Raw genomic sequence first — 57,671 nt, forward strand, 5'->3', positions numbered from 1 at the left:
GAATTATTAAGTGGGTAAGAAGAGAATTAGAGCGGAGAATACACGCTAAATTATACAAAAATACATTTATATAATTTAAAATTATGTGAAACATCTACTATTTATCAAAGAATTCGATGAAGTGCAAATTATTTTGCGTCATTTTTATACAACTTTAGTCTAGTTTTTCCAAAAAAAGCTGTTTCAATTGTTTTATTTATAGACAAAAACTGAATTATGATTCATTTTATTTAAAAGTGAATTTGGATTCACTTTTTATAATAAAGCTCACAATTGGAGGTGAGGGAAAAATGACAGCGACAACAATGAATGTAAATGCTGTAATCGATCAGGCTAAGTTTAAGCCTTTTCATTTAACGGTTGTTTTGTGGTGCTTATTCGTCGTCTTGTTTGATGGTTATGATTTAGCAATTAACGGTGTGGCTTTACCGCTTTTAATGAAAGAGTGGGGTATGACGGCTGTTCAAGCGGGAATGCTAGCCAGTACTGCCCTAGCAGGTATGATGTTTGGTGCAATGCTATTTGGGATGCTGGCCGATAAAATTGGCCGTAAAAAAGTCATTATTATCTGTGTTACGTTGTTCAGTGGGTTCACTTTTGCGGGTGGCTTTGCATCAAACCCGACTGAATTTGGTATTTTACGCTTTATCGCAGGTCTTGGAATTGGTGGTGTATTACCGAACTTGGTCGCTTTAACTTCGGAATATGCGCCGCAGAAGTTTCGTAGTACTTTGGTGACCGCGATGTTTAGTGGCTATGCAATGGGTGGGATTATGGCAGCGCTACTAGGTGTTGCGTTTACGCCAACCTTTGGCTGGAAGATCATGTTTTTCATTGCGGGTATTCCATTACTGTTTATTCCGATTTTATGGAAATTCTTACCTGAATCAGTCACTTTTTTAGTGAAAGACCAGCAAACAGAAAAGGCTCGTAGCATTATTCAACGTCTGGTCCCTGAAGAGACTGTAACTTCAGATACTGTTCTAGTGCTGAACGAAGCTAAAGTCCCTGATGCATCTGTCGCTGCCTTGTTTAAAAATGGCCGTGGTATGGGTACAGTTTTATTTTGGTGCTGCTTCTTCATGTGCTTATTGATGGTTTATGCCCTAGGAAGCTGGTTACCAAAACTGATGATGGCTGCGGGTTATTCGATGGGCAGCAGTTTAATGTTCCTCCTTTCCTTGAACATTGGTGCGGTGATTGGCACTGCTGGTGGTGGTGTGCTTGCGGATCGTTTCCACTTGAAACCTGTCATTATTAGCATGTTGACTGTCGGGGCATTTGCATTGGTGGGTTTAGGCTTTAATTCACCACAACCTGTAATTTATTTATTGGTTGCACTTGCAGGAGCTGCTTCAATCGGTTGTAGTATTTTACTATATAGCTATGTGGCGCAATATTATCCATTGGCTGTTCGTTCAACTGGGTTGGGTTGGGCATCAGGAATTGGCCGTGTAGGTGCAATCGTGGGTCCAATTGTCATTGGTGTATTGTTGGGCATGGAATTACCACATAAGTTGAATTTTATTGCTGTGGCAATTCCTGCGGTACTTGCTGCGATAGCAGTTTCTTTTATCCGTTTAAATAGTGCTGAAGAAGCAGTTAAAACTCAGGTGAAAGTTTCAAGTTCAATCAAAGCATCTTCTTAGTTAAATCTTAAATAAATAAAAGGCTCTCGTTGTGAGGGCCTTTATTTTTTTCAAAATAGATGTACCGTTGGATGGTATTTGATCGTGTTTGAAGGAGAGTGCTATGCTAAAGGCAGCTTTAAATAGGGCAGTACAATAACAATGATTAAGCAGCAGAAAAAACTCGAACCTGAGCAAAGTGAACGTTTATTCAACATCCTAGAACAGCGTTTTCAGCAGTACACTGAACGTCATATGCAAATTAGTTGGGCATTTGTCCGAGAAAAACTTTTGCAGTCTCCGGAAAAATTATACGCCTTACAACAAATGGAAATGAGTAGAGGTGAGCCTGATGTCGTGGTTTTACCGAATACACAAGATGTGTATTTTTTTGATTGTTCGATTGAGTCACCGAAGGGGCGACGGAGCATGTGTTATGACCGAGAGGCACTATTGAGTCGCAAGGATCATCCGCCTGAAAATACAGTGCTCGATTGGGTACAGGCGTATGGCTTAAGCTTAGTGACGGAACAACAGTATTATCTTTTACAGCAGATCTTTAATTTTGACTTGAAAACATCCAGTTGGGTTGAGACTCTAGCTGAATTACGTCAGCAAGGCGGGGCAATTTTTTGTGATCAGCGCTATGGTCGTACGTTTACCTATCATAATGGCGCTGCTTCGTACTATGCGAGTCGAGGATTTCGGACTTATATTCAGCTTTAACTGTGGAAATATAGATAAAAAGAAACCCCGACATCCTGTCGAGGTTTCTTTGTATTTCAGTGTTTAGATACAACTTCTGTCATATCTCACATCCTGATGCTCAAACTGATTATTGTTGTTTTAAGTTTGGGAAACGTCCTGTTTCCTGATGATTTAAATATACATGGCGATGGCTGTTGTTCATACAGCATTTTAACCACGCTATTTGTAAGCCTAAGCTGACAAAAGTGAATGGCTTATAATTTTTGCTTAGTGCTTTAGATCAGCATCTTTTAAATAGTCTGATGAATGCTGGATTGATCTAGTGAAACTGATGATGTTCTACGCAATGACTGGCTTTGGTGGTTTCTCTTTTAAATATAGAGCATCACTGGTATCGCGCAGTTTTAAATACGACTGCGCGATAAATACAGAACAATATTAAAAAGTTGTATGCATGCATGTGATGTTCATCAGAAAGATGATCAATCTTTCTAGATGGAGTGAATATTTGAATAAAAATGTGAAAAGTAATGTTTTTATGCAGGAGATTGATAGCTTTAGCGTTATTTACATTGATTTTTTCAGTAGGTTGAGTATCGATACAGGATCTTCAAATTTTATGCAAGAAAATAGGCGCAATAAATCATTCCAAAAATTTTGTTAATTTATAACTAATTTTGTACAATAAATAAGCTGATTAATTGAACGGTTGAATCAGCACACATTATAAAAATGGAATATTTGAAGCAGAAATTACAGAATATTTTTATAAAAGTGAGTATTGTTGAACCATATAAAAGGGAAGTTTAATCGACACACTTTAACCAAGGTTTTGTGAAAACTCCTCTGTTTGTCATTTAGAACCTTGCACCCAAAAGGTCGAAGCTAAATCAAACACTCAAGATTAATATTAAATGGTTCTTTTTTGTTGCGAGATAACCAAATAAAAAGCAATTAAAAGGGACCTAGGTTTAGGTGTTTTATGTCAGGAACTCGTGAAAACTGGACATCACGATCTGGTTTTATTATTGCAGCTGTAGGTTCGGCTGTAGGTTTAGGTAATATTTGGCGTTTCCCTTATGTTGCTTATGAAAATGGTGGCGGCGCCTTTCTTATTCCTTATTTATTGGCTTTAATTACCGCTGGTTTACCACTGTTATTTTTAGATTATGCAACGGGACATCGTAGTTCGGGGTCACCACCTAAAGCCTATCGGGCTTTGTTTAAAGGCGGTGAAACGCTGGGTTGGTGGCAAGTCTGTGTGTGTATCATCATTGGTTTGTACTATGCCAGCGTACTGACGTGGGCGGGTAGCTATGTTTACTTCTCGATTGGTCAGACTTGGGGCAGTGACCCTGAAAGTTTCTTCTTTAATACCTACTTACAAACTTCGAAAGCAACAGGTTTCGATTTACAGTTTGTAAGCCATTTATTTTGGCCAATCGTAGGAATTTGGGCGCTGACCTTAATTATTCTGTTTGGCGGGGTTAAAAAAGGTGTTGAATTATCGAATAAGATTTTCATGCCTTTATTGTTCGTTTTATTTACCATTTTAGTAGTGCAATCACTTCGTTTACCAGGTGCCGCAGAAGGCTTAAATGCATTCTTTACGCCAAACTGGTCTGCGATGATGGACTATAAAGTGTGGCTGGCGGCGTATGGTCATACCTTCTTCTCGCTTTCTGTGGGTTTCGGGATCATGGTGACTTATGCATCTTACTTAAAGCCAAAGACCAATTTGACAGGCTCAGGTTTAATCGTTGGTTTTGCCAATGCTTCAACTGAAATCTTGGCGGGTATTGGTATTTTTGCTGCATTAGGCTTTATGGCGCATGCCGCAGGCAAAGAAGTTCAAGATGTGGTGAGTGGTGGTATCGGTTTGGCATTTATTGCTTTCCCGAAAATCATTTCAAGTCTTGGTGCAGGTGCTGATTTATTCGGTCTATTGTTCTTCTCATCATTATTTGTTGCCGGTATTTCTTCTATGGTTAGTATCTTGGAAGTGCCAATTGCAGCGATGCAGGATAAGTTAAAATGGAGCCGTAAAAAAGCAGTTACCATTATCGGTGGTGGTAGTGCACTGGTTTCAGTGATCTTATTCTCAAGTGTGAATGCGATTAAATTGGTAGATATCGTGGATCACTTTATCAATAACATTGGCATTGTGGGTGGCGCGCTTGTTTCTATTCTTTGTATTACTTGGTTTAAGCGTTCAGCATTGATTGAGCTGCGTGATCACGTAAACCGTATTTCTACCATTCAACTCGGTAAGGGTTGGGCATTTACCTTGACCGTGATTACTTCACTCGTGTTATTAACGACGTTGAGTATGACGTTATTTAATTTGGTGAAAAATGGTTACGATACTTATAGCATGAGTCTGCAAGGGCTATTTGGTTGGGGCAGTGTGATTTTCTGTGCCGTCGTCGCAATCGTACTCAGTAAAGTTAAAGATCGCTAGGAGAAAAAAATGAATACTTCAGCAATCGTAATGATGGTGATTTCGATGTTGTTTGTTTGGGGAGGACTTGTGTTGTCTATTCTCCACTTGATGAAAAATCCAGAAGAGCTCGATGATGTTCTTGAAGAAGTGAAAGACCAGCATACGTTGTAATACCTGATATAAAATTTAACCCTGAAAATAGGTATTTACCTATTTAAAATAACGCCCGATGAGCTTCATTGGGCGTTATTTTTTTCTATGGAGGTAAAGTGAGTTGGCAGCTTAGATAAGCTTTTTTTGATGAGTTGATTTGGAGCTTATTGTTCACGTCCATTTGGCTCGAAATAAATAAGAATTTAAACGACCAGAAAGCACAAAAAGTATGCTGTACAAATTTTATCTAATAAATATGCAATCACAATAACAACTATGATACAAAATAGTATAGAGTTGTGACACAGTTTGTATTTTTGCTGGCTAATTCATATGAAAATTAACAAAAAGAAATTTTCTGCTCTGTCGTTTTTATTTTTTTTCATTAGAAGCACATGCATTTCCACAACCGGGAAGCTATATTTCTAACGTTGCATCTGGGGACTATACCGATGAGATGGGGAATGTTTTATTGGTCAATTCCAATCCCGTGGCATTGGAAGTGCAAAAAACGTACTCACTGACTTTAGTACAAAATCAAAACCAATATGGTGTGGTTGGTGGGGCGGTAAATCTGCCACATGTGTTAACCAATACAGGTAATACTGCTGATCGATATACATTGGGTCTAGTACAAAGTAGCACTGATAATTTTGATTTAAGTAATGTGAAGGTCTATGCAGACCGCGATAAAAATGGTTTACCAGATAATACCGAAGACTTATTGGTGGGATCAATTGAGCTCAATGCGGGTCAATCTTTAGCAGTTCTGCTTGTGGGCAGTATCTCGACCAATGTGTCTTTTAATCAGCTCAGTAGTTTAGACCTCATCTACTAGCGTCGAACCTTTGGGTTTCAGGTGGATATAACTTTGTGGGCTATCAAGATAAAGATCTGATTGATAGTGATACAACGATGGATGGAGCATATTTCCGTTTCCGCTTCAAATTTGACGAAAACTTATTTAACAAAAATAAGCCTTCAGTCAATAAAGCCTTGGAGCCTAAATAATGTTGAAACACCATGCTAAACATGTGTTGTGGCTTCTAGCTTTGGGTACTGTGGTGGCGCATGCTGCAGAGGTCCCTGTCAGCTCAAATTATCCAGTTTCGCAGCAGCAGGTGCATGAGCAATTGCACACTGCAATTGAGCAAGCGATGGACGTACGAGACAAGTACCAGTTAGAAAAAGCACGAACATGGCTGAGTTATGCTGACCATGAATATAGTGAAAAAGCGAAGCGTCAAAATATTGATCTGATCTATCAGCAGGTCTTAGACATTGTATATGCAGATCAGCGTGCAACGTTAAGTATAGAAACACCAATGCTACCGTTTTCCCAACTGATGCGCCGCGATTTATGGACGCGTGCCACAACCATAAAAACACAGACTGGATTTCAGTGTGCTTATAAAGAACTTGCATAGGCTGAAGTGAATTTGGTTTGGGCGGCTGCTGAGTACCGTGAATTAGGTTGGCATCATTCGCGTGAGATTTTTGCTTCTGCAGAACGGTTGATGGATCAAGCCACATATTTATCTGAAAACCGTGACACACTTTAACTTAAAGCAGTTCACTTTTTAGAAAAATTGCAGTAACTGCAATCAGTACACACATGAAAAAAGGAGCCTTTCAGCCACTGCTGTCCCATAGTTAGATTTAAATAAAAAACCTGAGTCCAAAGTAGTTAAAATATAAGTGCGAACAAACACTTCAACTACAAGGATTCAGGTTTTATCACATCAAAATACTGTATTTCATCAATTACTCAAACCCATTTTAAGACAAGATTTTGAACGTCTTGCAAAACAATACCATCAAGGACAAAAATTAAGATCTGCAACACGATGGGATCAATTTATTGCTATTTTGATGTCTCAATTATCATGTCGTCAAAGCTTGATGGATATTGAGTCTAATCTCGAATCACAACAGGAAAAGCTTTATCACCTTGGTGCCAAAAGAATTGCACGAAGTACGTTGGCAAGAATCAATGAAGAACAACCAGTTAGCTTGTATCAGCAATTGTTTATCCAATTACTTCAACATTGTGAAAATTCCAAGATTGCTCATAAATTTCGATTTAAAAATCCATTATATTCACTTGATGCGAGTCATATTGATCTTTCACTGTCATTGTGTGAATGGGCAAAAGTACATGAGTCCAAAGCCAGTATAAAACTTACAGTTGGGTTAAATCATAGTAATACCATTCCTGAATTTGTTGCGCTTGGTGATGGTATTGAAAATGACATGGTACAAGGTCTACGACTCAAATTCCCACCTGGAAGTATCATTGTATTTGATAAAGGGTATGTTGATTATCAGTGTTTTGTAGAAATGACCAACCAAAAAGTCAGCTTTGTCACTAGGCTGAGACCAAAGACAGTTTATGAGGTGAAATCAAAACAAGATGTGTTAGTCAGTAAGGGGATTCTTGCGGATGAATATATTGAGTTGAGTAGCGATTATGCTAAAAAGCGTGGTGCACCGAAGCGATTAAGACGTATAGAATTTTATGATGAAAAAAAGAAAAGAACGTTTGAGTTTTTAAGTAATAACTTTCATTTAGCTGCATCAACCATTGCTGCAATTTATAAAGATCGATGGAAAGTAGAACTATTTTTTAAAGCGATCAAGCAAAACCTAAAGTTGAAATCGTTTTTAGGCCGTAGTCGCAATGCGATACAAACACAAATATGGATTGCACTAATCGCGTATTTATTGGTGAGTTTTGCGAAACATATGGCGCAGGAAGGATGGAGTGTTCAAAGATTATTAAGAATTATTCAGGTGAATTTATTTGAAAGGAAACCATTGAAGGCTTTGTTTTTACCTGACAAAAAGTGGAATAAACAAGAAGAACCTCAACTGAGGTTCTTCTTGTGATATTTATGGGACAGCAGTGGCCTTTCAGCTCCTTTTACTTTTAAATTTTTTCAATGCGACAATAATAAAAACCATCGCCACGCCCTACTTGTGGGAGTAGTTGGCGACCATGAATCTGCTCAACACCCCAATCGGCATCAATTTTAATTTCTTTCGCATCCGTATGTTCAGCAAAGAAGTCGACCATTTGCTGTTCATTTTCGGCTTTCAAAATCGAGCAGGTGATGTAAAGCAATGTGCCGCCGACTTTGAGTTGTTGCCACATATTTTCAAGAATTTGCTTTTGCAGCTGTACTGTTTTAGCAATATCGCCCGACTGACGCAGTAAACGAATATCGGGATGGCGACGGATTACTCCAATGGCAGAACAGGGTGCATCGAGAACGATACAATCCGCCAGTTCAGGCGATGTCCATTTCACTGCATCGGCAGTGATAATGTCGACATACTTTTCATTTAAAGCCAAACGCTCTAAGTTTTCAGAGACACGTTTTAAGCGCTTTTCATCTTGGTCGAGTGCAATCAGTTTTTTCGGCTGATACATCTCTAAAATATGCGCTGTCTTGCCGCCAGGTGCTGCACAGGCATCAATTACGAATTTGCCATTTAAGTCTGGCAACAAGGTTGCACAGAGTTGCGCATGTTCATCTTGTACTGAAAAACCACCTACTTCAAAACCCGGTAGGCTTGGGATATGCAGACTGTCATCCAACACAATACCGACATTCGAAAGTTCACAGGCGTGTGCTTCAATGCCTTCATCTTCTAAAATTTCAAGATATTCGTCACGGCTGACTTGTAAGGTGTTCACTCTTAAGGTTAAGGGTGCAACTTGTTTAAGCTCATAGCTGATTTCAGCCAATTGCTCGCCCCAGTCTTTTTTCAAACGTTTGGATAACCAACTTGGCAGATTCGAGGCTTGTTCCAAAACATCGTAGAATTGTTCTGTTTCACGTGTTGCACGGCGTAAAATGGCATTCACCACACCACTTAAGCTTTCCATCCCCAATTGTTTGGCTGCTTCTACCGTTTCAGAAATCGCGGCATGCGCTGCAACGCGGGTACACAACAATTGGTATAAACCCACATATAAACAGGTTTCAACGACTTGGTTTTCCAGTGGCTTAGTCAACAACGGTAAAGTCACTTGTTTAAGTGCATGCCATTGGCGTAGGCAGCCAAGAACTAATTCATGGTACAAGGCACGGTCTTTGTCAGACACAATTGCCATGTGTTGCTGAAGCACCGATGCCAGTGATTGACCATTTTGGACAGCCAATAACGTTTTAACAACCTGAGCACGTAAGTTTAGAGTCTTACCTGAGGCGTGGGGAGATTGTTTCATTATAAAATTTGTCCAATATTCAGTTTTTGGGTTTGTAAAATTTGTACGGCATTTAGGGGTTTACCACCTGGCCATTGCAGAGAGCTTAAACACACTGCTTGTTCATCGCCACAAGCCACATGAACACCGTGTTTATCGATGGCTAAAATGGTCCCTGCAGCTTGAGCTTGGGCATTTTCTTGAGACAACATCGAACCCCAAACGCGCAGATTATTGCTTTCATCCAGTGCGATAAATGCGACAGGCCATGGGTTAAATGCGCGAATATTACGGTCAATTTGCACCGCTGTTGAAGTCCAATCAATTTGCGCTTCAGCCTTAGAGAGTTTGTGTGCATAGACTGTCAAAGCTTCATCTTGCACTTCGCGGTTGTCTAAATAGTGCTGCAATGTGCTTTCAGAGGCTAACACTTTGACCGTCGCTTCAGCCCCTTGGAGTGCCAGTTTGTCATGCAAACTTGCAGAGGTATCTGTAGTTTCAATCGGGCAGTAGGTTTTATACATCATATCGCCCGTATCCAAACCTGCGGCCATTTTCATAATGGTGACCCCAGTTTCGGTATCTCCAGTAGAAATTGCGCGTTGAATAGGTGCTGCACCCCGCCAGCGTGGCAACAGCGAACCGTGAATGTTTAAACAGCCATATTTAGGCGTATCCAAAACCACTTGAGGCAAAATCAGGCCATAAGCCGCCACCACCATGACATCTGCATTTAAGGCTTTCAATTCAGCCTGAGCCGCTAAGCCTTCTTCAGTTGAAGACTTAAAATGCAGCGGTTGATAGACAGGAATATCATGTGCTAAAGCCAACTGCTTCACGGCTGAAGCGGTAAGTTTCTGCCCACGACCTGCTTTACGGTCAGGTTGCGTATAGACGGCTACAATTTCGTGTTCTGTTTTTAGGAGAGCGTCTAATGCCACAGCCGCAAATTCGGGCGTGCCTGCAAAGATGATTTTCAAGAAATACTCGGAAAAAAGGAGAAGATTAAAACAATTATAGCAAAACTCGAGCAGCTACAGATTTATCCTGCATAAAAAGCCGATAGAGTAGTTCTAACTAGATGATGTGCGAGAGTTTTATTCAAAAAATAGCGGAAGGATCCTTGATAGCATATCGCTCAAAATTTGTATTTCATATAAATAAAACTCATGCAAAATTTAAAAATTATTCATAGAAGTTTTGTATTGCAAGGCGATTGAACGGGTTATAGTAGTTTCCATATGCAATTGAATGTCAGCTCATCGGTTAAAATGTAGCGCGCAAACTTACTGCCTTCGGTAATTTAGGTCGAGATGCCTAAAAACGAGATTTATGCAGAATGCGAATATGCTATGTTTAAATTTTTGACAGTTTGACACTCTCAGAACTCAGATTTTAGCCAGAGTGAATGTGGACATTCATCTCAAGCACAACTATGTTGGAAAAGTACAATGCCTGACTATCGTTCAAAAACATCAACACACGGAAGAAACATGGCGGGTGCGCGTGGCTTATGGCGCGCAACGGGGATGAAAGACGAAGACTTTGGTAAGCCGATTATTGCGGTAGTCAACTCATTCACTCAATTTGTACCGGGTCACGTTCATTTAAAAGACTTAGGTCAACTTGTGGCACGTCAAATTGAGAAAGCAGGTGGCGTAGCTAAAGAATTTAATACCATTGCGGTCGATGATGGGATCGCGATGGGACACGATGGCATGCTGTATTCATTGCCTTCACGTGACTTGATTGCAGACTCAGTGGAATACATGGTCAATGCGCACTGTGCTGATGCGATGGTCTGTATTTCAAACTGTGACAAAATCACTCCGGGCATGTTGATGGCGTCTATGCGCCTGAACATTCCTGTGGTGTTTGTCTCTGGCGGGCCGATGGAAGCGGGTAAAGTGAAAATCCGTGGTAATGAACACGCGATTGACCTTGTCGATGCCATGATTGTCGCAGCAGATGACAGCTTCACTGATGAAGAAGTGGCTGAATACGAACGTTCAGCTTGTCCAACCTGTGGTTCATGTTCAGGCATGTTTACTGCAAACTCAATGAACTGTTTAACCGAAGCTTTGGGACTATCGCTTCCGGGCAATGGTTCAACCTTAGCGACCCATGCCAATCGTAAAAAATTATTCGAAAAAGCAGGTCAGTTGATCGTTGAAATTACTAAACGTCATTATGAACAAAACGATTACAGCTTGTTGCCACGTTCAATTGCCACCAAAGCAGCCTTTGAAAATGCCATGACGCTTGATATTTCAATGGGCGGTTCAACCAATACCGTTTTACACTTGTTGGCAGCGGCGCATGAAGCGGAAGTTGACTTTACCATGACTGACATTGACCGTTTGTCACGTAAAGTGCCTGTGCTGTGTAAAGTTGCACCTGCAAAGCAAGATGTGCACATGGAAGATGTACACCGTGCGGGTGGTATCATGTCGATCTTGGGTGAGTTAGACCGTGCAGGGCTATTGGATACGTCTGTACCCACTGTGCATGAAAAAACCTTAAAAGATGCTTTGGACAAGTGGGACATCATCCGTACTGAAGATGAAGAAGTGTATCAATTCTTCCGTTCAGCACCGGGTGGTGTGCCGACGCAAACCGCATTTTCACAAGACCGTTACTACTCTCGTTTAGATGGTGACCGTGACAACGGCGTGATTCGTAATGCTGAACATGCCTTCTCTCAAGATGGGGGGTTGGCTGTCCTGTACGGTAACATTGCACTTGAAGGCTGTATTGTGAAAACAGCTGGTGTAGATGATTCCATCTTAAAATTCAACGGCACCGCACGTGTGTTTGAAAGCCAAGATGCAGCGGTAGAAGCGATTCTAGGTGGAAAAATCACCGCTGGTGATGTGGTGGTGATTCGTTACGAAGGACCACGTGGTGGTCCGGGTATGCAAGAAATGTTGTATCCAACCAGTTACTTAAAATCGAAAGGCCTTGGTAAAGACTGTGCTTTACTCACCGATGGGCGTTTCTCTGGCGGTTCATCAGGTCTATCGATTGGTCACGTGTCGCCTGAAGCGGCTGAAGGCGGTGCAATTGGTTTGGTGGAAGATGGCGACCGTATCGAAATCGATATTCCAAACCGTAGCATTCACTTAGCCGTGGATGAAGCAACGATGGCTGCGCGCCGTGAAGTGCAAGAAGCCAAAGGCTGGCAACCTGCTGAACAACGTCCACGTAAAGTGTCTAAAGCCTTAAAAGCTTATGCGATGCATACCACGAGTGCGTCTAAAGGTGCGGTACGTGAAATTTAAGCTGTAGTCTTTGACTGAGTAAAAAAAAGCACTCCATTTGGGGTGCTTTTTATTTAAAAGTCATTGGTTCAGCACAATGGAGTCTTAAAATAGGTTTCTCAAATTGCAGTTGATATCCTTCGGTTCGACCTACTTTTGTTTCGGCAAAAGTAGGCAAAACCATTGGTCGTCCGCAAAACCTGTTTATTTTCTGCATCTAAAAGAATGCCTTGAAAAAACCGCCCATTGAATCGGCTATGCAGGTTGCGGACGACGTTTCCGTGTATCAAACAACCTGATGGATTCAAGATCAATATGTTAAGACCGTGAAGAGCTTGATGGGGATTGACTCAAAAGTCTCATTGTACTTTTATGTCTAGCCTGCTTTCTATACAATAAAAACAGAAAAAATTGCCAAGACTGTAGAGCAATACGCCGCCATCGCTAAGGACAAATACAATGAGTAAAGACAATATCCGCGAACATTCAGCTCCTGTTTATGAAGGCATCGAAAATGCACCCGCACGTTCCATGATGCGTGCCACAGGCTTTAAAGATTCAGACTTTACTCGTCCCTTTGTCGGTATTGCATCTACTTGGGCCAATGTCACGCCATGTAATATGCACATCGATGGTTTGGCACGTGAGGCTGAAAAAGGGGTCAATCAAGCTGGCGGTAAAGGCATTATTTTTAATACCATTACCATTTCTGACGGGATCTCGAACGGCACCGAAGGCATGAAGTATTCATTGCTGAGCCGTGAAATTATTGCAGACTCGATAGAAGCGGTGGTGGGATGCCAGGCCTATGATGGGGTGATTGCCATTGGTGGCTGTGACAAAAACATGCCGGGTTGCATCATGGGCTTGGCCCGTTTAAACCGTCCGGGTTTGTTTGTCTATGGCGGGACGATTAAGCCGGGCGCAGGGCATACTGACATGATTTCTGTCTTTGAAGCTGTGGGTCAGCACGCCAAAGGTGAAATCAGTGCCATTCAAGTTAAACAGATTGAAGAAGTGGCGCTGCCGGGGCCAGGGTCATGTGGCGGCATGTACACTGCAAACTCGATGGCTTCTGCGATTGAAGCCTTGGGCATGAGTTTGCCGGGCTCCTCTGCACAAGAAGCGGTTTCGGATGACAAGCGGATCGACTGTCAAAAAGCAGGTGAAGCGGTAATGAATTTGCTGCGCTTAGACTTGAAACCACGCGATATTATGACCAAAGCCGCATTTGAAAACTCAATTAAAGTGCTGATTGCCTTGGGTGGTTCGACCAATGGTGTGCTGCACTTACTGGCGATGGCACATACCGCTGGAGTTGAACTGAGTTTGGATGATTTTGTCCGTATCGGGCAAGATATTCCCGTGGTGGCTGATGTGCGCCCTTCGGGTCAATATTTGATGTCTGAGCTGATTGCGATTGGGGGCATTCAACCGCTGATGAAGCGTATGCTGGATGCTGGCATGCTCGATGGTTCATGTTTAACCGTAACTGGAAAGACCTTGGCGGAAAATTTGGCTGAGGTGGAAGACTATCCAGAAGGTCAGCAGATTATTTTACCGTTCGACGCGCCAATTAAAAAAGACTCTCACTTGGTGGTGCTTAAAGGTAACCTGTCTCCAACAGGTGCTGTGGCTAAAATTACCGGTAAAGAAGGCCTGTACTTTGAAGGGCCAGCACGTGTCTTTGAAGGTGAAATTGGCGCAATGCGTGGCATTTTAGATGGTGAAGTTCAAGCGGGTGAGGTGGTGGTGATTCGTGGTGAAGGGCCTAAAGGTGGACCGGGCATGCCAGAAATGCTGAAACCGACCTCAGCGATTATTGGTAAAGGTCTCGGTAAATCTGTGGCGCTGATCACCGATGGTCGTTTCTCCGGCGGTAGTCATGGTTTTGTCATTGGTCATGTCACCCCAGAAGCCTATGAAGGGGGGCCAATTGGTTTGGTGCAAAATGGCGATAAAATCTCGATTAATGCAGAAACCCGCGAAATGACGTGGCATGTTTCGGCAGAAGAGATCGCAGCGCGTCAAGCCGCGTGGGTGAAACCGCAACCGAATTATCGTTATGGGGCTTTGGCCAAGTTTGCAAAACTGACCACTGGTGCGGAAAAAGGCGCGGTAACTGATCTAAATTTAGATGTCTAATTGATCATTTTGCTGTGAATTGATATAAACCCTTGTAGTACTTTCAAGGGTTTAATTTAGAGGCTTTGCTCATGTCACTGTTGCGTCGATGGTTCGATCCGATTCGATCGCGTTGGTTTTACCAAAAACCGATTCGTCAAACGGTCGTATCTACAGAACAAGGCTTGAGTATTCATTTACGCCTCGACGATGTATATAGCTATTTAGCGGTTCAGCAGTTACCACAAATTGAAGAAATTTTAGCGGATGAACTGAAGCCATTAAAGGTGGTCATTTCCAGTCAGGCTGCTGAACCTCCGAACCAAATGTCGACTTTGGAGTGGCAAACTTATTGTTTAAATGATGCCAAAATTCTGTCGCGTCAACATCGTTTTAGCTTTCATGAAACGCCAGAACAACCCAGTCCTGAGGCGCTGAGCCAAGCGGAAACCATCTTGCGGCATACGCCGCTGCGAGGGCAGGACTTTTTGTATTTGCTGGAAGACGTATTTCACATGCTGTGGCAAAAACAAGAAGGTAAGCTGCGCACCTTATATGCGATGGCCAGCCGTCATCATCAAGAGCAACATTTTCCAGAACGTATTTTTAATGATGATGCGGTACTGGCCAGTTACTTCCAGCTCGGTGACCGTCAGTATCATGCCGTCGATGATCTGCTGCGTTTAACGCGTCGTTTAAAACAACAAAAATTATTTACCGATAACCCAATTTTCTTGATCAATCATATTGATTGGCGTGAGCATTTGATTAGTGATGCTGAAGAGTTAAATGAAATTCAGGCGCTCGATCCAGAGTTAGATCTATACGTTGCGCTAGAAGATCCAATTTCATGGTTGTTATTGGCTTATATTAAAGAAGAACTGGCCGATTATTATAATATTCAGCTCAATGTCTATCCGCTCAGTTATCACGGTCGAGATGGATTTGATTGGAGTTTGGCAACGCGCTTATCTAAACGGACAGAAATCAAATTCACACCGTTTTGCCGTCCGACGCAAGCAGCCACTTTGGCGATGGCGCAGTTATTTTATAGCGTGCCTGAAGAGCAGCGTATTGATGCCATGTATCGGATTTTGAAAGCCGTTTGGACCCAAGGCAAAGATGTATCCTTTAAATCGCATTTTGATCAACTGATGCAAGAATTGGAAATCACAGCATTGATCACCGAAGATGTGGAAGCCAAGCTTCAAGAAAATGACATGCTCTGTGAAATGAAGTCCCAGCCTGATTTCCCCGTGATTGAACTGCGTGTGGATGGGCAGAGCTATGTCTTTAATAGTTTGTATCGCGTCTGGATGATTGAAAGTATTTTCAGTAATGTGCTGGAAGATCAATATAAAACCGACCCTGTGGATGAAAGCGAAGGCTGAGTTTTGTATACCTCTTATTGATCAAAACAGTCCAATAACACATGAAACCTAAAGCCGATGGTGTTTTTAGGCTGAGTTATTAAAGTGCTTATTAATAATGTTAATGAGGTTTAACAATTAAATTCATTGTTAAATTTTATTAATAAATAGGCTTCCAAATGAAAATGATTATAATTGGCATTCTTTCTGTCTGTTGATCGATGTTATGCGTTTTCATATTTCTTCTTTGAGCTTATCCATTCTGGCCATGATGACTACAGCAGCGTTTGCTCAGTGCGAGACACTGGAAACAGCATCATCCCAAGTTTTACCGACTTTGCAATTTGAAGCCCAAGATGCAGATGACAAAGCGGCATATGCAGCAAAAACTGCATCAGCTGTTTTGCGTTCAGATGCACCGCTGTTTGAAACTGCGCAATCGATCAGCGTGATTAGTGAAAAACAACTCGAACAGAAACAAGCGAAAACACTGTCTGAAGCCTTGCAGGGTGTAGCGGGGGTCACCGCAGGACAGTATGGTCGCCGTGGTTGGGATGACTTTATTATTCGTGGGCAGGTTTCCAGCGCACAGACCTATGTCGATGGCTTGCGTATTCAAACTTCTGATAATGCCCTACGTTCAGAAGACATCAGTGGTTTACAGTCGATTGAAGTGGTGAAAGGGCCGACATCGACTGGTTTTGGCTTTGCCTTGCCGGGCGGCTTAGTTAACTTAACCACCAAACGTCCTGAAGTTGAAACTTTTTCTCGGGGCAGTGTGAGCTATGGCAGCAATGCCTTTGTGGATGGCACATTTGATATCAACTATGCACCAAATGATAGCGAAAAAGGGGCGTTTCGTGTGGTGGGTCATGCCTCTGACCAAGATGATCCAACTGATTATGTTTATTATAAAAATTATTATATTGCACCATCTTATAATTTTGACTTAGGTGAAAAAGACGAACTGTCTGTGATTGCCAGCTATCAGCATCGGGATTTTATTCGCCAGCAGGGGATTCCCTATAGTAATGGCGCTTATAAAAACTATTCACAGACCTTATTTTTTGGCGCGCCGAATCTAAGCAATACGGTCGATGTTTTGCGCTTAGGGTCGAACTATGCGCATTATTTTGATAATGGCTGGAGCTTTAAGCAAAATTTTGCAGTCACTACAACCGATGCAGATAATAATCCTGTATTGGCAGCTAGTGGCGCTTTTTTACCAACCTTCAAACGGACGGTAGAAAGACAGATTAAAGATGATGTAAATTTTGCATTAGATAATAATGTGTCACGTCATTTCGACTGGGGCAAAACCCAATATGATTTGATGGTGGGTTTGGACATGATGCATGAGCGTAGTGATTATGAACGGAGAAGTTATACAGCAACAACGGATTTTAATGCGGACAATCCTGTTTACACTTCAATGGCAAAGGCGACCAAAATTAAAACGCATCAAATTACAGATACCCAATATATGGGTGTATATCTACGTAATAATTTAAAAATTGATGATCATTGGATCTTAGGCTTATCGGGTCGTCATGATTGGACGCAAGTTGAAATTGATAATATTTTAACGAATACAACGACCAAAAATTCAGATAATGCTTTTACGGGTAATGCGTCCTTGATGTATCAAATCAATGATATGTTTGCCCCTTACGTGAGTTATGCAACCTCTTTCTTTCCTGTGAGTGATGCTGGTGCAGATGGTACGCTGCTGGACCCAGAAGAAGGGGAACAATATGAAGTTGGTGTGAAGTTCCAAGGGCTGAATCAAAGACTGCAAGGCTATGTGGCTTATTATGATTTAACTCGTCAGAATGTCACAGAGCCAGATTCAACAAATACTCATCACGTACAAATTGGTGAGCAAAAGACCAAAGGCTTTGAAACAGAGTTATCAGCTGCGTTGACGGATCAATGGAACCTGACCGCAACCTATAGTTATATTCCAACTGCAAAAATTACTGAAAGTGAAACCAGCAGCGATATTGGCAAGCGAATTAACCATGTGCCTAAAAATGCCGCCTCTTTATCAACCCAATACTTCTTTGCAGATGAGCAATTGGGTTGGAATATTGGTGCCAGTGCGAATTATCAAGGTGCGCGTACAGCACAACGTGGGACTGATTATGTGCCACTATCGAGCTATACGCTGTATGACGTCAGTGCCGGTTATGAGGCGAAAAATTGGGGCGCAAAATTCAGCGTAAAAAACCTGTTTGATAAAGAGTATTTAGTCGGAACCACGCCAAATGCACAATTGGTGAGCTGGGGCGATCCACGTACTTTCCGCTTCAGCCTAAATTTCAAATACTAAGCAGAAGCACACTGCATCACATCTGGATTCAATAACAGTTGAGTCCAGTCCATTCTTCCCAGTAAGCCTCAATCTTTGGTTGAGGCTTACTTCTAAAAACAGTGATATGAGTCCAGATTTAAATTATATAGCATGGCGCTAAGTGTTTAGAGAGAAGCGTCATGCTTGCTTTTGTTATTTTTGTTTTTGCTGTCGCAGGCATGATTAAGGGCACCATTGGCCTAGGTTTGCCCGCCGTGTCGATGGGACTTTTATCTTTGGTGATTAGTCCATTTCAAGCGGCAACTTTGCTCATAATCCCTTCCATGGTTACGAACTTCTGGCAATTGTTTGCAGAAGGGCGTGTACTGCGACTGGTACAACGCTTTTGGCCATTGCTGGTGGGCATGATCATTGGTTCAGTTTGGAGTGTTTTTCCTACACTTGGACATGGCGAATTTCAAAGTGAAGCGCTGTTGGGCGGGATGTTGGCCATTTACGGTCTATATGGTTTGTTTGCCAAAAACATGCCCAACTTAGCCCCGTATGAAAAATATTTATCACCAATCATGGGATATTTGGGCGGTGCTTTGACGGTGGCGACAGGGGTGGTGGTGATTCCCGTGGTTCCATATTTGCAGTCCTTGCATTTGAAACGGGATGATTTGGTACAATCTCTCGGCCTTGCCTTTACCGTTTCAACTTTATGTCTTGCTGTGTATTTACATCTAAATCCTGTTGAAGACACTCCCATTGACTATCAACTGTCGTTGATCGCTCTGCTGCCTGCATTGCTCGGAATGTGGTTGGGCACTAAAATTCGCTACCGCATCCCTGAACAAGCCTTTCGTAAGGTGTTCTTTGTGGGCCTAGTGCTATTTGGCATTTATATGGTTTTACATCAACTGGGCTGGCTTTAATGCGCAATGAGTTGGTCATGTTGGCTCAAGAGGAATTGACTAAAGCGTTGGTAATCTGCGGGGAGCAGATCAAAACACCGTGCCGCTAATAGCAACTTGCGGTTGGCCCATTTGCCTAAGAGTTCAACCTGCTGAAAATCAAACTGTACTTTTAAACGTAGGGCTGCCCGTTTGGGAATAATCGCAATGCCGACGCCATTGGCAACGACTTGGGCGATCGCGGCAAAGTTCGGCACCCGTAGACGATAGTGGATGTCACAGCCTAAGCGTTTGGCTTGAGCTTCTATTGACTGTTGTAAGGAGTGATATTGCATGAGGCCCACAAATGGATGTTGCAGTAATTCTCCCAGTTCTAGTTGTGCCGCAGTGGCAAGTGGATGCTGGCTTGGGCAGATCAGTACCAACGGGTCTTCAGCAAACTCTTGAGTTTCAAGCTGCCCTGCATCAAAAAAACCAGAGATCAGCCCCAACTGCGCCGTACCTGTACTGAGGGCCTGAATGATGTCATTAGTTTCGGCTTCTTTTAATTCAATATGGAGCTTCGGATTTTCCATTAAATACTGCGGCAATAAATGAGGTAAGTACTCACTCTGCGCCGATGAGTTGCACCACAATATAATGTTGCTCGTTGTACTGTGGGCAAAGGGCAGCATGGCTTGTTGTAATTGCTGCTGTTGTTGCAGTAAGTGCTGCGCATGTTCCGCAAAGGTTTGTCCAGCAAGGGTCGCTTTTATCCCAGTTGCATGGCGGGTGAATAAACTGACTTCAAAATGCTGTTCTAATTTTTTAATTCGTTCACTGGCGGCCTGTAAAGAAATGGCGGAGCGTTCTGCACCTTTGGTCAAACTGCCTGTACTCAGGATATTGATAAACAATTGCAGATCAAAAAAATCAAGACGCATGGCAGGGTCAAAGCGGAAAATGTTGCTTTATCTTAGTCTTTTTTGCGTTTTGAGACATCCTTTTAGCATCGTGGTGTGTAATCAGAGTCAGAGTATTAGACCAAAAAAAGCAGCCCGAAGGCTGCGATCAAAATGGATAATCAAAATATCAGGCAGATTAATCTTTTTGCCCTAAGCTGAAGAACCAGTTCAAGAACAACGCTGCAAACGTAGCAGTACCAATACCACCCAAGTTAAAGTTGCCAATTTGTAAGGCAAAATCACCTGTACCTAAAATGATGGTGACTGCAGCGACCATCAGGTTTTTGTTCTGTGAAAAATCGACTTTGTTTTCAATCCAGATTTTTGCACCTGCGATGGTAATCAAACCAAACACCACAATCGACGCACCAGTTAAAATCGCGGTCGGAATGGTATGGATGATGGCACCAAACTTTGGAGATAGACCTAAGAAAATGGCAAACACACCAGCGATGGCAAAAATGATGGTTGAGTAAACTCGTGTGACTGCCATGACTCCAATGTTTTCACCATAGGTGGTCATGCCTGGTGCGCCGACACCACCGGCTAACGTCGTTGCGACACCATCGGCAACAAATGCTTTACCAATGTGTGGATCTAGGTTTTCACCAGTCATCGCACTCACGGCTTTGATGTGACCGAGGTTCTCTGCCACCAAAATTAATGCGATCGGTGCAATGATCATCATGGCATTGGCATTAAATTCAGGTGCATGAAAAGTCGGTAAACCAAACCAAGCGGCTTGTTGAATCGGGGCAAAATTAATCGCTGTGCCATAGCCCATAACATTGGTCACGATGAAATAGACCAAGTAAGACAGTAACAAACCAATTAATAATAAGAGACGTTGCAATAAACCACGAGTAAAGACGGCAATCGAGCCCATACATAATACGGTAACCAGTGCCATCCACATATTAAAGGAATTGCCCGCAACGCCTTTGACCGTCACTGGGGCAAGGTTGAGACCAATAATCATCACCACAGCACCTGTCACCACAGGCGGCATCAGTTTTTCAATCCACTTGGTGCCCGTTGCCATGACCATAAAACCAAACAAGGTATAGAGCACGCCACAGGCAATAATACCGCCACCCGCCATAGCTAAGTTTGGATTGAGTGCGCCTGTGCCCGATGCGGTATAGCCCGTTGCTGCAATCACGACCCCAATAAAGGCAAAACTTGAACCTAAATAACTTGGAACACGTCCACCCGTCATAATAAAGAACAAGATGGTACAAATCCCGGACATTAAAATGGCAAGGTTGGGATCGAAGCCCATTAAGAAAGGTGCAAGAACCGTTGCTCCAAACATGGCAAAGGCATGCTGCACACCTAAAATTGCACTTTGTGAAGCAGGGAGATATTCACTTGTGCCAACAGGACGTGCATCGATATTGCCTTCGTACGGGCGCCATTTGGGAAACCAATTGGACATTTTTTGAGCACTCTAAAAATAAATTGTGCACATCATACTCTTGTTTTTTAGAAGATTTAATCAGTGATACAAAAAATTGTTCAAACTAATCTTATGACTTTTCAGAACTTTTTACCGCATGGTAAAAATTTATATTTTCAAAAATAATGATAAATCAAGGTTTAATTGGTAAATTTAGCCAATCGCTTATTCATAAATATTTATGATTGGATTGATAAAAAAAATTATAAAAGGTTTGACTATGCGTTCAATAAAAAAGCACATCATGCTGATGTGCTTTAAATGGAGCGGGCTTAAAACTTTACCCTGTGTTACGAAGACCCGCTGCAATGCCTGCGATACTCACCATAAGTGCATGATCTACAGGCGTATTTGTTTCCTGACGCTCTTCTAGGTAGCGGCGACGACGTTTCATTAACTCTGCTTGGAGTAAATGCAGCGGCAATAAATACGGTTTGCGCACTCTCATAGACTGATCTAAAACTTCGTTGCTGCTGAGGAGCTTAGACTCACCTTTAAGTGCTAAGAGGGTTTGCACCGCATACTTTAAGCGCTGACGCAGATGTTCACCGAGCACTTTCAAGTCCTCATCATCAGTCAGGTGCGACTCATAATACAGCGCTACATGAGCATCAGATTTTGAGAGCACCATTTCCAACATATCAATCAGGGTTTGGAAATACGGCCAGGCCACCAGCATTTCATCTAAGGTAGTCTTATGTCCTTGATCAATCACTTGGTTAATTGCCGCGCCTGTACCCAACCAAGCGGGTAGCATCAAACGAATCTGGGTCCACGCAAATACCCAAGGAATGGCACGTAAGGACTCAATGCCGCCAGTGACTTTACGTTTTGCAGGGCGTGAGCCAAGCGGTAACATTTGCAGTTCAAGCTCTGGCGTGACTGTACGTAAGTACTTTACAAAGTGCGGGTTTTCTCGCACAGTCTGACGATACACCTGTACCGACAAATCGGTCATGCTGTGCATCAACTCGCGCCACTCAGGTTTTGGGACGGGAGGTGGAAGTAAAGTGGCTTCTAAAGTGGCAGCGGTATAAATCTCTAAGTTTTGTAGCGCAATGCCTTCTAAGCCAAACTTGAAGCGAATCATTTCACCTTGTTCAGTGACTCGAATTGCACCTGAAATCGAGCCAGGTGGCTGTGAAAATAGGGCTTGTTGCGTTGGCGCACCGCCGCGGCTGATGGAACCGCCACGACCATGAAATAGCGTAAGTTGTACGCCATGCGTTTTCGCAATTGCGGTTAACTCTTCTTGCGCACGGTACTGTGCCCAATTGGCTGACATAAAACCTGCATCTTTTGCTGAGTCCGAATAGCCAATCATGACTTCATGTTTGCCCTGAATATGCTGTTTATACCAATGCATATTGAATAGGGTATTCATGGTGGCTGCCGCGCCATCTAAGTCTTTCAATGTTTCAAACAATGGCACCACACGTAGTGGATGTTGGATGCCTGCTTCTTTTTGCAAAAGCAGTACCGCCAGCACATCACTTGGATATTCAGCCATCGAAATAATGTAGGCACCTAAACTTTCTTGAGGCTGCGCTGCCAAAGTACGCATGGTGGCAAACACTTCTTGTACTTCAGGTTGTTCAATTAAACTTTGCGCAGGTTCATTTAAATGCTTGGGCAACAGTGGACGTTTGCTTTGTAGCTCTTGCAATAAGAAGTTTTGACGTGCTTGTTCGGTCCACGTTTCAAAATTCCCCAGACCCAAATATTCAGTAATGGCTGAAATCGCTTGGCGATGACGGCCTGACTCTTGGCGAATATCCAGTTTTAGCAGTTCAATCCCGAAACAGTTCACTCGATGGATAAAGTCTAGCAATTTGCCATTGGCAATTTCAGGCAGGTTGCTGGCAATTAAAGAGCGATAACACAGCAGTAAAGGCTGTAGCAGCTCCTCTTTGGCTTTAATCACCAAGCTGTCATCGGCATCGGCACCGCGCAGTTTTTCTGCGAGCCAATGGCGCGTAGCTTTTAAACGTTCACGGGTATCGCGTAAATATTCACGGTAGGGTTCAGGATGGTCTTGACCCAATGCTTGGCGCAGTTCATCGCTACAGCTTTGAATCGACAGTTCCCAACGTAAATCTTCAATGTCACGTAAATAAAGATCAGCCGCTTTCCAACGCGATAGCCACAGGACTTCTTGAGTAATGTTGTGTGTCACATTCGGGTTGCCGTCACGGTCACCACCCATCCATGAAGCGAAACGTACAGGTGCCACATGTAAAGGCAGACGTTGCCCACAGTGCTCAATCACCATGTCGTCTAGTTCACGCATGAACTTCGGCACGGCATTCCATAAGGTTTGCTCAATGGTGGTGAAACCCCATTTTGCTTCATCGACTGGGGTTGGACGGTGTTGACGAATTTCATCGGTCTGCCACGCCGAACAGATCAGCTGTTTTAAGTCTTCAAGGACTGTTTGGCGCTCACGAGGGGTCAGTTTTTGCTGATCCATTTTAAATAAGGCATCGTTAATACCATCATATTTTTGGATCAGGGTACGACGGCTGACTTCAGTGGGGTGAGCGGTCAGAACCAGTTCAATATTTAAATCACAGATTTGCTGGAACAGCGTATCGGTTGAAATGTCGTTATTTTTAAATTTAGCAAAGAGGTGGTCGAGCGGATTTGGAGAGGGTGCGGTCTCATCAAATTCACTTTGACGACGGCTACGGACCACATGGTATTGCTCTGCAATATTGGCAAAGTTCAAAAAGTGGGTAAAGGCACGTGTCAGCGGCAGAATTTCATCATCTTCAAGGCTGAAAAACAGTTGTTCCAGCTGTTTTTCGGCTTCAACTTGACCATCCCGAGCACCTTTGGATAAGGCCCGAATTTGCTCGACCTGATTAAACAAATCTTGTCCTGCATGCTCCTTGAGGGTTTCACCCAATAGGTTGCCGAGTAATCGGACATCTTCACGTAGTGGAGCATCAATTTGTTGAATCATGATTATTATTCCCTCGTTGTTCTTAATTTGACTATACCCCGATTCGATGACAATCCAAGTAGGAGCAGACAAAAGTAGGGGATTAATTGCTGAATTTAGAAGCAAATGAACCACTTAGGGTAAGTGGTTGTGCTAAAGTAAAGAGAGTTTATAATTGCAAGCATTTGAATTAATTATAAAAAATATAAATTTAATTAACCGGATCTTAAGGTGTTTTTAAAGGGTATTTTAATAAAAAAATCGCAATCGCTTCTTGAATCAGTTGCTCGCGTTGTTCGGCATTGGGCACTTCATTCATCCCCAACAACATTTCTTGGTGACGATATCCAAACAGCAGAGACATTAATAAGGTGATGACCTCGTTGACTTGTTCAAACTGAAGCACGCCTAAGGCTTGAGCTTGGGCAAAGAACTGTTCCCAAATCGCTCGCATTTTGAGGTGGGAGGCTTTATAGAAGTTCTCTAGCAATGGGTTTTGTTCAGCGGCTAGTTGTAATAACAGGTGCTCCAGCTTGATGGCCTCAGGCAGGTTAATAATATGCATCGATAACGCGCAGATCTGTTTGAGCATGGGCACAAAGTCTTCGGCACGTTGCAATTGAAATGAACGACCCAGCATCAGCTTTTCACAGGTTTCCTCAATCGCACAACTGAACAGATTGGCTTTGTCTTGAAAATGGTTATACACCGTGAGTTTGGTGACGTGCGCTTCCTTGGCAATATGGTCCATGCTGGAGCCGTGGTAGCCATGTTGTAAAAACAACTGACGTGCCACCTCCAAAATACGTTGCCGTTTTTCTAAATCTTTGGGACGTCCTGCTGAAGCTTGCACACATTTTCCTAAAAAAAAGTTCAAAAAGTCATTTACATCTGAGCATATCTTTAATTAGTGTACTATGCAGTATATTAATTAAAAAATAACCAAGTTAAGTCTGGATATTGTGCCTGATTAATTGGTGGTTATGGAAGAAGAGCAGACTTCATGAGCAAAATTCAGACCCTTGTGGCAAGTATGATGGTGGTGTGTAGTATCACCTTGTGGGGATGTAGCAAAGACACGACCGAACCAGAGTCAGTGCCTTTGGTAATGGTGAGCCAGCCGAATACCACGCATCTAGAACAAAAAAGCTATGCAGGCGAAGTGCAAGCCCGCCAACAAACTGCATTGTCCTTTCGTGTTGGGGGACAAGTCACGGAGCGTCTGGTCGATGTGGGTGACCAAGTCAAAGTCGGACAAGTTTTAGCACGCTTAGATGTGCAAGATGCCCAGTTGCAATTAAATGCAGCCAAAGCACAGTTAGAAAGTGCTCAAGCGGCTGAAAAAAATGCGCAGGATGAACTCAATCGCTTTAAACAATTATTACCGAGTAATGCGGTGAGTCGTTCACAGTACGACAGCGTTGAAAATCAATACAAAGCCGCACTGTCGAGCTTGAAACAAGCACAAGCCAATTACAACGTTACGCAAAACCAAACCAGTTATAACCAACTGATCGCCAATAAAAACGGTGTGATTACCGAGCGTAATATTGAAATTGGGCAGGTGATTTCAGCAGGACAACCGGCTTTTCAGTTGGCCATTTCAGGTGATCGTGAAGTGGTAATTGGTGTACCTGAACAAGCCATTGCTCAGATTAAAGTTGGACAAGATGCCCTAGTCACTTTGTGGTCTAAACCCGATGAACGTTTTGCTGCCTACGTCCGTGAAATTTCGCCTGCCGCAGATCAGTCACGTACTTTTAGTGTCAAAGTGGCTTTGCGTGAAGGACAAAATACGATTCAACTGGGACAGAGTGCTCGGGTGTTTTTCAGTTCAACTGAAAGCAATGTGTTGAGTGTACCGTTAGCCAGTGTTTCCGCTGCAGGTAAAAATGCTTATGTCTGGGTGGTGAATGCTGACAACAGTATTCGTAAAGTCCCTGTCAGCGTGGGGGAGTATGGTCGAGACAACGTTACCATTCGTTCAGGTTTACAGCCAAAGGACTATGTCGTGGTGGGTGGGGTGCATTTACTGCGTGAAAAACAAAAAATTCAACCGATTAGCCGTGACAATAAAACGGTCAAGATTGCGACAGGGAGTTAAGCATGAACTATAACCTGTCGGAATGGGCCTTAAAAAATAAGGGCTTGGTCCTTTATTTAATGTTGTTACTGGGCATCGTGGGTGTGGTGTCTTATTCCAAACTTGCACAAAGCGAAGACCCACCTTTTACCTTTAAAGTGATGGTGGTACAGACCTATTGGCCGGGTGCAACGGCGCGTGAAGTGTCTGAACAAGTGACCGACCGTATTGAAAAAGAGCTGATGACCACGGGTAAGTATGAGCGCATTATGGCCTACTCCAGACCCGGCGAGTCGATGGTGACTTTTGTGGCACGAGATGCCATGCGCTCCAGTGAGATACCGGATGTGTGGTATGACGTACGCAAGAAGGTTGGAGACATCAAACATCAGCTGCCCAATGGGGTACAAGGACCATTCTTTAATGATGAGTTTGGCGATACTTTCGGCAACATTTATGTGCTGACGGGTAAAGATTTTGATTATGCGGTGATGAAAGAATATGCCGACCGTCTACAGTTACAACTGCAACGCGTCAAAGATGTCGCCAAGGTCAACTTGGTTGGGTTGCAAGATCAAAAGATTTGGATTGAAATTTCCAACACTAAGTCGGCGCAGTTAGGCATTCCTGTAACAGCGGTACAACAAGCCCTGCAACAGCAAAATACCATGGCCAGTGCAGGCTTTTTTGAAACAGAGTCGGATCGTATTCAACTCCGAGTCACAGGACAAATTAAGAGCGTTGAAGAACTGCAACGTATGCCTTTATTGGTCAATGGGAAAACCATCCAGCTCAGCGATGTTGCCGACGTCTATCGTGGCTTTAGTGAACCTGCTCAACCCCGTATGCGCTTTATGGGGGAAAATGGCATTGGCATTGCGGTATCGATGCGTAAAGGTGGCGACATCTTGGCTTTGGGCAAAAACCTAGAAACCGAGTTTTCCACGCTGCAAAAAACTTTGCCTTTAGGTATGGAGCTGAAGAAAGTTTCAGATCAGCCTGTTGCGGTGAAGCGTAGTGTCAACGAGTTCATGAAAGTTTTGGCTGAAGCGGTGATTATTGTCTTGCTGGTTAGCTTTTTCTCGCTGGGTTTCCGTACTGGACTGGTGGTGGCATTCTCCATTCCATTGGTCCTAGCCATGACCTTTGCAGGCATGAATATTTTTGATGTCGGTCTACATAAAATTTCCTTAGGTGCGTTGATTTTGGCGCTCGGGCTCTTGGTCGATGACGCTATTATTGCTGTGGAAATGATGGCGATCAAAATGGAGCAAGGCTACAGTCGACTACAAGCAGCAGGGCATGCGTGGCGAACGACGGCTTTCCCAATGTTGACGGGAACCTTGATTACCGCTGCGGGCTTCTTACCGATTGCTACAGCAGCGTCCAGTACAGGCGAATATACCCGTTCTATTTTCCAAGTGGTGACCATTGCCTTAATTGTGTCATGGTTTGCAGCGGTGCTTTTTGTACCTTATTTGGGTGACAAACTCCTGCCCGATTTTAATAAAGAGCTGATTCAAAAAGCGCCGTGGTATAGCCGTTTGTGGGCACGTTTGCGCAAACAGCCAGAACCTCAGCCGATGGTGCATCATGCAGGTGAGCATCACGATCCTTATCAAACCAAGTTCTATCAAGGTTTTCGCCGTTGGGTCGATCTGTGTGTGACCTATCGTAAAACGGTCATTGCGACGACTGTGGCTATTTTTGTACTCTCGGTGTTGATGTTTAAGTTAGTACCACAGCAGTTTTTCCCGCCTTCGAATCGTGCCGAAATTTTGGTCGACTTAAAACTTGAAGAAGGAGCATCTTTAACCGCAACTGAAAATGCGGTGAAAAAAGTTGAACAGTTCCTGTCGAAGCAAGAAGGCATTGATAATTATGTGGCATATGTGGGCACAGGCTCGCCACGTTTTTATTTACCGCTCGATCAGCAGCTACCACAAGCCAGCTTTGCTCAGTTTGTGGTCTTGGCTTCTTCACTGGATGATCGCAATGAAATTCGCAAATCCTTAGACACCCAAATCCGTCAGTTATTGCCCGATGTACGTACTCGTGTCTCTTTACTTGAAAACGGTCCACCTGTTGGTTATCCACTTCAATATCGCGTATCGGGTGAAGACCTAACCCAAGTGCGTGCTTGGGCGGATAAAGTCGCGGCAATGCTGAGTGCTAACCCCAACACCACCAATGTGCACTTGGACTGGGGTGAACCAAGCAAGATGATCAATTTAGAGATTGACCAAGACCGTGCCCGCCAAATGGGGGTATCGAGTTTAGATTTGGCCAATTTCTTGAACAGCTCAATTTCGGGTGCCACCATTAACCAGTACCGTGAGAAACGTGAACTGATTGAAATCCGTTTACGTGGCGATCAAGCCGAGCGGGTTGAAGTAGCATCATTGGCGAGCCTTGCCGTTCCAACTTCAAATGGCGGAACAGTACCGTTGGCACAAATTGCAAAAATTGATTATAGCTTTGAAGAAGGTTTGATTTGGCATCGTAACCGCCTACCGACCATTACGGTACGTGCAGATATTCGGACCAAGTTACAGCCGGCCACGGTGGTGGATGAAATGGCCGAACAGATGAATCAGCTGCGTGCGGAACTGCCGAATGGCTATTTGGTTGAAGTTGGCGGTACAGTGGAAGAGTCTGCACGTGGGGGTAAATCGGTTGCAGCGGGTATGCCTTTGTTCTTGGCCGTGGTCATGACTTTGCTGATGATTCAACTGCGCAGTATGTCTCGTGCCACGATTGTCTTACTCACTGCGCCTTTAGGTTTGATCGGCGTGGTGTTATTCCTGCTGTTGTTCAATAAACCTTTTGGCTTTGTTGCGATGTTGGGTACCATTGCCTTGTCGGGCATGATCATGCGCAACTCACTGATCTTGATTGATCAGATTGAGCAAGACATTCAAGCGGGGCATGAATCATGGGATGCGATCATCGATGCGACGGTGCGACGTTGTCGTCCAATTGTGCTGACAGCATTGGCAGCAGTTCTGGCTATGATCCCACTATCGAGAAGTATTTTCTTTGGGCCCATGGCGGTTGCGATCATGGGCGGACTGATTGTGGCGACGCTATTAACCCTGTTCTTTTTACCTGCCTTGTACGCGCAGTGGTTTAAAGTAAAAAAAATTAGCCATAAGCTGTAAATTTATGCCAATATCAGGTGCGAAACGTTGAAAATTTCAATATAGTAGCACCTGAAATTTATGGCATTTTTATAAAGCAGTTTTTTGCTACACATTAAAAAACCAACGATGTGGCAAATGGGGTTAAACGCATGATGCAAGACAATGTAACCAAGTATCGCCGCTCTATCGCGATTTCTTATGTCTTCATGTTTTTGGCTTTGTTTACTGTGATTAGTGGCGCATTTTCCTATTGGTATGCCCGAAAAGTCACGCAAATTGATCATGCCGAAGTGTGGTTACAAGCGCAAGCACTCTGGGTCATGCGCAATATTGTGATTTATAGCATTTTGGCTTTATTTGCAGCACTGTGGTTTATTCCTCTTATTTTCTTCACTTGGGACAGCGCATTGTGGGTGACTGCATGCACGGTTGCAGGTGTGGTTTTTAGCTGTATTGCATTTCTCTTCCTTCTAAATGCATGGTTTAAAGGCCTGTCTAAATTTTTGAAAAATAAAGCAGTTTTCTAATTCTACTGATTTTTTTTCAAACACCCCCTTGTAAAACTTGGTTTGAACCCAATTTCAGACCACAGTTGAGTATTAAATAAATTCCGTGAGGAGCATCGCCAGACATGGCTAAACGTGATTATTATGAGGTTTTAGGTGTTGCTAAAACCGCTAGTGATGATGAAATTAAAAAAGCCTACCGTAAGTTGGCGATGAAATATCATCCGGACCGCAACCCTGACAATGCCGAAGCTGAAGAGAAGTTTAAAGAAGCGGCTGAAGCTTATGAAATTTTATCGGATAGCGAAAAGCGTAGCATGTATGACCGTATGGGGCATCAAGCCTTTGAAGGTGGTATGGGCGGCGGAGGCGGCTTCGGTGGTGGTTTCAGCGCAGAAGACATTTTTAGTCAATTCGGTGACATTTTCGGTGGCGCATTTGGTGGCGGCGGTGGTCGTGGTCAACAGCGTGCACGTCGTGGTTCTGACTTACGTTATGTGATGGAACTGACGTTGGAAGAAGCAGTAAGAGGGGTGAAAAAAACCATTACTTTTACCTCACCAGCGCCGTGTGAAACCTGTGACGGTAAAGGCTCTAAAAACCCGAACGATGTTGAAACCTGTAAAACTTGTCATGGTGCAGGTCAGGTTCGCATGCAGCAAGGTTTCTTCTCTGTACAGCAGACTTGTAGCACCTGTCGCGGTCAGGGTAAGATCATTAAGAACCCATGTAATACCTGTCATGGTTCAGGCGTTAAAGACCGTCAACAAACCTTAGAAGTGACGATTCCTGCGGGCGTCGACAATGGTGACCGCGTTCGTTTAACGGGTAAAGGCGAAGCGATTCGTGATGGTCAGTCAGGCGATTTGTACGTAGAAGTGGTGGTGCGTGAGCACGAAATCTTCCAACGTGATGGTGCAGACCTGTATATGGATGTTCCTGTGAGCATTGCCGATGCTGCTTTGGGTAAAGAAATTGAAATCCCGACACTCGAAGGTCGTGTGAGTTTGAAAATTCCTGAAGGCACACAAACGGGTAAAATGTTCCGTTTACGTGGTAAAGGGGTTAAACCTGTACGTACCAGTATGCAAGGTGACTTACTGTGCCGTATCGTGATTGAAACACCCGTTAACTTGACGGCACGTCAACGTGAACTGTTGAAAGAGTTGCAAGAAACTTTAGATGGAGATGATCACAAATCATCACCAAAGAAAAAGTCTTTCTTTGACCGACTGTTTGATTAATTGAATACGGTAGGTCTGAATTGGTGTTGAAAAGAGCGGGAAGATTTTCCCGCTTTTTTTATGTTATTGCCCTTCTGTTGGCAGCTCAGGTTGATCGATCTCTTCAACCGACACCATTTCTTCAGCCATAGGTGCAGCGGCTTGTACTTGTTGTTCGGCCTGTACTTTAGGGTGTGTGCTGGTGGTGATCTTTACCTGTGACAAACTTTCTAAGGTGTCGCCCGCTTGAACAGCGGGTTCAGCCTGAACTTGTGCCCAACTGCCCCCAAACGCCATCGCTAGAAAAAGTACCTTGGCTTTCATTCTATTTTCCTCATTTTAAAGTTGTTTTTAAATGCGAACCTAGTCTGCGTAAGATTGATTGCAAATTTGTGAAAAGCTGGAGAAATCATGTTTGAAAATAAAGCGATTTTTTCGATGAAAATGCCCAACAAACCTTAGTCTGTGCAATCAGTTTTGCTATAGTAAGAGCAATTTTGAAGCTAGATTAGGAATATGTTATGTCAGCAGCTCCACGCATTGGGGTCTTAGGTGCCGGCGGTCGTATGGGTCGCATCCTTATTCAAGCGGTACATGAAGCAGGCTATCAACTGGCTGCGGCAGTGGAACGTCCTGAAAGCTCACTGGTTGGTACAGATGCAGGTGAGCTTGCAGGTATTGGCAGCCTAGGCGTGAAGGTGGTGGGTAGTCTGGAAGCGGTAGTGAAAGATTGTGATGTGATCATTGATTTCACTGCACCAGTAGCGACCGTTCAGCATTTAAAAATTTGTCGTGAAGCTGGGGTCGCCATTGTCATTGGCACCACGGGCATGAATGACGAACAAAAAGCTTATTTGGATGACTCTGCGACTCAAACACCTGTGGTCTATGCAGCCAACTATTCTGTGGGGGTCAATGTTTCGATTAAACTGTTGGAATTGGCGTCTAAAGTCTTTGGCGACACAGTGGATATTGAAGTGATTGAAGCGCATCACCGTCATAAAGTCGATGCACCATCAGGCACAGCGTTGATGATGGGTGAGGCGATTGCGGGTGCTTTAGGTCGTGACTTGAAAACCGATGCAGTGTATTGTCGTGAAGGTCATACAGGACCACGTGAGCGTCAAAGTATTGGTTTCCAAACCATTCGTGGCGGCGATATTGTCGGTGAACATACGGCTATGTTTATTGCTGATGGTGAGCGTGTTGAAATTACCCATAAAGCGACCAACCGTATGAACTTTGCTTCGGGTGCGGTACGCGCTGCGGCTTGGGTGGTAGGACGTGAAGCACGTAAATATGACATGAAAGATGTACTGGGTTTTAACGACATTCAAGTTTAAAACCTGTTTCATTCGCCATAAAAACAAGATAAAAAACTAAAATAAGACGAAGAATAGAATGAAAAAAGTCATATATATGGCTTGTGTTGTTGCCGTGATGACGACAGCACAGGCCAAACCTATGGATCAAGCCAAACTCAGTATTCATAAAAATAATATTAAAGTTTGGACCTATCAAAATGCACAAAACCCAGTTTTTTTATATAAGGCTGAAACCACGTTTGATGTGCCGATTGAAAAAGCAGTGTCATTGATCTTAGATGTTGACCATGCGGTGAAATGGGTGCCGTATATGGGCAGTGTGAAAGTCTTGTCGCGCGATGATAAAAAAGGCGAGTTTCAACTGTATATGGTGCTGGATTTTCCTTTTCCTTTAAAAGACCGCGACTTGGTGGTGCAGGGGAAAATGACCAAGGACAGTCAGGGCATTATTAGCATTAAAAATAAAGCGATTGATAAAAACATCCTTAAAAATCCAGATTATGTGCGTCTAAATCATTATGAGGGCGATTGGACCTTTCAGAAACTGGGACCAAATAAAGTCAAGGTTTCGACCTCGGGCTATGCCAACCCTGAGGGATCGATACCACTGAAGTTTGTGAATATGTTTGTCCAACAACAACCCTATCAAATGCTGCAAAAAATGAAAAATCAATTGCTGGAACAAGAAGATACTCCTGCCCATTTACCAGTTGCCTTACGTTAATTTTGAAGACGAAGAAGCCTGCAATGCAGGCTTTTTATGTTTTAAAACTTAAGGCTGTTGATAAGCGCTCAGCAGCTCTAAGGTTGAAGCCTTAGGCAGGTCTAACTGGATTAAACTGAGCATGGCATGTCCTTCACCAGCGAGCGAGATCTTGAAGTTTTCAGCACTGCTTTGGTCACATTGAAACTGTAAATTTTTCTGGCGAGGCAAGTTCATCTGCATTTCACGTTCATTGTTCAACCGATATTGATAGGTTCGTTGGGTCGATGTTTCAGTCAAGCTCGGCGCTAAACTTAAAAACTGATAATCCGTTAAATTTTGCGTTTTCAGAAAGCCTTCAATCAGTGCTTTACAAATAAAATGCTGCTGCTGTACCTGCTGCGAAATATGTGGCGGTTGGCAAGCCGATAAGCTCAATAAGCAAAAGAGAGATATGATTATTTTTTTCATAAAAGTGCCTATTTATGGTTGTGAACGAATGACATAAGCATAATTCTGTTGGCATAATGGATACAGATACATAAAAGTTAAAAAAATAGGTACAGATGAATGGCATTTCAGTATCAAAGCTTGGCTGCACAGTTGCTTGAAAAAATTCAAAATGCTGAATTACCCGCAGGGCAAAAGCTGTTGTCGTTACGCCAGTTTGCCAACTTACAAAAGGTCAGCTTGAATACGGCCAAGAGCTGTTATGAGCTACTCGAGTCGCAGGGGTATATTCATGTGAAAAATAAGTCGGGCTATTTTGTCAGTTATCAAAAAAATACCAGCCCATCTATTCCTGTACCGCAGCATCCTGATTTTCAGTCTCAAGCCCGTGATATTTCTAATTTAGAGCTACAGCTGGAAATTCAACAGTCTTCCATTAATAGCCGTCTCATCCATTTGGGAGCGATTCAGCTTTCTCCAAAACATGTGCCTGTAGAAGCGCTCCGCCGCTCCATTCAACGCGCCTTAAAACACAGTCAACCTGAAGATTTTTTATATAGCGATAAGCAAGGTCATATTCGCTTGCGGCAGGCTTTGTCTGAGCATTGGGCTGAAGATGGCTTTTATATTTCGCAGGATGATATCTACATCAGCAATGGCTGTATGCCTGCGTTGTCGGTGATGATTCAACACCTCAGCAAGGAAGGCGACAGCGTAATTGTACCAACCCCAAATTTTAATGGTCAGTTGCAAATGTTGGCGGGGTTAAAGCGAAAAATTATTGAAATTCCAGCCGATACTCAAGGCTTTGATCTTGAACGCTTAGAGCAGGTCATGCAAAGTTCAGGCGCAAAAGCGTGCTTACTCACGGCCAATTATCAAAATCCATTGGGGTTTTGCTTAAGCAATGCAGAAAAAGAAAAAATTGCACAACTGGCTGCGCGCTATCAGTGCTATGTGATTGAAGATGATATTTATGGTGAATGTTGTTTCAGTTCGAGTCGTCCGTTGCCGATTAAGTATTGGGATCAGCAGGGTTATGTGATTTTCTGTGGTTCGGTTTCCAAGTCACTTTCAACTGCGTATCGGGTAGGTTGGTTTTGTATTCCGCAGCGCTTAGCGCATTTGAAGGCTACGTTACTGATGCAAAATATCACAGTGAATACACCCTTGCAGTTGGCACTGGCCGATCTCATTTATAGTCGTGCTTATCGGGAGCATTTACAGCAGTTAAAGCCGATTTTGAAACAGCAAGTTGAGCAATACCGACACATGATTCAGCTTGCCTTTAACGGAGTTGAGTTACGTATCAATCAACCCTTAGGTGGTTATGCGCTGTGGTTACAGCTGCCCGAGTGTATTGATGGTTTAGATATGTACTATTTTGCTCAACAGCATGGCATCAATATAGTGCCAGGAGAAGTCTTTGGTGAAGGGCAGCGTTATAAAAACTGTATCCGCCTCAATGCAGGCCATGAACTTTCAACAGATATTCGCGCAGCGGTCACCTTGTTGGCCGATTGGGTGAAAGCGCAACTCAGCAGTTCGACGCTGGTCAAACAAGCGGTATAAAAAAGCGCCTCTTTTGAGGCACTTATGGATTAAAAATCAGCTTTAAGGACGATCCGATAACGAGCTTTTCCAGAATGTAACCGTTCCAGTGCTTCATTCAACTGTGACATAGGATACAGTTCAATTTGTGGCGCAATGTTTTTACGTGCAGCGAATTTGAGTAGCTGACGTAATGCCGCAGGTGAGCCAGTGGGCGAACCCGTGATAGACTTTGCCCCAGCAATTAGACTACCTGCATTTAACTTGATTGGCTCTAAGGGCAAGCCTAGCAGATGGATCGTGCCATTCGGTGCCAGTGTACTAATATAGGCAGGCCAGTCGAGTGTGACATTCACCGTACTGAGGATGAGATCAAATTTTCCGCGCTGGGTTTTAAGTGCATCCACATCACGGCTATTCACCACATGATCTGCACCCATGGCCTTGAGTTCTTCCGTTTTGTCGAGGTTCGAGGTAAACGCCGTAATTTCACAGCCCCATCCTCGAAGTAACTTAATAGCCATATGCCCTAGACCACCAATCCCAATTACCCCGACATGGTGAATGGCTTGGATTTGGTGTTTTAAAATTGGATCAAAAACGGTAATACCGCCACACAATAAAGGACCCGCTGACTCAGGATCTAGCTCTTCAGGTAAAGGAATAATCCACTGCCAACCTGCACGCACTTTGTCGGCAAAGCCACCTGCATGACCGACGATGGTTGCAGTCGGTCCACCTGTACAGAGTACTTGTTGACCCGATACACAGGGGTCACAGTGTTGGCAGCTTTCTGCCGTCCAGCCAATACCGACGCGCTGTCCAAGTTTAAGCCCTTTGGCTTCGGAGCCTAGGCGACTGATGGTGCCAATAATTTCATGACCAGCGACAACTGGATAGACCGAAGAGTTCCATTCATTGTTAATGACCGAAACATCGGAATGGCACAATCCACAATATTCGACTTGGACTTCGACTTGATGTGGTTGCAGTTCACCAGCATCGAATTGATAGGGTTGTAGTGCTGCACCTGCTTGCATTGCCGCATAGGCACGAATGGTGTTATCCGTCATATTCGAGATCCTTATTTTCCTGTTTTTTATGTACTTTTATTTAAAATGACAGCCATTTTCATGATCATTGACCATACCGACCGCTTGCATAAAGGCATAACAGGTGGTCGGGCCAACAAACTTGAAGCCCTGTTTTTTCAGTGCTTTTGACATGCTTTGGCTTTGAGGTGTTTGTGCAGGTGCTGTGCGGTAGTCAGGAACATCATTGTTGATGGCATGTTGCTCGACAAAGTTCCAGAGCCATTCCACAGGGTTGATGCCTTGTTGTTTCAGTGCAACCCATGCAATCGCATTGTCACGAATCGCAGTCAGCTTCCCGATATGGCGAATTAAGCCGATATCTTGGACTTTTTCGGCCAAGTCTGTATCACTTAAAGCCGCAATCTGTTCAATGGAATATTGAAAAAACTGGCGATGATAATGTTCACGCTTTTTCAGGACGGTAATCCATGACAGCCCCGCTTGTTGACCTTCGAGGCAGAGCATCGCAAATAATTGCTTTTCATCATGTAGTGGTTTACCCCACTCATGATCATGGTAGTCGATGTAAAGTGGGTCTGAGGAGCACCATCCGCAGCGTTGAGTGGTCATGAACATGCTCCTGATCTTTTTATAGGGTAAAAGGTGCCCATTGGTCGTGTTGATTGTCCCAATAAAACAATTGGGCGTGTTCGAGGTCGGAAAAGTTAATCCAGACATCTTTTCCTGTTTTTTCAGCAAATCCAGTGCTGATTAAAAGCGCATCTTCGGTAATTTCCATGATCCAACCTTGGTGGTTTTGTCCAGCCAAGATGATTTTTTGTTGATTGCCTGATTCAGCAAATTCGACCAGACGGTTGATCAACGCTTCTGACATGAAAAATTCCTAAAGTTAACGTAAATAAGGATAGGGATTTACTGCACCACGGCCTTTACCTTGTAAATAAAGTCCATAATGCAAATGTGGGGCTGTGTGCCGTGCATTGCCTGTATTGCCGACATAGCCAATCAGGTCGCCTTTTTTGACATAGTCGCCGACACTTAAGCCACGTTTATGGTCATCAAGATGAGCGTAGTAATGCCAAGTGCCTGCTGGCCCCATAATCCAAACCACTTTACCACCCAAATTGTTATTGCGTAAGTCTGCGACGAGACCTTCTGTGGCAGAAAAAACTTTTGTTCCACGTGGAGCCAGAATGTCGATACCTTCATGTGTCCGTCTGCTAGTGCGGGACGCACCCCAAGTATCTTTGAGGACATTGCGTTTGATGCCTTGGACAGGGACAGGCAGCTGCTTAGCTAAACGCATGTTTTTCAGTTGTTGGACTTGTGAGGCAGGTAACTGGCTTCCACTCGGTGCAGGCGGCATGGTACGGCAAGCTGCGAGTAACAGAATCACAAAACTTAAACTGGCAAGCGCAGAAAGGCGAGGCAAACAATAACGCACGAACAATCCTTTATTATTTCAGTGATCTAATTTTAAAGTGTCAGGGTGAACCCAATGGATCACCCAACTATGTCACAGTTGAATTGTCGAGATCAATTTTTTCATCGCGGTTGGGATGCCCATTTCTGTGACATTTTGTATGTCTAGCCATGTGCTGGCCAATTCTATACTTAAATGTTCGAGCTGGTCGGCATCAACCTCAAAGCAAAGTGCTTCCAGTTGCCAAGTGAAGTGGGTGAAACTATGCGAAATTTCAGCGCGTTGCGAGATTTGTTTCAGTCCTAGACTTTGGCACAGTTGCGTGAGTTCATCACGATTTTCAAAAATAGGTAAACACCATAAACCGCCCCACAGTCCACTATTGGGGCGCTGTTGCCACAGCCATTGATTGTGATGACGCAGCACCAAAACTTGGGCTGACTTCACAGGCACAGCTTTCTTGGGCTTTTTAAAAGGCAATTCGGTTTCTAGCCCTTGTGCATGGGCTTTACAGTGTTGCTGCATTGGGCAGTATAAACACAGTGGTTTTTTAGGGGTACAGACGGTTGCCCCCAAATCCATGATGGCTTGGGTATAGTCGTGGTTACGTTCAGTTGGACAGAGTTCAGTGGCCAGTTGCCACATGCTGCGTTCATGCACAGGTTTGCTTAGATCATCCTCAATGGCAAAAAAACGCGCGAGCACGCGTTTTACATTGCCATCCATAATGACACCGTACTGACGTAAACCCAAAGACATGAGTGCACCTGCGGTAGATGGACCAATGCCTGGCAGTTCAATCCAGTCCTCTAAAGTTTGAGGAAAGTGCTCCTGACGTGCCACAACCCCTGCGGCTTTATGTAGATTACGTGCACGGGCATAGTAGCCCAGACCTGCCCAGTAAGGTGCGACCTCATCCCATGATGCTGTCCCTAAAGCTGCAACGGTTGGGAAGCGTTCGATAAAACGGTCGAAGTATTGCAGCACTGTTTTGACTTGGGTCTGTTGCAGCATAATTTCAGACACCCAGACTTTGTAGGGATCATCGGCTACTTGCCATGGTAGGTCATGTCGACCATGAACATCGAACCAAGTCAGTAATGCATCTGAAAAAGAGAAAGGGGACATCTGAGGCACAAGCAAGAAATTCGGCTTAGTATAACTGAATGTCTTTTCTGAACCCGAGTTTTTGCGCATAAAAAATGGCGCTTACGCGCCATTTAAAACCTCAAAACTTAATCTTTCGTCATGCCCCATCGTGCATCGAGTTTTAGCTCTTGGTCTTTGTAGCGTGGAATAATATGGATATGTAAGTGTTCAGACACATTGCCAAATATTTCACCGTCATTAAAACCAATATGAAAGCCTGAAGGTTGATGACGCAATTGGAGTTCATTGCGTGCCAGTTCCAGCAAAGACATTAAGCTTTTACGTTCTTTGTCGGTAATGTCAAAAAATGAGCTCACATGACGTAGAGGGATAATGACACAGTGACCTTTAGACAATGCATTGGGTTCGGGTAAAATTACCCCAAAGTCATTTTTATCAAGCACGTCATATTCATCAAAATTACAATATTGGCAGTGGGTCTCAGTCATTGTTATCTCCTCTAAAATCTAATTATGTATCCTGTTGGATCTGAAAAATCAAATATTTGAATTTTCAGCTCTAGTTAAGCACTGAGATTGCGTTCTAGCAAGTCATACATTGCATCTAGCCCTTGTCTTTCTGCTTCTGGGTTATAGCCCAAGTCTACGCCATTGGCTTTGGCACGCTCATCGGCCAATGGGTTGCTAAAACCGTGCTTCGCATCTTCAAAAATGATTACTTCATGGTCCACTTTTGCAGCATGCATTTCTTCACGGAAGCTGGCAACATCATCCAAAGTAACCATGCTGTCTAACTCACCATGTAAAACTAAAATTTCACCCTGAATTTGACCTTCGACCGCAGGGGCTTTCGGTGCCAATGTTGCGTGGAAAGTCGCCACTGCTTTTAGTGGTGCGCCTGAGCGAGCTAAGTCTAAAACCACTTTACCACCATAACAAAAACCAATCGCCGCCAGCTGAGTGGGATTCACTTCAGGCTGGGCTACAAGCGTATCTAAACCTGCTTGCGCACGGTTGACGATGGTGTCTGCATCGGCAAAAGTTTGCATCATCCATTCATAGGCTTGTTTCGCATCTGTGGTGACATTTTTATCACCATACATATCAATCGCCAGTGCGGCATAACCGTGTTCAGCCAGTTCGCGAGCACGTTGTTCAGTATATTCATTTCGGCCCCACCATTCGGGTGCAACGATGATACCTGCATGCGGTGTTTGAGAGCTTGGTGCTGCAAAATAACCGACTAAGCGTTGTCCATCGGCTGCGTTATATTGAATTTCTCGAGTTTGAATACTGATTGTCATGCTCAAATCCTGATAGATGATCTGCTCTGATTAAAGCATAAAAACTTTTACAAGGATTTGAAAAATATTCCGATGTACATGAGAAATGTGAGAAATTATTTTTTAAAGGCACATATAAAAAAAGAAGGATCTGAATCCTTCTTTTTCTTTATTAAGAGTTGTGTACTTTAGACTTTGCCACGGGATAAAAATCCGACAATCGCAAGAATCACAGCAATCACCAATAAAATAATCGCAAAGTCTTTGGATAAACCTGCTACGCCGCCAAAACCAAGTAAACTTGCAATCAGTGCAATCACTGCGAAGATAATCGCCCAACGAAACATAATTTTTCTCCATAGATGTTCTTATTTATTACTCTATTAGTATAGAAACAACGTTCGGACACACTGTGTTGCTTTTGTTTAAAAAGTGTTCTGTTTATATTTTAAGTTTATGAATATGATGTAAATATTGACACTTTAGATAGCTCTGAAAGCCATGTGACTATAGGTTATAATAGTGCATTCAGTTTTATTGGCAGTGGTTATGTCCAACGAATTAAGACCAGAGTTTTGGAAGCATTATGCGCTCACTGAGCTACGCTCAGCGGAGTGGGAAGCGTTATGTGATGGTTGTGGTCTGTGCTGTTTGGTGAAACTTGAAGATGAAGAAAGCCAAGAAGTCGCCTATACCAAAGTGGCCTGTAAACTGCTGGACTGTCAAACGGCCAGTTGTCGGGATTATCCGAACCGAAAGCAGCATGTGCCCGATTGTATCCAGCTCACGCCCGAACTTTTAGACACGATTCATTGGTTACCACCGAGCTGTGCTTACCGTCGTCTGCATGAAGGTAAAAATTTGCCCAGATGGCACTATCTGAACACGGGCTCACGTCAAAGTATTCTGAAAGCGAAAAAGTCTGCGGCAGGACGCTGTATTTCTGAAGAAGAGATTCAGGATGATGACATCGAAGACTATATTGTGCGTTGGGTTCGCTAGTCGATAAAAGCACAATCAAATTGCACGAAAAGCTTGTGTCATTCGCCTGAATTTGCCATAACATAAGCATTCGATGAACGCATGATAAGTCCTAGCCCTATGTCCGATAGCAATATTCCACTGCCTGAACGTTTACGCCCGCGTGATTTATCTGAAATTATTGGGCAGGATCACTTATTGGGTGAGCAGGCACCGCTCCGCCAAATGATCGATCAAGGGCATTTGCCATCGATCATTTTTTGGGGGCCGCCAGGCGTGGGGAAAACCACCATTGCTTTACTGTTGGCGCAAGCGATTGATCGACCTTTTGTCAGTCTATCTGCACTCAATACGGGGGTTAAAGAGCTCCGTGAGATCATTGCTGATGGCGGAGATTTAATGCCACCTGTGGTGTTTATTGATGAAATTCATCGTTTTAACAAATCGCAGCAAGATGCCTTACTGAATGCTGTGGAGAAAGGCAAAATTACCCTCATTGGTGCCACCACCGAAAACCCTTCTTTTGAAGTCAACAGTGCGTTGTTGTCGCGTTGTCAGGTCTATACCTTAAATGCGCTCGATGCCGATGCGATTCAAACTTTATTACTGCAAGCGATTAAGAACGATCCATTTTTAAAAGAGCGTTATATTCAAATTGAAGAATTTGAAGCATTGGTGCAGTTTGCTGCAGGTGATGCCCGCAAAGCCTTGAATTTAATTGAACTGATTGCGGGCACCTTCGAACCGGACCTTGAAAATATCGTGACCAATGCAATGGTGGTCAAAGTTGCACAGCAAAATATCGCCCGTTATGACAAATCGGGTGAGCAGCACTATGATTTGGTGTCGGCCTTTATTAAGTCGATTCGGGGGAGCGATCCTGATGCTACTTTGTATTGGATGGCACGCATGCTCAAAGGCGGTGAAGATCCCGTTTTTATTGCCCGTCGGATGTTGATTGCAGCCTCTGAGGACATTGGCAATTCAAACCCCAATGCACTGCTGCTGGCTGGAGAATGCTTCCGTTCTGTTCAAGCGGTGGGCATGCCAGAGTGTCGAATTATTCTTGGGCAGTGTGCGGTGTATTTGGCGACCAGTGCCAAAAGTAACAGTACTTATCTTGCGATCAACAAAGCGTTGGATTTGGCCGAGAAAACAGCGAATTTACCTGTGCCGCTGCATTTAAGAAATGCACCGACCAAGTTGATGAAAGAGCAGGGCTATGGCGTCGACTACTTGTATCCGCACAACTATCCAGAGCATTTTGTGATGCAAGAATATTTACCCCCTGAGCTCAAAGGCGCCAAGCTGTATGAGTCGGCACGCAATAAGCGTGAGGTTGAGGGTGAGCGTTTACAGCAACGCCGTTGGCAACAAGAGCAGCAACAGCAGCAGTAATAAAAAAGCCTGATTCACAAATCAGGCTTTTTTATTTCTGGGGCTTAGGATTTAGTCACATTCATTGAGCAGTTTTTTCTTTAAGCACTGTAGCGTTTTTATGTTCCGATGTGCGTATTCATCAATTTTAATGCGGCAGGTAACACAGCGACCAATAAGGCGATGGCCATCGTGATGTTAAAGCTCAAAGCAAAGCGCGGTTTCATCAGATATTGGCGTAAGAAAAGACCACCGACTGCCCAAACCCCGACACATGGAATGGAAACTACCATTAAAATCAGAGCCGCATAAAGAATATCGCTGACATCATGGTTTAAAGCAAAATAAGTGGCAATGGTGCTGATGGAGATAATCCACGCTTTGGGATTGACCCACTGAAAAAGAGCCCCTTGTAGAAAACCCATCGATGGTTTTTGTTCTAATTCGATGTTAAGTGGCCCACTGGACGCGATTTTCCATGCGAGCCACAGAATATAAGCTGTGCCGATTAAACTTAAAATAAATTGGAGCTGGGGCAGGGCCAGAAACACCTGATTTAAGCCGATGCCGATGGCGAAGAGTTGCACGGCCACACCAAAGGCAATGCCTAAAACCAGAGGTAGGGTTTTACTGATGCCAAATCGTGCACCAGACAGCATGACCAGTGCATTATTGGGCCCAGGGGTGCAGGTCATTACGACACAGAACAGCAGATAAGAGACAAACAGTGAAGCGTTCATAAAGGGGATGGAGTAATCAAATAAGTATCATTTTATTGTTGATCTATCACAATTTGGTTGTATATTGATCGTTAATACTGAGTTTTATGCAACAAATGATTGAATTAGATCGATTAGACCGAAAAATATTGTGTGAGCTTGAGGGCGATGCACATTTAACCAATATTAAACTGGCAGAACGCGTGGGTTTGTCACCCTCGGCCTGTTTACGACGCGTGCAAGAGTTAGAAAGAATTGGTGTGATTCGAGGCTATAAAGCGGTGATTGACCGTTCGCTTTTGGGTGTTGGTTTAACGGTTTATGTGACCATTGGTCTGTCTTGTCACTCAAAAGAAAGCTTGAGTCAGTTTGAGGATGTGATCACTGCAACGGATGAAGTTACTGAGTGTCATACCATTACAGGCTCGGTCGAGTATTTGCTCAGGGTTGAAGTGGCTGACATTAAGTCTTATAAAAAGTTTCATACTGATGTTTTAGGAACGATTCCATCCATTAGCTCGATCACCAGTTTTTTGGTGATGGATACCACTAAAAATCGATAAACCAATCTATAAAAGCTTAGGTGGAAAGGTAAAAAACCGAGCGAAATGGCTCGGTTTTTATCTGAGTGCATATAGTTTCGTGGGATCAGATCAAACAAGGCGCTTTATCTTTTCAACTAAGTATTGAATGTTGAATCATTGCTGCATCAAGCTCTTGAAGACTATTCAATTATTTAAAGTTACCCTCTAAAAACTGTTGCAGGCGTTCACTTTTGGGGTGAATCAAAACTTCTTTTGGATCACCTTGTTCTTCAATTTTGCCTTGATCTAAGAAAATGACATGATTGGATACATGGCGTGCGAAGCCCATTTCATGGGTGACCACAATCATGGTTCGGCCTTCTTCAGCTAAACTTTGCATCACTTTCAATACCTCACCCACCAGTTCAGGGTCTAGAGCACTGGTCGGCTCATCAAACAACATCACTTCCGGCTCCATTGCTAAGGCACGGGCAATTGCAACACGCTGTTGTTGTCCTCCTGACAAAAAAGACGGATATTTCTTTTCGACACTTTCAGCAAGCCCAACTTTTCTTAAGTATTTTCGTGCACGCTCTTCCGCCTCACTCCGCTTTAGCCCCAAGACATGAATGGGTCCTTCAATAATATTTTCTAATACCGTCATATGCGACCATAAATTGAAATGTTGAAAGACCATCATCAGTTGAGTGCGCATTTTTTGTAGTTGTTTAGGGTTTGTGGCTTTAAGATCGCCATTTTTATCTAAAGTAGTCTCTAACTGTTCACCATTGAGTTGAATGCTGCCTTGGCTCGGTTGTTCTAGAAAATTGATGCAACGAAGAAAGGTACTTTTACCTGAACCTGAGGAACCAATAATACTAATCACATCACCTGCGCGTGCCTCAAGTGAAACCCCTTTTAAGACTTCATGATCGCCAAAACTTTTACAAAGGTCTCGAATCACCAGTTTTGCTGAATTTTCCATTGTTTCTCCTAATGATTCGATGGTTTTAAAAACGCCAACCAGCGTTGTTCCAATTTACGAAAGATCCAAATGAGGATAAATGCCAGACAGGCATACAGCACAGCGGCAATGCCAAAGGCATCAAACGTGGCATAAGTGGCAGCATTGACATCCCGTGCAATTTTGAGAATATCAGGCACGGTTGCAGTGAAGGCAATGGTGGTTGCATGCAGCATCAAAATGACTTCATTACCATAAAACGGCAATGCTCGGCGTAGCATCGACGGAATAATAATACGGGTATAGCGTTTCCAAGGCGACATTCCAAAGGCTTTTGCTGCCTCAATTTCGCCGTAGGGAATCGAACGTATCGCCCCTGCAAAAATTTCAGTGGTATAAGCTGCTGTATTGAGTGCAAACGCTAAAATGGTGCAATTAAGTCCTTCTCTAAAAAACTCATCGAGCCGTTCATGGGCATGCACAAATTCAAGGCTATAAATCCCAGTATAGATAATCAGTAGCTGCACATATAAGGGGGTACCACGGAAAATATAAGTAAAAAACCAAACAGGTCCACGTACAAAAGCATGCTCAGAAACTCGAGCAATTGACAAAGGCACAGCCAGAACAAAACCAATCGCAATCGATAAGACCAGTAGCCACGCGGTCATGGCGACCCCAGTCATTTGAAAACCATCGGTCCACAGATAGGACTGCCAGTATTGTTGAATAATTTCAATCATAGTTGTCCCTTTTTCACACCAGCAGAATAACGACGTTCCAGCCACATGAGAATCAAATTCGAAAGGGTGGTGATGGCCAGATAAATGACGGCTGCAACAATACTGAAATAGAACACTTGCATGCTGCTTCGACCTGCATCTTGGGTAATTTTGACGATGTCGGTCAAACCAATTAAGGACACCAAGGCAGTGGCTTTGATAAGGACTTGCCAGTTATTGCCAATCCCCGGTAAGGCAAAACGCATCATTTGTGGAAAGAGGACACGTCTGAAGACTTGAAATGGGGTCATGCCATAGGCATATGCAGCTTCAAGTTGACCTTTGGGGACGGCTTGAAATGCGCCACGGAAGGTTTCCGTAAAATAAGCCCCATAAATAAAGGCTAAAGTAATCACCCCTGCCACAAAGGGATTGATGTCAATTTGCTCCATATGGATCGATTCGGTAATCGAGTTCAATCCAAGTTGCAGGCTATAGAACAACAACAACATGATTACCAGATCAGGAACACTACGAATGAGCGTGGTATAGAGGGTTGCAACATGACGTAAGATTTGAATACGAGAGAGTTTGGCACTTGCCCCAAACAATCCAATAATGATCGAAAGTACCAGTGATAACAAAGCAAGCTGTATGGTCATCCAAGTGCCACTGAGTAATACGGGACCATAGCCAGACAGAAACATACTCAGTTTCTCCGAGTAAAAATATAATATTTTATAAATCAGCAATATATAAAGGGTGTCGGTATTGAACCGACACCCTATAAATTAATAAATGCTGAAGGAGAAGTATTTTTTCTCGAGTTTCTTATAGGTACCGTCGGCAATAATTTCAGCTAATGCTTTATCAATATTCTTTTTCAGATCGGCATCTTCTTTACGTAAGCCGATTGCAGCGCCTACACCGAGCGTTTTGGCATCGACCACATTATTGCCTGCAAAAGCAAAGCCTTTACCTTTCGCCGATTTTAGGAAACCAGCATCGACCATAATCGCATCTTGTAATGTTGCATCTAGGCGCCCCGAAACCATGTCTTGGTAAAGCACGTCTTGGTTTGGATAAGGAACTACATTGACACCTTTAGGCGCCCAATAGGCTTTTGCATAGCCTTCTTGAATCGTACCTTGTTGTACACCCACACGTTTGCCTTTTAGGGATGCAGGCGTAGGGAGTAAAGGAGAGCCTTTCTTCGCGACCATGCGGGTAGGCGTGTTGTAAATTTTATTACTAAACGCGATTTGTTTTGCGCGATCCGTAGTGACCGTCATTGAAGACAGAATACCGTCGAATTTCTTCGCTTTGAGCGCAGGAATCATCCCATCAAAGGAGTTTTCTACCCACACGCATTTGGCTTTTAATTTGGCACAAATGGCATTACCTAAGTCGATGTCAAAACCGACCAACTTATTGTCTGGTGTTTTATATTCAAAAGGTGCATATGCGGATTCTGTGCCAAAACGAATGGTTTTCCATTCTTTTGCTTGGACAGTACTGCTCAGTGCTACGGCTACGAATGTAGTGGAAAGTAGTAATTTTTTTTGCCAGTTTTTCATTTTAAATATAGCCATCCGTAAAAAAACAAATCTAAGAAATAAGACGAAGATAGAACTTACCCTACTGAGTACTTTTGAATAAAAGCAACATCTATACCAGCTTTCGGCTCTTAGGAGATCGATGGATCTTGTCGCCATGAGAGATGAGGAAATAAGGGTATTTTTTCGGTTGGAATAATTTTTATCTGAGAACGTCCTGTTCATATGTTTTTATCATATGAAAAAATGAAGGTGAGACATAGTTGAAATATACCTGAAGTCTTGTGCGCTATGGCGTACAGAATTGATGATTTTTTAACAGTGGATCAATGTCTTACAAGACTATTTTTCAGTGCTGAATAGCTTATAAGTAAGCTGAAGTACTGCAATAGCACTGGATCTGAAAACAAAAAAACCGAACGTTTAAGCTCGGCTTTTTGAATGACGCAACTTAAAGGAGTGGTATTAGCTTAGAGGAAGAAGCTCATCTTTTAAGTTCAGCATTTGCTGCATTTGGGCGCGAATTTTTCGCTCAGTTTTTCGTACATTATGTGCATTAATTCTTTTGCTCATAGCCCGGATTGGAATAAATAATTTCTCACCCATACCATCGACCAAGACAAATTCGGGCTTATTATTTCGCTGCTCTGTATACATAATTCCTGCGATGTTTACCTCACCGAAGATAATGTGTAAGTCGCAGCAAAGCTGAAAAAAGTCATCTAGAGCTTTGGCGTGTTTTTCCTCAAATTGATGTGATTTGCATAACTCAAATAAAGTCATACCTTCACCACTTGGGCAGACAATTTTTTCAGTCACAAAACCCAAGCCTACAGAAGTTTTCACAAAACCATAAGGCATTTCGACAGGAAAGCTAAAGATATTATTTTTATAATGATTTTTACATAGCTGTAGATATTGCAATAATTCACGGCGGAATTGGCGATAAACGCCTTGCGACATTCTACGTTTAAGTTTGCCATGTCCTTTCCAGCCACCATCTTCATCCACTCGATTTGGATTCATGACTTTGATGATTTTGTTTTCATCCTCAGGATGCTTAAACACCATTTTTGAACAGCCTTGTCCGATACATTGCAGTTCATCTAATTGATAAATCATAGGGCCTTCTATCAGGAGATATACAAGAAAAGCATCATTAGAAATGTGACATTTCATGTGATTGAAATGACTATTTTACAAAAAAATAAATAAAATTTCATGAAACTTTAATATTTATGTTGTAGAGGGGGGATTAAAAAAGAACTTATAGGCTTGTATTGCAGTTATAACAAGACATTGGTCTAAAATGTAAAGAATAAAAAAACCGAGCGATTAAGCTCGGTTTTCTTGAATCTGTAACTGATTAGATATCAGAAAGGTCGATACCTAAACGTGCAGCAACTTCTTCATAAGCTTCAACCACACCGCCTAAACCTTGACGGAAACGGTCTTTGTCGAGTTTTTTCTTGGTTTCTTTGTCCCATAGACGACAACCGTCTGGAGAGAACTCATCACCTAAAACAATACGGTCGTGGAATACACCAAACTCAAGTTTGAAGTCCACAAGTAGCATGCCACCTTGGTCAAATAAGTTTTTAAGCACTTCGTTCACTTGGTAAGTGAGGACTTTCATTTGCTCAAGTTGCTCAGCAGTTGCCCAACCTAAAGCAATCGCTTGAGACTCATTGACCATTGGGTCACCAAGTGCATCGTCTTTGAAGAATAATTCGAAAGTCGGCGGTGTTAATTCCTTGCCTTCTTCTACACCTAAGCGACGGCATAAAGAACCTGCTGCATAATTACGAATTACACATTCAACAGGGATCATGCTGAGTTTTTTCACTAGAACTTCTGTTGGAGAAAGAAGTTTTTCAAAGTGAGTCTCAATGCCAGCCGCAGCCAATTTATCCATGATAAAGGCGTTAAAACGGTTGTTCACCTTACCTTTACGATCTAGTTGTTCGATCTTTTCACCATTGAATGCCGAAGCATCATCACGAAAGACTAAAATCAGGTGGTCTGCACTGTCTGTTTCATAGACAGATTTCGCTTTACCAGTATAGAGCAAGGTTTGTTTTAACATGAGGGAACCTTTTTCAAAAAAAAATGCCTAGTACGACTAGGCTGGCCAATTTTGGTAAATCTGGGTTAACAATTCTGTGGCTTTTTCAGGCGCTGCAAAACTGTTATCGGCATTGAACACAGCGAGGTTGTTGCTGCTACCGACCGCGGTCAGTCTTAACACATAGACCTGTTGATCGATTTTAATGGTTGCTTCATAACCATTTTTGCTTTGACCAACGATTTGATGGTTGAGGCTGCTGAGGGTGGCAAGCGTATATTGCCAAATTGTAGCAGAATTTCCCTCAATTTTGAGCAGTGGATTCTTATTTCCGTCAATAATCAATTGAGGGCGACTCACAGCTGTATCAACTGTTTCCGTTGATTCTGCATTCGACATGACTTGAGCAGCTTGAGGGCGCGGCATTGCAAAACGGTTTCCGCGCTTGTTTTCAAGTACAGGTGCGTGTTCAAGAGCGAGTGCTTCAACCGTTGGAGCTGGATACAACGGCGTTGCAGGTCGAACCATAGAGCCTTCAGGGTACTTAAGAGGTTCTAAGGTTGCTGTTTCTTTATAGTCCAAACTACCGTTATTGACTGCAAGGGAACTACAACCCGCTAAACTGACGACTGAAAGTGCGAGAGTAAGACCTAAACGTAATTGCATATTGATGTGCTCTTTATTTAATGACACCCGCCGTTGTGAGTGCTTCACGGAGCGGTGTGCGATATTGTTCTGCAAGTGGTGTTAATGGTAAACGAATACCCGTTTCGATTAACTTCATTTCATGAAGTGCCCATTTCACAGGAATTGGGTTCGATTCGCAAAATAGAATTTCGTGTAAATTTGCAACTTGGGTATTTAGGTTTTCAGCTTGTTCAGCTTCGCCTGCCAGTGCTGCCGCACAAACATTGCTCATTTCTTTGGGTGCAACGTTTGCAGTCACAGAAATATTGCCTTTTGCTCCCGACAGAATCAGTTGATAAGCCGTTGCATCATCGCCTGAATAGACGGTCATCGCTTTGCCAGCAAGGCCTTCGAGCAGTGCTTGACCACGAGGGACATCACCTGTGGCATCTTTGATGCCCACAATTTGAGGAATATCGGCCAAACGAATAACTGTTTCATTCGCCATATCGACACCCGTACGACCAGGTACGTTATACAGAATTTGAGGAAGATCAACAGCTTCAGCAATAGCTTTATAGTGCTGATATAGGCCTTCTTGGGTCGGTTTATTATAATAAGGGGTAACCAGAAGAGCAGCATCTGCACCGAGTTCTTTGGCTTCTTTAGTCAACTCGATGGCTTCACGCGTTGAATTCGCGCCAGTACCCGCAATAATAGGGATGCGTTTGTTCGCGACACGAATGATTTCTTTAATCACTTGTGTATGCTCTTTCATGCTTAGAGTAGACGCTTCACCCGTTGTACCGACAGCAACAATGCTATTTGTGCCTTGTGCGATGTGCCACTCAACGAGCTTCTCTAGACCCTTCCAATCTACGCTGCCATCTTCAAACATAGGGGTGACGATTGCGACAATTGAGCCTTGGATGGTCTGTGCTTGCTGAGTCATTTTAAAAAAATATCCTATTTGTCCATCCAGTTAGGCCAGAAAAACATAAGATTGGATGGGTGCGTATTTTAATTTATAGCATTTTCAAAGCGCTGATGCATTGAATAATGCTTATGCAAATTATGAACGAACACAACATGAAGAACAATATGCTTTAGTCAAAGTGTATAAAAACTTTATCTTTCGCTACAAAAATACAGCTTGTTCAAATGGTAGACAAAGAAAAGCATCTTATTTTGCGTCTGAAAAGGGCGTTTTGCATAACCTATGGCCATGGATTGAAGCATTTAATGAAAGAGATTCTTCATCTCAATCGAGGCTTAGAAGTCAATTAAACTGAATATCTGGATATAAAGTTCAGGATTGAAGCACTTTTAACGCTTACACAATTTCTCTAAACAGCGATGACATGTCCTTTTAACGTTATAGATCAATGTCCAGTATTTTGTTCTATCTTCTATCTTCTATCTTCTATCTTCGCTTCAATTTGCCACAATACCCATTGCACTCATGGCTGCGGTCATTTAATTTTGACCCGCAAGGATGAATACTATTTTATAAATTAAGCTAAGCTTGGCCTTCGAGCGCAGAACAAAAAGGACAGAGAAGAATGCAGAAGAATATGGCATTGATTGTGGTGGATGTACAAAATGGTTTTACGCCTGGTGGAAATTTAGCGGTAGCAGGATCAGATCAAATTATTCCTAAAATTAATCAGTTGGGCGATTATTTTGACACTATTGTACTCACTCAAGATTGGCATCCTGAAAATCACGTTTCTTTTGCAGACAATCACCCCGATCAACAGGCTTTTCAAACGATTGAATTGGACTACGGCACACAAGTGCTCTGGCCACGTCACTGTGTACAAGGCACACAGGATGCGGAATTGCATCCCGATCTCGATCTTGCCAAAGCGCAGTTGATCATTCGTAAAGGATGTCATGCGCACATTGATAGTTATTCTGCTTTTTTAGAAGCCGATCATAAGACCCAGACGGGACTCGCAGGCTATTTAAGAGAGCGTGGTATTGATACCGTGTTTATTGTTGGGATTGCAACAGACTTTTGTGTGGCATGGACGGCAATAGATGCCTGTAAACTCGGTTTTCAAACTTATGTGATTTCCGATGCTACCAAAGGTATTGATTTACATGGTTCTTTACAACATGCATGGCAAGAGATGCTGGCCTATGGTGTGAAACGTCTGTATTGCAAAGATATTGTGCAACAATATGCCGTGAACTGATGCGCTGAACCAATCGGCTCACCTCAATTACCAATATCGATATTATAAAAACATGCAGTAGGGAAAGGTCATGGGCACTTTTTTAAAATTTACCGCTTGGATTCAAAAAACCTTTGCTCTGTGGGTCGTGTTATTTGCAGGCATTGCGCTCCTGAGCCCTGAAACTTTTGTTTGGATGAAAGCTTACATCACGTGGATGTTAGGGCTGATTATGTTTGGTATGGGCATGACCATGACACTGGAAGATTTTAAAGGTGTGATGCAAAGTCCTAAAGCGGTTGCAATTGGGGTAGCGGCTCAGTTTGTGGTGATGCCAAGCGTGGCTTATCTGTTGTGTTTATTATTTCGCTTGCCGACTGAAATTGCGATCGGGGTGATTTTGGTGGGGTGCTGTCCGGGTGGCACTGCATCCAATGTGATTACTTATATGGCGAAAGGCAATACGGCTTTGTCTGTCGCATTTACTACGGTATCGACCTTATTGGCACCTGTGTTGACTCCTGCGATTTTCTATCTGCTGGCCAGCCAATGGATTGAAATTAATGCATGGTCGATGCTGAGTTCAATTTTGCAAGTGGTTCTGTTCCCGATTATTTTAGGGCTGGTGGTACGTGCCGTGCTGAAACACAAAGTCGAAAGTTATATTTCGGTGATGCCCTTAATTTCAGTGGTCGCAATTGTGCTGATTGTGGCAGCGATTATTGGCGGCTCAAAAGCACAAATTTTAGAATCAGGCTTATTGATTTTAGCTGTGGTGGCGTTACATAACGCGATTGGTTATTTACTTGGCTTTGCAGCAGCACGAATGTTTCACTTGCCACATGCCGACTGTAAAGCGGTCTCGATTGAGGTCGGTATGCAAAACTCAGGACTAGGCGTGGCTTTGGCTGCTGTGCATTTTGCCGCTTCGCCAATTACGGCGGTACCCAGTGCAATCTTTAGTTTGTGGCATAACATTTCAGGGCCAATTTTAGCCAGCTATTGGGCCGCGAAAGCAGACGCTACAGCCAAGGAAAAAAGTGAAAAGGAACATATGTCGGTTTGAATACTGTACGCTGTTGCAGCTTTAAGCATAAAGTCAGGATGAATTTTCTATTTGGTATGAGGTTGTAACTAAACTGTCATAAAGACTACCTAACATCCCTGCCAAACACTTCATAACAGACTGTTGCAAACAGCATTGAGAGGGTATGGATAATTTTCAGCATTCATCGGCGACGTATTTTAACCGAGAGCTATCGTTATTTGAGTTTCATCAGCGGGTTTTAGCACAAGCATTAGATCCGAGTTTGCCTGTGCTGGAGCGCTTAACTTTTTTAATTATTTTTTCACGTAATTTAGATGAGTTTTTTGAAATTCGTATTGCGGGCTTAATGAAACAACGCGATATGAATGTGATAGCACGAACCCCTGATGCTGTTCCCACTGAAGTGATATTAGAAGACCTGTCCCAATCCATTCATCGTGCCGTCAAAAAACAGTTTGAAGTTTTAAATCATTCGATTTTGCCTGAGTTACAAGCGCAGGGCATTCAGTTCATCCAGTTCCAAGACATTTTAGAAAAACATAAAGCGTGGATTGCAGAATATTTCGCCAAAGAAATCCAACCGGTTTTGACCCCCATCAGCTTAGATCCGTCACATCCTTTTCCTCGCCTCGTGAATAAAAGCCTGAATTTCATTGTGAGTTTACAAGGTAAAGATGCTTTTGGACGGAGCATTGAGATGGCGATTGTCCCAGCGCCACGCTCATTACCGCGTTTAATTCAGATGCCGAAAAACGTGGCAGGCAATATCGACACACAGATTTTTTTAACCGCAATGATTCAGCAGCACATCAGCGATCTGTTTCCGGGGATGAAAGCCACGGGCTGTTATGCTTTTCGTGTGACGCGTAATGCAGATCTGATATTATCGGAAGATGTTGATGATTTGGCGGTGGCACTGAAAGATGAGTTGTCGTCACGCCGTTTTGGTCGCGCGGTGCGTTTAGAAATCGAAGATGACTGCCCCGAAGCGGTGATTGATTATTTGCTTAAGGAGTTTGATTTAACCGAGCAGGAGCTTTATCGCATTGATGGGCCGATCAATCTTTCACGCCTCAGCACCAGTTGTGACCGACCTGAATTGAAGCATCCAGTGTTTATTCCAGTCATTCCCAAAGTTTTGCGTAAACAAAAAAGTACCTTTGATACCTTAAAAGCACAGGATGTGTTGTTGCATCATCCTTTTGATTCTTTTCAGCCTGTGATTGGTTTATTAAAAGAAGCAGCGAAAGATCCAAATGTGCTGGCGATTAAACAAACGCTCTACCGCAGTGGACCTGACTCTGAAATTGTACAGGTCTTGGCAGAAGCAGCACGAAATGGCAAGGAAGTCACGGCAGTGATTGAGTTAAGGGCGCGTTTTGATGAAGAGTCGAACATTACCGTGGCGAATATTTTGCAAGAAGCGGGTGCTGTGGTGGTGTATGGCATTGTCGGTTATAAAACCCATGCCAAAATGATTTTGATCGTACGCCGTGAAAATGCTCAGTTGATCCGTTATGCCCATCTGGGCACAGGCAATTATCATGCGGGCAATGCCCGTATGTATACTGATTATGGCCTGATGACTACACAGCCTGATATTTGTGAAGATGTACACCGTATGTTCCAAGAACTGACGGGGATGGGCAAAATGGCCAAATTGAAGGCGTTGTTACATGCACCTTTTACGTTGCACAGTGAACTGTTAAAACTGATTGAGCAAGAAATTCAGTTTGCGCAAGTCGGTCAAAAGGCGCGTATCATCATTAAAGTCAATGCCTTGACAGAGCCTCAGTTAATTGCTGCACTGTATCGTGCATCACAAGCAGGGGTACAGGTTGATCTGATTATCCGTTCGATCTGCTGTTTGATTCCACAGGTCCAAGGCATGTCTGAGAATATCCGGGTGCGTTCGATTGTGGGCCGTTTTCTGGAACATACCCGCGTGTATTGTTTTGAGCATGGCGGTGAGAAAAAGCTGTACTGTGCCAGCGCAGACTGGATGGGGCGTAATTTATTTTCGCGCGTGGAAACAGGCTTTCCTATATTGGATCGTGCTTTGAAAAAGCAGATTTATAAAGATGGATTAATCAGTTACTTAAATGATTGTTTGAATGCTTGGGAGCTACAAGCCGATGGTCATTGGCTTAAAGTGGCCTGTACCGATCCAGAGCAAAGGTATAGTGCACAGCAACATTTGGTTGCACAGAAGCAACTTAAAATTTAACAGTTACCATAAAAAAGCCTGACATGCGTCAGGCTTTTTTATGGTTAGATCTAATTAAGAGGCTTTAGATTGTTTTGCTTTTAAAATTTCCGTTCTTAAGCTTTGTGCCAACTCTGCAGACTCCGCACCCATGCCATTGACCATAAAGGCATGACGGGTCAAGACATTGGTTGGATTAGGTAAATTCACCAGTTGGTAACTTTCAGAAATGTCTTTCAATAATTCGTTACTTAAATGTATGGCACTTTCTTTGGCCGACAATTGTTGGACCAAACGCTCAGCAGCTTGATTTGCAGACAGTTGCATTGCATCGACTGCGGTTGAAATGCCACAACGCGTTTGCAAAACAAAGCGCTTTTCTTCGCGGTAACGTTTATACAAAACCTCAGATAGCAGTTGGAACACACTGCTGATCATCATTAAACATGGCACTGCATTAGGTGTGTCTGTCGACATGCTGAGGGTGGCACCATGTTCATTAAAGGATTGAACTGTAGTGATGTCTGAGCTGTTGAGTTTGTAGTGTTTTAAACAAAGTTCTGTACTTTTATTGAGGAAAATCTGACACAAATTAAAGTATGGAATAGACACGGTTGTATTGACCGAGTCCATCAACTGTTTCGGGTCATAAAATTGAATATTGAGCGCAACCGAATGATTATCCACGATCACGGGTTTCTGTTCTTTAGGCTTCGCACTGGTTTTGATTTGTTGTTGTGCTTGGGCAATCGCGACCGCCGTATGGTGTTTTTCTTGTTCAAGGGTTTGGGTTAAAACTTGAATTTCATGTTTTAAGCGGGATTCGTTATTGATCCGTGCCAAATATTCGGTACGACTTGGGCGCGCAATGGCGCGATAAGCCAGCCACAGTAAACCATGAATCGCTAAGGACAATAAAATCGCTAACCACTGAGTACGTAAAATCTCACCCATACTTGGTTTAATGAGCGTGATTTCAATGCTACCCACTTTCTTTTCATTTTGCAGCGCATCACGGACAAACACTTCGCCATCACGTGTTCGAACTTGGCCACCTGTCGCCAAGACTTGATTGTTGGCATCCAAAATACGAATGGAAGCTACGCTTGGGTTGGTCGCATAGCGATCCACCAAAAGCGCAAGGGAAACCGTGTTGGCAGGCTCCAGCTCTGCAAGACTGTCTGTGACCAATTGAGAGGTCATCAGTTGGCCTTGGTTGGCACGGTTTTCATTCAGTTGATGAGTCGTTGCCAATACCAATAAAAAGGTATGTAAAGCAAAACTTACAATTAATAGGCTAGCAAATAGCCCTTGTCTAGGCGCATTCAACGTAAACTTCCAAAGAAAATATATTCAATTTCGATTATGATTCTAACAATAGTCGTAGCTCAGACCCGAGTCAATTCATGCGAGAAATCATTCTTATTTCATTTTTAGGACCAGACCAACCTAATCAGTTCACTCGATTAATGCAGGTTTTGTCCACTCATTCATTACAAATTTTAGATGTCGGACAAGCAGTTATTCATAACCAATTGACCTTAGGTATTGTTATTTCTTCAGACGACCAAACCGCAACGGCTTTGGCAATGAAGGAAATTCTAATTTTAGCACATGATATTGGTTTAACTGTACGTTTTAAACCAATCACTACAACTGAATATGACCAGTGGGTGAGCGAAGGTGGACGAACGCGTTATATCGTCACGGCTTTGGCGCCAGAGCTTGAGGCGTCTCACTTACAAGCAGTTACAAATATTGTGTCTAACCAAGGTTTCAACATCGAAACTGTGACCCGTTTGTCAGGTCGTCCCGTCTTAAATGACGAAGTCGATGGGCCGAAACGCGCCTGTGTTCAATTCGGTTTAAGTGGTCAAATGCTGGATGCCTCAGCCATGCGTGCAGCCTGTTTACGTTTGTCACATGAACTGAATGTCGATGTGGCGGTACAAGAAGACAATGCCTACCGTCGTAACCGCCGGTTGGTGTGTTTTGACATGGACTCGACCTTAATCGAGCAAGAAGTGATTGATGAACTGGCGATTGAAGCGGGTGTCGGCGCACAAGTCGCTGAAATCACAGAACGTGCAATGCAGGGTGAGCTGGATTTCCAACAAAGCTTCCGTGCACGTGTCGCACTGCTCAAAGGGATGGATGCCTCTGTCCTACCTAAAATTGCAGAACGTCTGACCGTTACAGAAGGTGCTGAACGCTTAATTTCGACTTTAAAAGCATTAGGTTACCGCACGGCTATCTTATCGGGTGGTTTTCAGTACTTTGCAGAGTATCTACAAGCCAAACTTGGTATTGATGAAGTCCATGCCAATGTCTTAGACGTTGAAAATGGGTTGGTGACGGGCGAAGTTAAAGGTCACATTGTCGATGGTGCGCG

Annotated in this window: 53 protein-coding genes and 1 pseudogene (1 of these 54 running past the window's edge); 28 read left to right on the forward strand and 26 right to left on the reverse strand. The window is 43.3% G+C overall.

Annotation, left to right across the window (positions count from 1 at the left end; translation table 11 throughout):
- The first annotated feature begins 290 nt into the window (after positions 1-290).
- The 9 genes and pseudogenes from MF4640_RS00005 (at position 291) to MF4640_RS00035 (ending at position 7,821) form a co-directional block, all read left to right on the forward strand.
- Positions 291-1,649 carry an MFS transporter gene (locus MF4640_RS00005; protein ID WP_004691886.1) on the forward strand — a complete coding sequence of 453 codons (1,359 nt, stop codon included), beginning with the start codon at positions 291-293 and terminating at the stop codon, positions 1,647-1,649.
- A 144-nt stretch (positions 1,650-1,793) separates the two neighbouring features.
- A complete protein-coding gene (locus tag MF4640_RS00010) occupies positions 1,794-2,354 on the forward strand; it encodes a DUF4256 domain-containing protein (RefSeq protein WP_026056492.1) in 561 nt (186 codons plus the stop codon).
- Between the two features lie 964 nt (positions 2,355-3,318).
- Positions 3,319-4,797 carry a sodium-dependent transporter gene (locus tag MF4640_RS00015; RefSeq protein ID WP_004691884.1) on the forward strand — a complete coding sequence of 493 codons (1,479 nt, stop codon included), beginning with the start codon at positions 3,319-3,321 and terminating at the stop codon, positions 4,795-4,797.
- Positions 4,798-4,806: 9 nt separating this feature from the next.
- Positions 4,807-4,950, forward strand: coding sequence for a methionine/alanine import family NSS transporter small subunit (locus MF4640_RS00020; RefSeq protein ID WP_004691882.1), 144 nt, complete (start codon positions 4,807-4,809; stop codon positions 4,948-4,950).
- Between the two features lie 439 nt (positions 4,951-5,389).
- On the forward strand, positions 5,390-5,770 hold the full coding sequence (locus tag MF4640_RS00025; RefSeq protein ID WP_004691880.1) for a hypothetical protein: 381 nt from the start codon (positions 5,390-5,392) through the stop codon (positions 5,768-5,770).
- Positions 5,761-5,943 (forward strand): annotated as a pseudogene (locus tag MF4640_RS19280) (hypothetical protein); the annotation flags it as partial. The gene MF4640_RS00025 and the pseudogene MF4640_RS19280, both read left to right, overlap by 10 nt.
- The gene (locus MF4640_RS00030) at positions 5,943-6,359 is read left to right on the forward strand and encodes a hypothetical protein (RefSeq protein WP_004691877.1); all 417 of its coding nucleotides are present in this window, start codon (positions 5,943-5,945) and stop codon (positions 6,357-6,359) included. The pseudogene MF4640_RS19280 and the gene MF4640_RS00030, both read left to right, overlap by 1 nt.
- Positions 6,360-6,365: 6 nt before the next feature.
- Positions 6,366-6,494 (forward strand): hypothetical protein, encoded by a 129-nt coding sequence (locus MF4640_RS19870; protein ID WP_264754349.1) that lies wholly within the window; start codon positions 6,366-6,368, stop codon positions 6,492-6,494.
- A 163-nt stretch (positions 6,495-6,657) separates the two neighbouring features.
- The gene (locus tag MF4640_RS00035) at positions 6,658-7,821 is read left to right on the forward strand and encodes an IS4 family transposase (protein ID WP_101495465.1); all 1,164 of its coding nucleotides are present in this window, start codon (positions 6,658-6,660) and stop codon (positions 7,819-7,821) included.
- A gap of 40 nt (positions 7,822-7,861) precedes the next feature.
- Here MF4640_RS00035 and rsmB read toward each other — a convergent pair whose 3' ends face one another.
- Together rsmB and fmt are read right to left on the reverse strand one after the other, a co-directional pair.
- Entirely contained in the window at positions 7,862-9,166 is a 1,305-nt protein-coding gene (gene rsmB / locus MF4640_RS00040; RefSeq protein WP_004691874.1) for a 16S rRNA (cytosine(967)-C(5))-methyltransferase RsmB, read from the reverse strand.
- On the reverse strand, positions 9,166-10,125 hold the full coding sequence (gene fmt, locus MF4640_RS00045) for a methionyl-tRNA formyltransferase (protein ID WP_004691873.1): 960 nt from the start codon (positions 10,123-10,125) through the stop codon (positions 9,166-9,168). The genes rsmB and fmt overlap by 1 nt, the downstream gene beginning before the upstream one ends.
- A 471-nt stretch (positions 10,126-10,596) precedes the next feature.
- On the opposite strand from fmt, the gene ilvD (MF4640_RS00050) reads away from it, so the two are divergent.
- The 5 genes from ilvD (MF4640_RS00050) to MF4640_RS00070 all read left to right on the forward strand — a co-directional run bounded on the left by ilvD (MF4640_RS00050) (position 10,597) and on the right by MF4640_RS00070 (position 19,130).
- A complete protein-coding gene (gene ilvD / locus MF4640_RS00050; RefSeq protein WP_078388253.1) occupies positions 10,597-12,426 on the forward strand; it encodes a dihydroxy-acid dehydratase in 1,830 nt (609 codons plus the stop codon).
- Positions 12,427-12,864: 438 nt separating this feature from the next.
- On the forward strand, positions 12,865-14,550 hold the full coding sequence (gene ilvD, locus MF4640_RS00055) for a dihydroxy-acid dehydratase (protein ID WP_078388254.1): 1,686 nt from the start codon (positions 12,865-12,867) through the stop codon (positions 14,548-14,550).
- 71 nt (positions 14,551-14,621) lie between these two features.
- A complete protein-coding gene (locus MF4640_RS00060) occupies positions 14,622-15,920 on the forward strand; it encodes a hypothetical protein (RefSeq protein ID WP_078388255.1) in 1,299 nt (432 codons plus the stop codon).
- Between the two features lie 205 nt (positions 15,921-16,125).
- Positions 16,126-18,231 carry a TonB-dependent siderophore receptor gene (locus MF4640_RS00065; RefSeq protein ID WP_078388256.1) on the forward strand — a complete coding sequence of 702 codons (2,106 nt, stop codon included), beginning with the start codon at positions 16,126-16,128 and terminating at the stop codon, positions 18,229-18,231.
- A 161-nt stretch (positions 18,232-18,392) separates the two neighbouring features.
- On the forward strand, positions 18,393-19,130 hold the full coding sequence (locus MF4640_RS00070) for a sulfite exporter TauE/SafE family protein (protein WP_078388257.1): 738 nt from the start codon (positions 18,393-18,395) through the stop codon (positions 19,128-19,130).
- On the opposite strand, the gene MF4640_RS00075 is transcribed toward MF4640_RS00070, so the two are convergent.
- The 4 genes from MF4640_RS00075 to MF4640_RS00090 form a co-directional block, all read right to left on the reverse strand.
- Positions 19,127-20,032: a LysR family transcriptional regulator gene (locus MF4640_RS00075; RefSeq protein WP_078388258.1), complete on the reverse strand. Its 906-nt coding sequence runs from the start codon at positions 20,030-20,032 to the stop codon at positions 19,127-19,129. The two genes, MF4640_RS00070 and MF4640_RS00075, sit on opposite strands and share 4 nt — an antisense overlap.
- A gap of 157 nt (positions 20,033-20,189) precedes the next feature.
- The gene (locus MF4640_RS00080) at positions 20,190-21,491 is read right to left on the reverse strand and encodes a solute carrier family 23 protein (protein ID WP_058951473.1); all 1,302 of its coding nucleotides are present in this window, start codon (positions 21,489-21,491) and stop codon (positions 20,190-20,192) included.
- A 301-nt stretch (positions 21,492-21,792) separates the two neighbouring features.
- Positions 21,793-24,477, reverse strand: a complete 2,685-nt coding sequence (gene ppc, locus MF4640_RS00085) for a phosphoenolpyruvate carboxylase (RefSeq protein ID WP_078388259.1) — start codon at positions 24,475-24,477, stop codon at positions 21,793-21,795.
- A gap of 205 nt (positions 24,478-24,682) precedes the next feature.
- Positions 24,683-25,309 carry a TetR/AcrR family transcriptional regulator gene (locus tag MF4640_RS00090; protein ID WP_078388260.1) on the reverse strand — a complete coding sequence of 209 codons (627 nt, stop codon included), beginning with the start codon at positions 25,307-25,309 and terminating at the stop codon, positions 24,683-24,685.
- 150 nt (positions 25,310-25,459) lie between these two features.
- Here MF4640_RS00090 and MF4640_RS00095 point away from each other — a divergent pair, with 150 nt between their 5' ends.
- From MF4640_RS00095 to dnaJ, 4 genes are all read left to right on the forward strand, one after another.
- On the forward strand, positions 25,460-26,560 hold the full coding sequence (locus MF4640_RS00095; RefSeq protein ID WP_078388261.1) for an efflux RND transporter periplasmic adaptor subunit: 1,101 nt from the start codon (positions 25,460-25,462) through the stop codon (positions 26,558-26,560).
- A 2-nt stretch (positions 26,561-26,562) separates the two neighbouring features.
- Entirely contained in the window at positions 26,563-29,700 is a 3,138-nt protein-coding gene (locus MF4640_RS00100; RefSeq protein ID WP_078388262.1) for an efflux RND transporter permease subunit, read from the forward strand.
- A gap of 131 nt (positions 29,701-29,831) precedes the next feature.
- A complete protein-coding gene (locus tag MF4640_RS00105; protein WP_004978426.1) occupies positions 29,832-30,209 on the forward strand; it encodes a hypothetical protein in 378 nt (125 codons plus the stop codon).
- A gap of 104 nt (positions 30,210-30,313) precedes the next feature.
- Positions 30,314-31,432, forward strand: coding sequence for a molecular chaperone DnaJ (dnaJ, locus tag MF4640_RS00110; RefSeq protein WP_078388263.1), 1,119 nt, complete (start codon positions 30,314-30,316; stop codon positions 31,430-31,432).
- A gap of 63 nt (positions 31,433-31,495) precedes the next feature.
- Here the strand turns inward: dnaJ and MF4640_RS00115 are convergent, their stop codons facing one another.
- Positions 31,496-31,735 (reverse strand): hypothetical protein, encoded by a 240-nt coding sequence (locus MF4640_RS00115; RefSeq protein ID WP_078388264.1) that lies wholly within the window; start codon positions 31,733-31,735, stop codon positions 31,496-31,498.
- Positions 31,736-31,932: 197 nt separating this feature from the next.
- On the opposite strand from MF4640_RS00115, the gene dapB reads away from it, so the two are divergent.
- The gene (gene dapB, locus MF4640_RS00120) at positions 31,933-32,754 is read left to right on the forward strand and encodes a 4-hydroxy-tetrahydrodipicolinate reductase (RefSeq protein WP_062031806.1); all 822 of its coding nucleotides are present in this window, start codon (positions 31,933-31,935) and stop codon (positions 32,752-32,754) included.
- A gap of 58 nt (positions 32,755-32,812) precedes the next feature.
- Positions 32,813-33,460 carry an START domain-containing protein gene (locus MF4640_RS00125; RefSeq protein WP_078388265.1) on the forward strand — a complete coding sequence of 216 codons (648 nt, stop codon included), beginning with the start codon at positions 32,813-32,815 and terminating at the stop codon, positions 33,458-33,460.
- Positions 33,461-33,508: 48 nt separating this feature from the next.
- Here MF4640_RS00125 and MF4640_RS00130 read toward each other — a convergent pair whose 3' ends face one another.
- The gene (locus MF4640_RS00130) at positions 33,509-33,910 is read right to left on the reverse strand and encodes a hypothetical protein (RefSeq protein ID WP_078388266.1); all 402 of its coding nucleotides are present in this window, start codon (positions 33,908-33,910) and stop codon (positions 33,509-33,511) included.
- A 99-nt stretch (positions 33,911-34,009) separates the two neighbouring features.
- On the opposite strand from MF4640_RS00130, the gene MF4640_RS00135 reads away from it, so the two are divergent.
- A complete protein-coding gene (locus MF4640_RS00135; RefSeq protein ID WP_078388267.1) occupies positions 34,010-35,461 on the forward strand; it encodes a PLP-dependent aminotransferase family protein in 1,452 nt (483 codons plus the stop codon).
- 29 nt (positions 35,462-35,490) lie between these two features.
- Here the strand turns inward: MF4640_RS00135 and ahr are convergent, their stop codons facing one another.
- From ahr to MF4640_RS00175, 8 genes are all read right to left on the reverse strand, one after another.
- Positions 35,491-36,513: an NADPH-dependent aldehyde reductase Ahr gene (ahr, locus tag MF4640_RS00140; RefSeq protein ID WP_078388268.1), complete on the reverse strand. Its 1,023-nt coding sequence runs from the start codon at positions 36,511-36,513 to the stop codon at positions 35,491-35,493.
- A 36-nt stretch (positions 36,514-36,549) separates the two neighbouring features.
- Positions 36,550-37,104, reverse strand: coding sequence for a DNA-3-methyladenine glycosylase I (locus MF4640_RS00145; protein WP_078388269.1), 555 nt, complete (start codon positions 37,102-37,104; stop codon positions 36,550-36,552).
- A 19-nt stretch (positions 37,105-37,123) separates the two neighbouring features.
- Positions 37,124-37,369, reverse strand: a complete 246-nt coding sequence (locus tag MF4640_RS00150; RefSeq protein ID WP_004691836.1) for a hypothetical protein — start codon at positions 37,367-37,369, stop codon at positions 37,124-37,126.
- A gap of 15 nt (positions 37,370-37,384) precedes the next feature.
- Complete coding sequence (locus tag MF4640_RS00155; RefSeq protein ID WP_171263833.1) at positions 37,385-37,927, reverse strand: M23 family metallopeptidase; 543 nt, start codon at positions 37,925-37,927, stop codon at positions 37,385-37,387.
- A gap of 84 nt (positions 37,928-38,011) precedes the next feature.
- The gene (gene mutY, locus MF4640_RS00160) at positions 38,012-39,046 is read right to left on the reverse strand and encodes an A/G-specific adenine glycosylase (RefSeq protein ID WP_078388341.1); all 1,035 of its coding nucleotides are present in this window, start codon (positions 39,044-39,046) and stop codon (positions 38,012-38,014) included.
- A gap of 107 nt (positions 39,047-39,153) precedes the next feature.
- A complete protein-coding gene (locus MF4640_RS00165; protein ID WP_004691832.1) occupies positions 39,154-39,516 on the reverse strand; it encodes an HIT family protein in 363 nt (120 codons plus the stop codon).
- Positions 39,517-39,590: 74 nt separating this feature from the next.
- Complete coding sequence (locus MF4640_RS00170) at positions 39,591-40,331, reverse strand: dienelactone hydrolase family protein (protein ID WP_078388271.1); 741 nt, start codon at positions 40,329-40,331, stop codon at positions 39,591-39,593.
- A gap of 167 nt (positions 40,332-40,498) precedes the next feature.
- On the reverse strand, positions 40,499-40,657 hold the full coding sequence (locus MF4640_RS00175) for a DUF1328 domain-containing protein (RefSeq protein WP_004647174.1): 159 nt from the start codon (positions 40,655-40,657) through the stop codon (positions 40,499-40,501).
- A gap of 202 nt (positions 40,658-40,859) precedes the next feature.
- Between MF4640_RS00175 and MF4640_RS00180 the strand changes: the two genes are divergently transcribed.
- Both MF4640_RS00180 and MF4640_RS00185 read left to right on the forward strand, forming a co-directional pair.
- The gene (locus tag MF4640_RS00180; RefSeq protein WP_039890724.1) at positions 40,860-41,312 is read left to right on the forward strand and encodes a YcgN family cysteine cluster protein; all 453 of its coding nucleotides are present in this window, start codon (positions 40,860-40,862) and stop codon (positions 41,310-41,312) included.
- 99 nt (positions 41,313-41,411) lie between these two features.
- Positions 41,412-42,689 (forward strand): replication-associated recombination protein A, encoded by a 1,278-nt coding sequence (locus MF4640_RS00185; protein WP_078388272.1) that lies wholly within the window; start codon positions 41,412-41,414, stop codon positions 42,687-42,689.
- 98 nt (positions 42,690-42,787) lie between these two features.
- Here the strand turns inward: MF4640_RS00185 and MF4640_RS00190 are convergent, their stop codons facing one another.
- Positions 42,788-43,363 (reverse strand): LysE family translocator, encoded by a 576-nt coding sequence (locus MF4640_RS00190; RefSeq protein WP_078388273.1) that lies wholly within the window; start codon positions 43,361-43,363, stop codon positions 42,788-42,790.
- Between the two features lie 131 nt (positions 43,364-43,494).
- Here MF4640_RS00190 and MF4640_RS00195 point away from each other — a divergent pair, with 131 nt between their 5' ends.
- Complete coding sequence (locus MF4640_RS00195) at positions 43,495-43,950, forward strand: Lrp/AsnC family transcriptional regulator (protein WP_264754350.1); 456 nt, start codon at positions 43,495-43,497, stop codon at positions 43,948-43,950.
- A 169-nt stretch (positions 43,951-44,119) separates the two neighbouring features.
- Here the strand turns inward: MF4640_RS00195 and MF4640_RS00200 are convergent, their stop codons facing one another.
- From MF4640_RS00200 to dapA, 8 genes are all read right to left on the reverse strand, one after another.
- Entirely contained in the window at positions 44,120-44,896 is a 777-nt protein-coding gene (locus tag MF4640_RS00200) for an ABC transporter ATP-binding protein (protein WP_004691823.1), read from the reverse strand.
- An 8-nt stretch (positions 44,897-44,904) separates the two neighbouring features.
- Complete coding sequence (locus tag MF4640_RS00205; RefSeq protein ID WP_004691821.1) at positions 44,905-45,618, reverse strand: ABC transporter permease; 714 nt, start codon at positions 45,616-45,618, stop codon at positions 44,905-44,907.
- The gene (locus MF4640_RS00210; protein WP_004691820.1) at positions 45,615-46,304 is read right to left on the reverse strand and encodes an ABC transporter permease; all 690 of its coding nucleotides are present in this window, start codon (positions 46,302-46,304) and stop codon (positions 45,615-45,617) included. The genes MF4640_RS00205 and MF4640_RS00210 overlap by 4 nt, the downstream gene beginning before the upstream one ends.
- Positions 46,305-46,388: 84 nt before the next feature.
- On the reverse strand, positions 46,389-47,174 hold the full coding sequence (locus tag MF4640_RS00215) for an ABC transporter substrate-binding protein (RefSeq protein WP_005401457.1): 786 nt from the start codon (positions 47,172-47,174) through the stop codon (positions 46,389-46,391).
- Between the two features lie 444 nt (positions 47,175-47,618).
- Positions 47,619-48,275, reverse strand: coding sequence for a YrbL family protein (locus tag MF4640_RS00220; RefSeq protein WP_005401458.1), 657 nt, complete (start codon positions 48,273-48,275; stop codon positions 47,619-47,621).
- Positions 48,276-48,519: 244 nt separating this feature from the next.
- A complete protein-coding gene (gene purC / locus MF4640_RS00225; RefSeq protein WP_004691818.1) occupies positions 48,520-49,239 on the reverse strand; it encodes a phosphoribosylaminoimidazolesuccinocarboxamide synthase in 720 nt (239 codons plus the stop codon).
- Positions 49,240-49,275: 36 nt separating this feature from the next.
- Positions 49,276-49,884, reverse strand: a complete 609-nt coding sequence (locus tag MF4640_RS00230) for a hypothetical protein (protein WP_005401459.1) — start codon at positions 49,882-49,884, stop codon at positions 49,276-49,278.
- Between the two features lie 13 nt (positions 49,885-49,897).
- Entirely contained in the window at positions 49,898-50,797 is a 900-nt protein-coding gene (gene dapA, locus MF4640_RS00235) for a 4-hydroxy-tetrahydrodipicolinate synthase (protein WP_078388274.1), read from the reverse strand.
- A gap of 610 nt (positions 50,798-51,407) precedes the next feature.
- Here dapA and pncA point away from each other — a divergent pair.
- From pncA to ppk1, 3 genes are all read left to right on the forward strand, one after another.
- Positions 51,408-52,046: a bifunctional nicotinamidase/pyrazinamidase gene (gene pncA / locus MF4640_RS00240; protein WP_078388275.1), complete on the forward strand. Its 639-nt coding sequence runs from the start codon at positions 51,408-51,410 to the stop codon at positions 52,044-52,046.
- Between the two features lie 70 nt (positions 52,047-52,116).
- Positions 52,117-53,091, forward strand: coding sequence for a bile acid:sodium symporter family protein (locus MF4640_RS00245; RefSeq protein WP_078388276.1), 975 nt, complete (start codon positions 52,117-52,119; stop codon positions 53,089-53,091).
- 145 nt (positions 53,092-53,236) lie between these two features.
- Positions 53,237-55,300: a polyphosphate kinase 1 gene (ppk1, locus tag MF4640_RS00250; RefSeq protein ID WP_078388277.1), complete on the forward strand. Its 2,064-nt coding sequence runs from the start codon at positions 53,237-53,239 to the stop codon at positions 55,298-55,300.
- A gap of 54 nt (positions 55,301-55,354) precedes the next feature.
- Here the strand turns inward: ppk1 and MF4640_RS00255 are convergent, their stop codons facing one another.
- The gene (locus MF4640_RS00255; protein WP_078388278.1) at positions 55,355-56,608 is read right to left on the reverse strand and encodes a hypothetical protein; all 1,254 of its coding nucleotides are present in this window, start codon (positions 56,606-56,608) and stop codon (positions 55,355-55,357) included.
- A 77-nt stretch (positions 56,609-56,685) separates the two neighbouring features.
- Here MF4640_RS00255 and serB point away from each other — a divergent pair, with 77 nt between their 5' ends.
- Positions 56,686-57,671, forward strand: the 5' portion of a protein-coding gene (gene serB / locus MF4640_RS00260; protein WP_078388279.1) for a phosphoserine phosphatase SerB. Its footprint extends 235 nt past the window's final position; 986 of the gene's 1,221 nt are visible here — the first part of the coding sequence; its start codon is at positions 56,686-56,688; its stop codon lies beyond the right edge, outside the window.

This window comes from Acinetobacter sp. MF4640, from assembly GCF_002018895.1.
Taxonomy (GTDB): Bacteria; Pseudomonadota; Gammaproteobacteria; order Pseudomonadales; family Moraxellaceae; genus Acinetobacter; species Acinetobacter johnsonii.

Bases quoted from the DNA above. Each gene is read 5' to 3' on its own strand.
- MF4640_RS00005 (WP_004691886.1), top strand. From the start codon at position 291: ATGACAGCGACAACAATGAATGTAAATGCTGTAATCGATCAGGCTAAG.
- MF4640_RS00015 (WP_004691884.1), top strand. From the start codon at position 3,319: ATGTCAGGAACTCGTGAAAACTGGACATCACGATCTGGTTTTATTATT.
- MF4640_RS00020 (WP_004691882.1), top strand. From the start codon at position 4,807: ATGAATACTTCAGCAATCGTAATGATGGTGATTTCGATGTTGTTTGTT.
- MF4640_RS00025 (WP_004691880.1), top strand. From the start codon at position 5,390: ATGGGGAATGTTTTATTGGTCAATTCCAATCCCGTGGCATTGGAAGTG.
- MF4640_RS00030 (WP_004691877.1), top strand. From the start codon at position 5,943: ATGTTGAAACACCATGCTAAACATGTGTTGTGGCTTCTAGCTTTGGGT.
- rsmB (WP_004691874.1), bottom strand. From the start codon at position 9,166: ATGAAACAATCTCCCCACGCCTCAGGTAAGACTCTAAACTTACGTGCT.
- ilvD (WP_078388253.1), top strand. From the start codon at position 10,597: ATGCCTGACTATCGTTCAAAAACATCAACACACGGAAGAAACATGGCG.
- ilvD (WP_078388254.1), top strand. From the start codon at position 12,865: ATGAGTAAAGACAATATCCGCGAACATTCAGCTCCTGTTTATGAAGGC.
- MF4640_RS00060 (WP_078388255.1), top strand. From the start codon at position 14,622: ATGTCACTGTTGCGTCGATGGTTCGATCCGATTCGATCGCGTTGGTTT.
- MF4640_RS00065 (WP_078388256.1), top strand. From the start codon at position 16,126: ATGCGTTTTCATATTTCTTCTTTGAGCTTATCCATTCTGGCCATGATG.
- MF4640_RS00070 (WP_078388257.1), top strand. From the start codon at position 18,393: ATGCTTGCTTTTGTTATTTTTGTTTTTGCTGTCGCAGGCATGATTAAG.
- MF4640_RS00075 (WP_078388258.1), bottom strand. From the start codon at position 20,032: ATGCGTCTTGATTTTTTTGATCTGCAATTGTTTATCAATATCCTGAGT.
- MF4640_RS00080 (WP_058951473.1), bottom strand. From the start codon at position 21,491: ATGTCCAATTGGTTTCCCAAATGGCGCCCGTACGAAGGCAATATCGAT.
- ppc (WP_078388259.1), bottom strand. From the start codon at position 24,477: ATGATTCAACAAATTGATGCTCCACTACGTGAAGATGTCCGATTACTC.
- MF4640_RS00095 (WP_078388261.1), top strand. From the start codon at position 25,460: ATGAGCAAAATTCAGACCCTTGTGGCAAGTATGATGGTGGTGTGTAGT.
- MF4640_RS00100 (WP_078388262.1), top strand. From the start codon at position 26,563: ATGAACTATAACCTGTCGGAATGGGCCTTAAAAAATAAGGGCTTGGTC.
- MF4640_RS00105 (WP_004978426.1), top strand. From the start codon at position 29,832: ATGATGCAAGACAATGTAACCAAGTATCGCCGCTCTATCGCGATTTCT.
- dnaJ (WP_078388263.1), top strand. From the start codon at position 30,314: ATGGCTAAACGTGATTATTATGAGGTTTTAGGTGTTGCTAAAACCGCT.
- MF4640_RS00115 (WP_078388264.1), bottom strand. From the start codon at position 31,735: ATGAAAGCCAAGGTACTTTTTCTAGCGATGGCGTTTGGGGGCAGTTGG.
- dapB (WP_062031806.1), top strand. From the start codon at position 31,933: ATGTCAGCAGCTCCACGCATTGGGGTCTTAGGTGCCGGCGGTCGTATG.
- MF4640_RS00125 (WP_078388265.1), top strand. From the start codon at position 32,813: ATGAAAAAAGTCATATATATGGCTTGTGTTGTTGCCGTGATGACGACA.
- MF4640_RS00130 (WP_078388266.1), bottom strand. From the start codon at position 33,910: ATGAAAAAAATAATCATATCTCTCTTTTGCTTATTGAGCTTATCGGCT.
- MF4640_RS00135 (WP_078388267.1), top strand. From the start codon at position 34,010: ATGGCATTTCAGTATCAAAGCTTGGCTGCACAGTTGCTTGAAAAAATT.
- ahr (WP_078388268.1), bottom strand. From the start codon at position 36,513: ATGACGGATAACACCATTCGTGCCTATGCGGCAATGCAAGCAGGTGCA.
- MF4640_RS00145 (WP_078388269.1), bottom strand. From the start codon at position 37,104: ATGACCACTCAACGCTGCGGATGGTGCTCCTCAGACCCACTTTACATC.
- MF4640_RS00150 (WP_004691836.1), bottom strand. From the start codon at position 37,369: ATGTCAGAAGCGTTGATCAACCGTCTGGTCGAATTTGCTGAATCAGGC.
- mutY (WP_078388341.1), bottom strand. From the start codon at position 39,046: ATGTCCCCTTTCTCTTTTTCAGATGCATTACTGACTTGGTTCGATGTT.
- MF4640_RS00165 (WP_004691832.1), bottom strand. From the start codon at position 39,516: ATGACTGAGACCCACTGCCAATATTGTAATTTTGATGAATATGACGTG.
- MF4640_RS00170 (WP_078388271.1), bottom strand. From the start codon at position 40,331: ATGACAATCAGTATTCAAACTCGAGAAATTCAATATAACGCAGCCGAT.
- MF4640_RS00175 (WP_004647174.1), bottom strand. From the start codon at position 40,657: ATGTTTCGTTGGGCGATTATCTTCGCAGTGATTGCACTGATTGCAAGT.
- MF4640_RS00180 (WP_039890724.1), top strand. From the start codon at position 40,860: ATGTCCAACGAATTAAGACCAGAGTTTTGGAAGCATTATGCGCTCACT.
- MF4640_RS00185 (WP_078388272.1), top strand. From the start codon at position 41,412: ATGTCCGATAGCAATATTCCACTGCCTGAACGTTTACGCCCGCGTGAT.
- MF4640_RS00190 (WP_078388273.1), bottom strand. From the start codon at position 43,363: ATGACCTGCACCCCTGGGCCCAATAATGCACTGGTCATGCTGTCTGGT.
- MF4640_RS00195 (WP_264754350.1), top strand. From the start codon at position 43,495: ATGCAACAAATGATTGAATTAGATCGATTAGACCGAAAAATATTGTGT.
- MF4640_RS00200 (WP_004691823.1), bottom strand. From the start codon at position 44,896: ATGGAAAATTCAGCAAAACTGGTGATTCGAGACCTTTGTAAAAGTTTT.
- MF4640_RS00205 (WP_004691821.1), bottom strand. From the start codon at position 45,618: ATGATTGAAATTATTCAACAATACTGGCAGTCCTATCTGTGGACCGAT.
- MF4640_RS00210 (WP_004691820.1), bottom strand. From the start codon at position 46,304: ATGTTTCTGTCTGGCTATGGTCCCGTATTACTCAGTGGCACTTGGATG.
- MF4640_RS00215 (WP_005401457.1), bottom strand. From the start codon at position 47,174: ATGAAAAACTGGCAAAAAAAATTACTACTTTCCACTACATTCGTAGCC.
- MF4640_RS00220 (WP_005401458.1), bottom strand. From the start codon at position 48,275: ATGATTTATCAATTAGATGAACTGCAATGTATCGGACAAGGCTGTTCA.
- purC (WP_004691818.1), bottom strand. From the start codon at position 49,239: ATGTTAAAACAAACCTTGCTCTATACTGGTAAAGCGAAATCTGTCTAT.
- MF4640_RS00230 (WP_005401459.1), bottom strand. From the start codon at position 49,884: ATGCAATTACGTTTAGGTCTTACTCTCGCACTTTCAGTCGTCAGTTTA.
- dapA (WP_078388274.1), bottom strand. From the start codon at position 50,797: ATGACTCAGCAAGCACAGACCATCCAAGGCTCAATTGTCGCAATCGTC.
- pncA (WP_078388275.1), top strand. From the start codon at position 51,408: ATGCAGAAGAATATGGCATTGATTGTGGTGGATGTACAAAATGGTTTT.
- MF4640_RS00245 (WP_078388276.1), top strand. From the start codon at position 52,117: ATGGGCACTTTTTTAAAATTTACCGCTTGGATTCAAAAAACCTTTGCT.
- ppk1 (WP_078388277.1), top strand. From the start codon at position 53,237: ATGGATAATTTTCAGCATTCATCGGCGACGTATTTTAACCGAGAGCTA.